The following is a 56,960-nucleotide window of genomic DNA, read 5'->3' as shown; positions in this document are numbered from 1 at the left end:
CCCTATCGGCCGACCAATGCCCAGACCCGGGCGGTCACGGATATAGCGGGCGACATGGCGCGGCCCGAGCGGATGAACCGGCTGTTGCAGGGCGATGTGGGTGCGGGCAAGACGCTCGTTGCGATGCTGGCGCTGCTCATTGCCGTGGAGGCGGGCGGGCAGGGGGTGATGATGGCCCCGACCGAGATCCTCGCGCGGCAGCATCTGGCGGGGCTGGCGCCTCTGGCCGAGGCGGCGGGGGTGCGGATCGAGATCCTCACCGGGCGCGACAAGGGGGCGGCGCGGGGCGAAAAGCTGCGCGCTCTGGCGGCGGGCGAGATTGGCATTCTGGTGGGCACCCATGCGGTGTTTCAGGCGGATGTGCAATTTGCCGATCTGCGGCTTGCGGTGGTGGACGAGCAGCATCGGTTCGGTGTGCGGCAGCGGCTTGAGCTGGGGCGCAAGGGGGTGCTCGCCGATGTGCTGGTGATGACCGCGACGCCCATTCCGCGCAGCCTGGCGCTGGCGCAATATGGCGACATGGATGTGAGCATCCTCGACGAGAAACCGCCGGGGCGCAAACCGATCAAGACGGCGCTGGTGAATATGGCGCGGATGGAAGAGGTGGTCGCACATCTGCGCCGCGCCATTGCCGAGGGGCGGCAGGCCTATTGGGTCTGTCCGCTTGTCGAGGAAAGCGAGGCTGTGGATCTGTCGAGCGCCGATGAGCGGTTCAAGGCGCTGCGGGCGGTGCTCGGCGAGGGGCATGTGGGACTTGTCCATGGTCAGATGCCGCCTGAGGAGAAAGACGCGGCCATGGCGGCGTTTCAGGCGGGCGAGACGGCGGTTCTGGTGGCGACCACGGTGATCGAAGTGGGGGTCGATGTGCCCAATGCCTCGATCATGGTGATCGAGCGGGCCGAGTATTTCGGGCTGGCGCAGCTGCATCAGCTGCGCGGCCGGGTGGGGCGCGGCGAGGCCGAGAGCACCTGTTTGCTGCTCTATCAAGCGCCGCTCAGCGAGACCGGCGAGAAGCGGCTGACCACGATGCGCGAGACCGAGGACGGGTTTCGCATCGCGGAGGTCGATCTCGAGATGCGGGGCGCGGGCGATGTGATCGGCACGGCGCAATCGGGGCTGCCGCGGTTCCGGGTGGCCGATCTCGAGCATCAGGCGGGGCTGATGGCGGTGGCACAATCGGATGCGCGCAAGCTCTTGCATGATGATCCCGACCTCACCGGCGCGCGGGGGCGCGCGGCGCGTGTTCTGCTCTGGCTGATGGAACAGGATCAGGCGATCGGGCTGATCAAGGTCGGCTGAGCCGCATTTGTTCCATTTTCTTAACCTGTGAAATCAAGCACTTGGGGATATTTGTTCCTGAGTGTTCTCAAATGTTCTTAAAAAGTTCTTTACAGGTTCCGGAAAAAATGAGAACAAATAAGCAACACGCAATCAAGGGAGGTTACGATGCTTCGCCAGATCACCACCACCGCCAGCCGCTGTGACACGCTTTTGAGCGATGCCATTGGCGGCGCTGCCTTGATGGTCTTGCTGATCGGAGGTCTCTACCTGCCCGGATTGTTCTGAGTTCTGCCTGCGACCCTTCCGTACCGGCGCGCAAAACGCATCACCTGTCCCCAAGCGATGATGCCGCGCGATCCATATCTGTCCCATTGGACGCGACTGCCCGGGTTTCTCTGCCTGTTTCCCCGGCCTCAGATATGCGCCCCGGATCCCGACGGAAGCCGCAATTCCTGACCGCCGCCATGCCCAGCATGTGCGGCGGCTTTTTTATGGGCGGGGGGTTTTAGGCGCAGCTTTGCTTTGCGAGTTCGTCCAGCGCTTCGACCGAGGCGTCGAGGGTCAGCAGGATCGAGGCGTGGCGGTTTTTATAATCGCGGGCGGGTTGCAGCACTTCGAGCCCGTCGAAGGGCGCGGGCGGCACCGGGCCGCCGTCCTTGAGCATGTGCCGCAGCGCGTCGCGGGCCTGGGTCACTTCGGCGCGGGTCAGCCCGATGATATTGGCGCCGACGATGCTGGCCGCGGCCTGACCCAGAGCGCAGGCTTTGACGTCCTGGGCATAATCGGTGATCCGGCCCTGATCATCGGTGTTGATGTCCACGGTCACGGTCGAGCCACAGAGCGGCGCGCGTTTCTTGACGCTGGCCGAGGGCGCGTCGAGCCGGCCCACCCGAGGCATGTCGGCGGCGAGCGCGAGAATTCGGGCTGAATAAAGCTTGATCAGATCGGTTTCGCCGCTCATGGCTTTTCCTTTGTGTCGCTGTCTCTTAGATAGACCTGCACGCCGGACAAGGAAAGGGCCCCGCATGACATTCGATCCCGCAACCCTGCGCTATGATGCCGCCGGGCTCATCCCCGCCATTGCCCAAGATGCCGAGACCGGCGAGATTTTGATGATGGCCTGGATGTCGTCGGAGGCGGTGGCGCGCACGCTCGAGACCGGGCGGGTGACCTATTGGAGCCGGTCGCGCCAGAGCTTCTGGATCAAGGGCGAAACCAGCGGCCATGTGCAGGAACTGGTGGAGATGCGCGTCGATTGCGACCGCGATTGCCTTTTGGTGCTGATCCGGCAGACCGGGCCTGCCTGTCACACCAACCGGCGCAGCTGTTTCTACACGGCGCTGCGCGACGGGGAAGAGGTCGAGATCATGGCGCCGATGGCGGAGTGACGGGGGAGGGGCGCCGCCCCTCTTGGCCCAAGGGCCAATTCACCCCGGGATATTTCTCGCCAGAAGATGCGAAAAACCCCGCCCTAAGGCGGGGTTTTGCTTTGCTTTTGCGGGGTTGGATCAGGCGCGGCGGCGGCGGCCACCGGTGCGGCCAGCGCGACCGCGGCCTTCTTCGCCGGCTTTCGGCGGGGCCTTGTTGAACTTGATCCAGTTGCCGCCATGCGGGTCGTTGTTGGTCAGGAAGTTGGCGGCGAGGATCGCCTCCATTTCCTTGCCGGCGCGCGGCTTGGTCGAGCCGAGGCCGAAGAGCTGACAGAAGGTTTCGTCATCCATATCCTCGGGCAGCACCAGACCGGCGGCGGCGACCTCGAGCTTTTTGGCTTCGATCTCGGCCATTTTCACCGGCAGCGCCACCGGGTTCATGATCGCGGAGGTCATGCCCGCGCCCATCGCCATCGGCAGGAAGGCGTTGTTGATGCCGTGACGGTTGGGCAGGCCGAAGGAGATGTTCGACGCGCCGCAGGTGGTGTTGACGCCCAGTTCTTCGCGCAGTTTGCGCACCAGGGTGAAGACCTGCTGACCGGCGGTGCCCATGGCGCCGATCGGCATGACCAGCGGGTCGACCACGATGTCATGCGCCGGGATGCCGAAATCGGCGGCGCGTTCGACGATCTTCTTGGCCACGGCGAAGCGGACCTCGGGATCCTCGGAAATGCCGGTGTCGTCGTTGGAGATGGCCACCACCGGCACGTTGTATTTCTTGACCAGCGGCAGCACGAACTCGAGCCGGTCCTCTTCGCCGGTGACCGAGTTCAGCAGCGGACGGCCTTCGCAGGCCTGCAGACCGGCCTCGAGCGCGGCGGGCACCGAGCTGTCGATGCAGAGCGGCACGTCGACGAGGCCTTGCACCAGCTCGACGATCTTGGTCATCAGCGGCGGTTCGGTCTCGTTCGGGTTGGGGTTCGAGTTATAGACCACGCCCGCGTTGATATCGAGCACCGTGGCCCCGGCCTCAACCTGGGCGATGGCATCGGCTTCGACGGTCGAAAAATCGCCAGCCTCAAGCTCGGCTGCGAGCTTTTTGCGCCCGGTGGGGTTGATGCGTTCACCAATCACGCAGAACGGCTGATCAAAGCCGATGATGGCGGTTTTGGTTTTGCTCTCGACGACAGTGCGGGTCATGTAACTTCCTTTAGGCGGGGTTGACGGGCTGGGTGGACGCGCCACCGTTTTCGATGGCCCATGTGGCATTGGTCTTGACCCCGCCCAGCGGGAAGAAATGCACATTGGTGATGTTGAACTCCGGGTTGGCGGCCTTGTGGGCGGCCAGCTCGGCGATGACATCGGTGGGCTCGTAGGGCAGCAGCAGTTTGGACACGTCCATGGCGCGTTTCTGCAGAACCTTGAGCGACGGGCCGACACCGCAGGCGATGGCAAACTTGATCAGCGTCTGCAGCTTGGCCGGGCCGGCGATGCCGATATGGATGGGCAGGGTGACGCCCGCCTCGCGCAGGCTATCGGCCCAGGCGATGATCGGCTTGGCGTCGAAGGCAAACTGTGTCGCCAGCGCCATTTCGGCATCGGTGGTCTCGTTGAATTTGGTCTTCCAGCGCAGGGCGGCATCGACATTGGTCGAGGAGCCATCGGGATCGATGTCCTTGTTGCCCTCGGGGTGGCCCGCCACATGCAGCCGGGTAAAGCCCGCGCGGTCGAACTCGCCGGTTTCCAGAAGCTGCATCGAGCTGTCGAAATCGCCATGCGGGTTGGTCACGCCACCGGCCAGCAGAAGCGCCTGTTTGACGTCGGCCTCGCCCTGATAGCGGGCGATCCAATCGTTGAGCGTGGCGCGGTCCTTGATGATGCGCGCCGGGAAATGCGGCATCACCGGAAAGCCTTCGGCGTTGATCCGTTTGGCGGTGGCGACCATGTCCTCGATCGGGGTGCCCTCGATATGGGCGATATAGACGCGGGTGCCTTCGGGCAGCAGGGCGCGGAAATCCTCGACCTTCTCGGCGGTGCGCGGCATCACCTCGATCGAGTAATCCTTGAGGAAGGCCTCGACCTGACCATTGACGGGCGTGTCGGCGGGTTTCTCACGTTTGCGGAAATTCAACAGAGCCATCGCGGCCTCCCAGAGTGTACGGGGCATTAAGCCCAGCCATCATTGGCGATCAGTTGCTTGATGCGCTCCTGATCATATTCAGCGTCGAGCCGGGCGACCTCGGCTTCGACAATCTCGGCGGGATCGCCCTCGATCTGGACCGGCGCGGCCTTGCGCCACTCGGCCAGATAGGCATCGGTGTCCTGTGCGCCCACTTTCATGGCCGCGCGGTCGATGGCCTGTTCGAACCGTTCGGGAAGCGGTTTTTTCGCGCCCCGGCGGCCCTTGCCCACGATGACCTGCGCGGGAATGTCGCGCCAGTATACGATTGTCACATCAGCCATGGTTGATTCCCCGTTTTCGATTGATCCTGTCTAAACCGCGCCCAAGGGTCCGCGACGTCGATTTTCGACATAAACGCTTCGTGCTGCGACCTTTGGCGACCATGCGACGTTCGGCGGCGAATGGCCAGAGAGGCGCGGTGGAGAAATCTTCATCATCAAGATGAGCCCTGCTCGGCGCTTGCGGAGCGTCGGGGAAAGACCTAGATTGAAGGTAACTCGAAATGGAGGGCGTGACGTGATGGCGCCCAAGCGTCCCAAAGGTGCGGGCGCACTCCCGAAGCCGGTCGAGAGCGCCGCGCCCGAACAGCCCCGATCCCGGCCGCTTTATGCGGCGTTGGACCTGGGAACGAACAGTTGTCGCATGCTGATTGCCGAACCGAGGGGCAATCAGTTCAAAGTTGTGGACAGCTTTTCGAAATCCGTGCAGCTCGGCTCTGGTCTGGAGAAGACCGGACGGCTGTCGCGCGGCTCGATCGCGCGGACCATCCAGGCGCTGCGGGTCTGTCAGCAAAAGCTCAAGCGGCACAAGGTGCGCAACATGCGGCTGGTGGCGACCGAGGCCTGCCGGCGGGCGGTGAATGGCGAACAGTTCCTCAATCGGGTGGCGCGGGAGACCGGGCTCAAGCTCGAGATCATCCGGCCGCAGGAAGAGGCGCAGCTGGCGGTGGTGTCCTGTGCGCCGCTGGTCAGCCCGAAGACCGATCAGCTCTTGGTGGTGGATATTGGCGGCGGCTCGACTGAGCTTGTCTGGATCGACCTGACGGCGGTGCCCGAGCAGGAGCGGATCAAATCGATCATGCAGCTCTGCACCGGGTTCGACCGGCCCTGTGACGACGGCCCGCGGGCGCGGGTGGTGGATTGGATCAGCGTGCCGCTCGGCGTGGCGACGCTGCGCGATCAATTCCAGGATGTCGAGGATGACGCGGCGCGGTTTGCGCTGATGAGCTGGTTCTTCGAGGAAAACCTCGCGGAATTCGCGCCTTACAAGGAAGAGCAGGCGCGCGAGGGCTTTCAGATCGTCGGCACCAGCGGCACGGTGACCACGGTCGCGGCCAGCCACCTTGGGCTGCGGCGCTATGACCGCAATCGCGTCGATGGGTTGCGCATGACGAGCAACGAGATAGATACGGTCATTCGCAGCTATCTGGCGCTTGGGCCCGAGGGGCGGCGGCGCGACCCGCGGATCGGGATCGACCGGCAGGCGTTGATCATGTCGGGGGCGGCGATCCTGCAGGCGCTGTTGCGCTGTTGGCCGACGGACAGGCTGTCGGTGGCGGATCGCGGTCTGCGCGAAGGTATGTTATACGCCCAGATGGCCGCCGATGGCGTTTTGAGAGATGAGGACGAATGATGGCGAAGGGGCCGGACGGCAAGAACACCTCGGGACGCGGGCAGCGCGACCTTACGGTGAAGGTGAAAACCGCGCGGGGGCGGCGCAATTCCTCGACCCGCTGGCTGCAGCGGCAGCTCAACGATCCCTATGTGAAACGCGCGCAGGCCGAAGGCTATCGCGGGCGGGCGGCGTTCAAGATCATGGAGCTCGATGACAAGTTCCGCTTTCTGGTGAATGGCGCGCGGGTGGTGGATCTTGGCTGTGCGCCGGGCGGCTGGGCACAGGTGGCGGTGCCGCGGATCAACGCGCTGGGCGAAAAGCCGGGCAAGGCGGTGGGCCGGTTCATCGGCGTCGATCTGCAAGAGGTCGAGCCGCTGGCGGGGGCCGAGTTCCACGTGCTCGATTTCATGGAAGACGGGGCCGATGACAAGGTCAAGGAATGGCTTGGCGGGCGCGCCGATGTGGTCATGTCCGACATGGCCGCGTCGAGTTCCGGCCATAAGCAGACCGACCATTTGCGGATCATCGCGCTGTGCGAGGCGGCGGCCTATCTCGCCTTTGATGTGCTCGAAGAGGGTGGCACGTTTGTGTCCAAGGTACTCGCCGGTGGGGCGGAGGGCGATTTGCAGAAACTGCTCAAGCAGCGGTTCACCAAGGTGGCCAATGTCAAACCGCCGGCGTCACGGCCCGACAGTTCCGAGAAATTCGTGATCGCCACCGGGTTTCGCGGCTAGATGCTGCGGGACGTGCCGCCGATCTGGTTCCTGCGCCATGGCGAGACCGAGTGGAACCTCGAGAAACGCATTCAGGGTCGCCGCGATTCCCCGTTGACTGCGCGGGGCGTCGAACAGGCCCATGCGCAGGCGCGGCTCATGTCCGGGATCATCCCGGAGGTGCTGAGCGCGGGCGGCGGGCTCTTTGTGTCGCCGCAGGGGCGGGCGCAGGCCACGGCGCGGATCGCGTTGGCAGGGCACAGCTTTGCCACCGATGCGCGTCTCTCTGAGATCGACACCGGCGACTGGGAAGGCCAGCTGCGCAGCGAGGTGGTCGGCGGGCAGGACGGGCTGGCGGCCTATGCGGCGGCACCGGGCGGCGAGGGCTTTGACGGTCTTTCGGCACGGGTCACGGAATTTCTGTCAGAGCTGCGCGCGCCTGCGGTGATCGTGTCGCATGGCATTCTGGGGCAGGTGCTGCGCGGGCTGATCTGTGGGCTTGGACCCGACGAGATGGCGCGGCTCAGCAATCATCAGGGCTGTGCCTATCTGCTCAAAGAGGGCGGTGAAACGCTGCTGCGCGAAGAGGCGAAGGCCTAGCCGCGCGATTTCGATCACCCGTGCCTTTTGCCCTCTTGCAACGCTCCGCGCGCTTGGCTATGACGCGGCACGGCGGGTGATTAGCTCAGTTGGTAGAGCGCTTCGTTTACACCGAAGATGTCGGGAGTTCGAGTCTCTCATCACCCACCATTTCCCCATATGCGTCGTCAGATACCTATTGGGTTCCGGTCCATCAGCCTTTCGCACGCCGCCAGGCGCGCAGCAGCGGCCAGAGCAGAATGGCGGCGGTGAGCAGGAAGAGCACCAGCGCGATGGGCCGCTCGAAAAAGGCGAGGAAACTGCCGCGGGTGAGCAGGAGACCTTGGCGCAGCGATTGTTCGATCATCGGGCTGAGCACCATGCCGATGACAAAGGGCGCGACGGGCATGCCGGCCAATCGCATGAAGACCCCGGCCACGCCCGCGCCGAGCGCGATCCACACATCGAGCATATTGCCGCGCACGCCGTAAGCGCCGAGCGTCGAGACGATCAGCACCATGGCGATGAGCAGCGGTTCGGGGATGCGCAGCACCCGGGTGAAGAGCGGTGCGCCGAGCGCGCCGGTGGCGAACATGATCAGGTTGACGAAGATCAGCACTGCAAAGATCGCATAGACCAGTTCGAGGTTTTGATTGAAGAGCTGCGGCCCCGGCGTGACGCCCTGGATGACCAGCGCCCCGAGCATCACCGCGGTCACCGGATCGCCCGGCACGCCGAGCGCCAGCGTCGGCACCAGCGCCGAGCCGGTGACTGCGTTATTGGCGCTTTCGCAGGCGACGAGCCCGTCCGGCTCGCCCTTGCCGAAATTGTCGCGGCGGCGCGAGGTCCGGCGAGCTTCGGAATAGGCGATGAAGGCAGCGGTGGCCGCGCCGGTGCCGGGCAGAGCGCCGACGAAACAGCCGATCATCGAGCCGCGCAAGAGCATCCCGAGGCGGCTGCGCCATTGCGAGAGCGGCGGCAGGCGAAAGCCCACGCGAATGTTTTCGCGCGGCGCGGTCGGGTCGATGCGGGCGGCGCGCAGGAACATTTCTGAATAGGCAAAGAGCCCGACGATCACCGGGATCAAGGTGATGCCGGCGCTGAGTTCGAAACTGTCGAAGGTAAAGCGCAGATCGCCGGTGACGGGGTCTGCGCCGATGGTCGCGACCAAGAGCCCGCAGGCCCCGGACAAAAGCCCCGGCACCAACGCCCCGGCCGAGACCCCTGCGATACAGGTGAGGGCAAAAAGGCCCAGCGCGAAATATTCGATGGGTGTGAAGTTAAGCGAGAAGGCGGCGAGCCAGGACCCGGCCAGCATCAGCACCACCACCGAGAACAGCCCGCCGAGCGTCGACGAGGCTGTGACCCAGCCGATTGCGAGATCGGCATCGCCACGGCGCGCCATGGGATAGCCCTCCATCGCCGTGGCCGCCGATTGTGGCGTGCCGGGCGTGTTGAGGATGATCGCGGTGATCGAGCCGCCATAGACCGAGCCGCAATAGACCCCGAGCATCAGCGCGATGGCGGGGATCTGTGGCATCGAAAAGGTGAAGGGCAGCACCATGGTCAGCCCCACCACCGAGCCAAGCCCGGGCAGAACGCCGACGAGCACGCCCACCACCGTGCCGGCCACCATGCATAGCAAGGTCAGCGGGGTGGCGATATCGGCAAGGGTTCCGAGGATCAGGTCCATGGTGCATATCTCCGAAAGGGGTAGGGCGACGCCGGCATCAAGCTCGGGCGGGCTGTGTCGGTCCGCATCGCGTCAAAAGCCCGAGAACCACGCAGAGCGCGGTAGGATGATCAGGAAGACACTCTCGAACAGCCACCAGACCGAGACGCTGAACGCCGCCGCCACAAGGGGGATGACCACGGGTCGCCGATAGCCCAGAAAGAGCGGCGTCAGGCAGGCGAAGAGGAGGCTCGAGATCAGAAATCCGAGATAGGCCAGGCCCAGCGCATAGGCCACCACCGCCGCGATGAGGCCGATCAGGCGGCGACGCCCTGCGCCCTCGGGGCGCACCTCGTCTGAGAACGCTGGACGCAGCGCCATGGTCAGCGCCAGCACGGCAATCCCGGCCATGAGAAAGCGCGGGTAGAAGAACGGGCCTCGGCCCTGGCTCGATTGCGCAAAGGCGCTGATCTCGGCGAAGGTCTGGGAAAAGAGCAGCGCGGCCAAGGCGAGGATCGCCAAGGCCACCGTGATCTGCAAGGCGCGCCCGCCGGGCTGCGGCGGCAGATCTGGGGGGTGGTCAGACATGGGACGGTCCTCCTGCCGGGGCAGTCATGGAAGTGTGTCGGGCGCGCCTCAGGCTCATTCGGCCAGCAACCCGGCCTTTTCAAGAAGCCCACGATTGCGCTCGAACTGCTTGGTCACGAAGGCCTCGAACTCGGCGCCATTCATATAGGCGCTGGGCTGTTGCAACTGCTCCATCCGTTCCTGAAACGGGCCGGAGGAAATCGCCTGTTCGCAGGCGGTTTCGAGCGCGCCGAGACGCTCGGCCGGGGTGCCCTTGGGGGCGACCAGCCCGCCCCAGATCGGGATGTCGAGATCATAGCCCTGTTCCTTGGCGGTGATCTCGTCGGGCATGGTGTCGAGCCGCCCGTCCTTGAGGATCGCCAGCGAGCGGATCTGATCGGCATTCTTGGACAGGAAGGAGACATGCGGGATGAAGAGATCCGCCGTGCCGTCCAGCAGCGCCTTGAGCGCCGGGCCGTCGCCATTGACCGGCAGGTAGGTCATCTCGATCCCCGCCGCATCGGCCAAGGCGAGCCCCGCCACATGTGGGATCGAGCCGATGGCCTGCACCGCGAAATTGAGCTTGCCGGGGTTTTCCTTGGCGAAGCTCACCAGATCGTCGAGGGTCTCGAACTCCGAATCCTTATGCACCGCGATGGCCGTGGGGGCCGAATAGGCGAGGCAGATGTAATCGAAACTGTCGACCGAATAGGGCAGTTTGCGCAGGTGGGTCTGGGTGGTCAGCGGACCGACCGGCGCCATGGCGATGGTGCGCCCGTCGGGTCGGGCGCGTGCGGCTTCGGCCACGCCGATGGTGCCGCCTGCGCCGGAGGTGTTCTTGACCACCACATTGGCGCCGAGCGATTTCGCCATCTCTTCCTGCATCGAGCGGGTGGTGATGTCGGTGCCGCCACCGGCCGAGAAGGGCACGACGATGGTGACATTCTGGGCCGCGGCGGGGCTGGCGAATTGCACCGCTGCGAGGGCGAGCGCCCCGGCTGCTGCTGCGTGGGTTGCGAGTTTCCTAATAGACATGGGTCCTCCTCCAGTTCTGTCCATAGTGTCTGACCCGCCGGCTGTCGTCACGGGTTTCCGCAACGGGGCCGCCGGGCCGGTGGTGTTGGCCGTCAGGCCGTGTCCCGGTACTGCGCAAAGGTTCTGCGAACCCCTTCTTGCAGCGGGACGGTCGTCCAGTCGCCGATCAGCGACCGCAGCGCCCGGTTGTCGAGCTCGGGCGGCGCGGGGCGGCGGATGTCAGAGGCGGTGATCCGTGCCTCTGGGGCGCAGAGGCGGATCGCCGCGATGACGTCGTCGGTGCTCTCGATATTGGTGGTGAGATCGCTGACCACGGGGCCGTCGGGGATCACCTGCAGGCAGCGGTCCATGATCTCGGTGACCTCGTCGACATGTTGAAAGCACATGTTGCTGGTGAAAGGCATGGCGTAGGGCTTGCCCTGCGCCGCGGCTTTGATCGCGAGGGTGATCGCGGCGGTTTCCCCGGCCTCGCGACCGGGACCGTAGACCACATTGGGGCGCAGCCCGACCGAGGTCAGACCATGATCGAGATGCCAGACCTTGGCCGCATCCTCGCAGGCGCGTTTCCAGCAGCCATAGAGATTGACCGGCGCGTCATGCGGCGGGCGGGGCAGGGCGGCGATGGAGCTTGTGTAGAGAAACCTCTTCACCTCAAGAGCGCGGGCCAGGTCGAGCATGTTGAGATGGCCGATGACATTGACCTCGGCGCCGAGCACGGGCGTGTCGCGGCAGGCGGGGATCACCAGTGCCGCGAGATGCACGATGGCGCGGATGTCATATTGGGCCAGCAGCGACCGGAGCGCTGCGCCGTCGCGGATGTCACCGGCGAGATGCGTGGCGCGGGGATCGCCGTTCTGGGCCGCCTGCAAGTCGACGGTGACCACCGTCTCGCCCGCGTCGAGCAGCCGTCCTGTCAGCGCCCGGCCAAGAAAGCCGCCGCCGCCGGTGATCAGCACCGGGCCAATGAGTGCGCGGGTCATGAGCACATCCCCTGACCGCCGTTCACATCGAGCATCTGCCCGGTGATGAACCCGGCCTCGCGCGAGGCAAAGAAGGCCACGGCGGCGGCCACATCTTCGACCTGCCCGTTGCGGCGGACGGGGATCTGGGCCAGAGCCGCGTCGCGTTCGGTCTGGGTCATGCGTTCGGACAAGAGCCGTTCAACCCGCGGCGTCAGGATGGCGCCGGGGCAGACCGCGTTGCAGGTGATCCCATGAGGTCCGAATTCCTGCGCGAGCTGCAGGGTCATCGACTGCACCGCGCCCTTGGCCGCGACATAATTCGCCCCGGTGAAGAGGCTGCCGTAGCGCCCCGCCTTGGAGCCGAGATTGATGATCCGGCCAAAACCCTGATCCATCATCTGTGGCAGCACGGCGCGGGTCAGCCGCACCGCGGCGGTGACGTTGAGCCCCATCACCCGGTCCCAATCCTCGTCGCTTTCCTCCAGAAAGGCACGCGGCGTGTGCAACGAGCCGCCGGCGTTGTTGATCAGCGTGTCGAAGCGCAGACCCTCGGAGGTCAGCCGGTCGATGGTGGCGGCGATGGCCGCGCCCTCCATCAGATCCACCGCCTCGAACCGGATCGAAGCCGCCTCGGGCAGGGCGCGGGCGCGGTCGATGGCCTCGGTGCTCTTGTCGAGGGCGACGACGGTGCCGCCCTCCGCCGCAAAGCGGGTCGCCATGGCGAGGCCCAACCCGTCGGCCGCCGCCGAAATCAGGATCGTTCTATCTGCAAAACCTGTCATCATGCGATCCCCGGCTCAGAGCTCTGCGTAATCAGAGCAGTCGCGGTGGCTGGCGGCGGGATCGACCTTGACGTCGATGAGCACCGGGCCGCCCATGGCATGTGCTTCGCGCAGCGCGTCGCCCATCTGATCCGCCTCGGTGACGGTGATGCCCTTGCCGCCGAGCCCCTCGGCCACTTTGGTAAAGTCGTGATCGGGGAAATCGACGGCGATCTTCTTGTTGCCGAGATTGTCGCGCACCATGCCGAGACCGGCATTATTGGCCACCACATAGACCACATCGAGCCCGTGTTCGGCGGCGGTGGCGACCGCGTCCATGGTCATCACGAAACCGCCGTCGCCGACCACGCCGGTCACGCGTTTGCCGGGGGCCGTGATCTTGGCCCCGGTGGCCGCCGGGGTGGACCAGCCCATGCCGCCGATGCCGCCCGGGGCGATGAGCTGATTGGGATGGCGCAGCGGCAGCCGGCAAGTGGCCCAGATCCGGTTGGTGCCCGCGTCGAGGGTGAGCAGATCGTCTTCGCCCAGAAAACCGCCGAGCCCACGCATGATGTCGGCATAATGCACGGTGCCGGGGCGGGTTTGATAGCTTGGCAGCACGCCATAGTCATTGTCGGACTTGATCCGCGAGATTGCCGCCTTGCGTCGGGTCACCAGCGCCGCGTCATGGGGGCGGGTGTCGGCGAGCAGGGCCGCCACCTCGCCGACATCGGCGGTCACCGCCAGATCCACCGGCACCACCCAGCCCGCGTTGAGCGGGTCGTGATCGACCTGAATGATGGTCTGATCGCCGGGGCGGATCATCTTTTCGTCGCGGAACCGGGTGTATTCGGCGCCGAGCGAGCAGCCCAGCACAAGGATCACATCCGCCGCCTGCACAGCGCGGTTGGCCGCGGCAGAGCCCCATGTGCCCATCATGCCGACGGCGATGTCGCAGGTCTCGTCGATCGTGCCCTTGCCATGATAGCTCGAGGCGATGGCGATGCCGTTGCGTTCGGCCAGCGCCTGCAGCGCCGGGCCGGAGCGCGAGCCATAGACGCCATTGCCGATGATCATCACCGGCTGTTTCGCGTCGCGCAGCAGGTCGGAAATCTTGTCCACCGCGGCGCGGTCGGCGCGTGGCGGGGTATAGCGCAGATGGCCTTCGACCGGGTAGAGCCGGGCCTTGGCGGCCTCGGGCAGTTCTTGCTTGATGATATTGCTGCGCATCACCACCGCCGCCGGGCCTTGGCGCGGGGTCGCGGCATGTTTCACTGCCAGCTGTGTGCCATAGACCGCCTCGGTCGGGGTGGTGGCATAGGTGGCGTATTTGGTCATCGTCTTCATCACGGCAAAGGCATCGGCTGCGCCGTAATCGCCCGTCATGGTCTGGTAGACGCCATGCTGGGCAAAACCGTCATAGCAGGAGGTGTCGGTCAGCACGACCATCGGCGAGGAGGAGAAATAGCCCTCGAGAATGCCGAAGGCGCCGGTCGAGGTGGAAAACGGCCCCTGCGCCATCAAAAGCCCCGGCTTGCCGGTCATCTTGCCCGCGACCTGAGCCATGACGCTGGCGCTCTGTTCGCTGCGCGCCAGCACCACGTCGAATTCGTCCTTGCGATCATAGAAGGCGGGCAACGACCAGGTGATGCCGAGCCCCGGCAGGGTAAAGCCACGGGTGATACCGGCCTCTAGGAATGTGTTGATGACGCCTTCGTTGGTCAGCATGGTTTGTCTCCGTTTCGGCCCCAGATGGGCCTTTGCTTGGGTTATTTGAAAGACAGCAGGAACAGGCTGATCTGCGGAAAGAAGAGGAGGATCAGCAGGCCCAGGATGATGGTTGCAATAAAGGGCAGCACCCGGCGCGAGACCTCTTCGATGCTGAGGTTCGAGATGCCGCAGGCGACAAAGAGGTTGACCCCGAGCGGCGGCGTCAGAAAGCCGATTTCCGAGGTGACGACGAGGATGATGCCGAAATGGATCGGGTCGATGCCCAATTGCTTGATCAGCGGCAGCAGGATCGGTGTCAGGATGATCACCGTCGAGAGCGTTTCCATGAACGTGCCGAGCACGATCAGGATGAGCGAGATCAACAGAAGCATCAGGATCGGATCGCTGGTGATGCCCAGAAGGGCCGCGGCAATCTTCTGCGGGATGAGGTTCAGCGCGAGGAATTCGCCAAAGAAGATGGCGGTTCCCATGATCAGCACGAGACCGCCGCAGACGGTGCTGGCCTCGCTCAGCGCGGCCCAGATGGCGCGGAGCCCGATGCTGCGCTTGATCACCACACCGACGAGCAGCGCATAGGCCACCGCCATGACCGAGGCCTCGACCGGGGTGAAGATGCCGCCATAGATGCCGCCGAGCACCAGAAACGGCGTCGCCAGCGAGAACTTGGCCTGCCAGAGCGCGGTGGCAAAGCTGCGCCCGTCGAACTGACGTTGTGCGCCGCGATAGCCGTTGCGTTTCGACAGAAACCAGGTGGTCGCCACCAGCAGCGTCCCCATCAGGATGCCGGGCAGGAGCCCCGCGAGAAAGAGATCGCCGATCGAGACCGAGGCGAGCACGCCATAGACGATCATCGGGTTCGACGGCGGCAAGAGGATGCCGAGCGTGCCCCCGGATGAGGCCACCGCGGCGGCGAAATCCTTGGGGTAGCCGTCGTCCTTCATCGCCGGGATCAAGAGCGTGCCAATGGCCGCCACAGTGCCCGGGCCCGAGCCCGAGATCGCGGCGAAGAACATGCAGGACAGGATCGTCACGATGGCGAGCCCGCCATAGGCCTGACCGACCACGGCGCGCATCACCTCGATAATGTCGCGGGTGATGCCGGCACGCGCCATGATCGCCCCGGCCAGCACGAAATTCGGGATCGCCAGCAGCGGGAATTTATCGACCCCGTCGAAAAGGCTATGGGCGAGGGATTCGAGCGGCACCGGCGAGTTCAGCAGTTCGATCAGCGCGGGCACGCCGAGCGTGGCGAAGATCGGCACGCCGAGCATCAGACAGACGAGGAAGAGGAGCGCGAAGATCATGCCGTGCCCTCCTGTCCAGGGTGATCAAGCGCGGCCTCGGAGGCGATTACCGGGATGCCGTGACGCCAGTAGTCCCATTGCCGCTGCAGGATGCGCAGGATCATCAGCGCGTGCGACAGCGGGATCACGCTGTAGATCCAGGCCAGCGGCAGAAAGAGCGAGGTGGAATAGACCGGGTAGGCGAGGGTGCGCTGGATCAACAGGATGCCCGCCATCACCACGCAAGCGTTGAAGGCGATCCAGATCGCATCCGCCAGCAAGAGCGCAATCTGTCGCCCGCCGGGAAACCAGCGAATAAACAGTGTGACGCGGATATGGGTGCCACGTTGGGCGGCGAGGCTGGCCGAGATATAGACGAACCAGACGAAGGCAAAGCGCGAGATTTCCTCGCTCCAGCTCAGCCCGGTGTGCAGCACGTAGCGAAAGAACACCTGCAGCCCCAGCACCACCACCAGCAGCGCCAGCGACAGGTTGGAGAACACCAGTTCGAACCTGTTGAAGGCTTGGACAGTCTTGGCAAGCATCTGACACCTCCCTTGGGCCGGTCGCCTGTGGTTGCGGTTGAAAACAGTCACACTGGTCAGCTGGGTGCACTTATCGCCCTGAGAACACCGGGGCGCGCGCCCCGCCACCCAGACCCTGTCGGGAGGTGGCGGTTGCGCGGGGGACGGGCAGGTTAGAAGCTGCCGGTGTCCTTGTAGGTCAGGGTCATGTCGACCCAGTCCTTGCCGCCGCCCACAAGTTCATAGAGCTGGGGCCAGGCGCCGCGGGCCTTTTCGGCCCAGACCTCTGGGTCCTGCAATTCGCAGAAGGTGATGCCGTGGTCTTCGGTCAGCGCCTTATGAACGCGGGCGTTGTTCTCGGCCACATAGGCGGCGTGAGAGACATCGACCTCGTCGGCGGATTTGAGCAGAACCGCCCGGTCTTCGGGCGAGAGGCTCTGCAGGAAGGGTTCGTTGATCACCACGACGGCTGCGAGCGGCAAATAGGTCGCCTCGGTGATGTATTTGATATGTTCATGGAACCCCATGTTCAGAATGACATCGGTCGGGCTGTCGAAACTGTCGACCACGCCGGTGGCGATGGCGCCAAAGGTTTCGCCCCAGGCGATGGGGTAGGTCGAGACGCCCCAGCTTTCCCACATGGCGGTCATCACCGGGTTTTTCGGCGCCCGGATCTTGCGCCCCTGCAGATCGTCGAGGCTGTCGATGCATTCATCCTTGGAAAAGAGGCTGCGGAAGGAATTGGTAAATCCGCCGATCACCTGCAGGCTGCCGCTTTCGGCGCGGACGCGCTTGTTCAACTCGTCCCTGTAAGGCCCGGCCCGCAACAGACCGCCGTCGCCAGTCAGATCCTCTGGGCCTGAGCTCATGTAAGGCAGAACCAGCACATTGAGAGAGGGTGCAAGCTGGGCCACGTTGTTCGAGGTGATCGCGCCCATCTGCACGGTGCCGAGCTGCACCTTTTGGGCGATGGCCTGTTCGGTGCCCATGACGCCGCCGTCGAGCACTTCGATCTTGATCTCGCCATTGGAATTGGCGGCGACCCTGTCGGCCAGTTGATGCGCGTAGACGCCATAGGTGTGATCGGCGGGGCAGCAATGCGCGAGGGTCAGGGTGACCCGGGGCTTGGCCTGGGCCGGGGTGGGGGATTGCGTCACCAGAAGTGTCAACGCAAAGGCCAGCAGGCCGCTTAGCCCGTGATGTCGTTTTGTCATGTTTTCCTCCTCTGATCGTCGTGTTGCGCCGGGTTTGTCCCGGCGGTCGTTTTATCCTTGGTCTCCTGTCGTTTTGAACCGCGGCTCCTCCAAGCCGCGGACCCCATGCGCCCTGAGCCCGGTGATCGCCAGCAGCGATCCCGCCAACGGCTCCCGGCGGCGTTGCGCCTCGCTCAGCATGAACGTGGCCGAGGTCACGTAGAGAATGTCGAGATCGGGGCCGCCAAAGCTGCACATGGTCGGGCAACTGATCGGCAGGTCGATCTTGTGCAACAGGCGGCCATCGGGGGCAAAGCGCGCCACCGCGCCGCCGCTGAACAGCGCGCCCCAATAGCAGCCGTCGGCATCCACCGTGGCGCCGTCGACCCGGCCCTCATAGGCGGTGGTGTCGAGGAAATCGCGACGGTTCGACAGCGCGCCTGAGGCGGGGTCGAGATCATATTGATAGGAGCGGTCAACGCGGCTGTCGGAGAAATACATCCGGTGCCCGTCTGGCGAAAAAGCGATGCCATTCGAGACGGTGAATTCGTCATCGACGCGGGTCCAGTGCCGGCCGGGTCCGAGGCGAAAGAGCGCGGCGTTGTTCCGCGCGAAATCCACATTCATCGTGCCGCACCAATAGCGGCCCTGCGCGTCCACCTTGCCATCATTGAGGCGGGTGTCGCTCTGATCGGGGTCCGGGTCGCCGATCCAATCCACCTCTGTGCGGTCGTCGTGCAGGGCAATCAGGCCGAAACCGCGAGCAAACCCCGCGATCAGGCGACCATCGTCGCAAAGCCCGATGGAGCCGATGACGTCGGGCACGTCCCAAGGCTGAAGATCGTGGCCCTCGGCATCGGCGGACCAGATCCGTTTTCCAAGGCAGTCGATCCACAGGAGCCGGGCGTTGCGCGCGTCCCAGATCGGGCACTCGCCAAGCAGGGCAGGGCCGGGCCAGATGCAGGCGATATGAACCCCATCACTCGGGGACAACGACGCGGGGGCGCCGTTGGTGTGGCTTTTGACAACCATGGCTCCCTCCTCCCTGGAACGCATGTTTCTTGCCAAAAGGCTAGCGCAAGGGTCTGGCGTGGCATAATGTATTTATTAAGTCAGGTAAGTTTAAAAAATGAAGATAACGCTTCGCCAGCTCAGCTATGTCATCGCCGCCTCTCGCCATGGCTCTATCAGCAAGGCGGCAGAGGAGATGAGCATTTCGACCTCCTCCATTCTGGCGGCGATCGATGCGTTCGAGCATGAGTTCAAGATCCAGCTGTTCGTGCGCCGCCGGTCCAAGGGGCTCAGCACCACCGAGGCGGGCCGGCGGGCCATAGCGCGCACCATTCAGCTGTTGGATGAGGCGGCGGCCTATGCCGAAGAGTTGCGCGGTTCCGACACCGAGCTGCGCGGCGAGCTGCAGGTCGGGGCGTTTACCTCGATCTCGCCCAGCATCGCGCCGCAGGTGATCCGCGATCTGCGCCAGAGCCATCCCGAGTTGACCGTGCATCTCAACGAGGGCGACATGATGTCGATCCAGCACAATCTGCGCGATGGCACGGTCGATGCGCTGGTGACCTATGATGCGGGGCTGTGGGAAGAGTTCGAGATGGAAACGCTGGCCAATGCGCCGCCGCATCTGGTCCTGGCCCAGAATGATCCTTTGGCGCAGAAATCGGTCGTGTCGTTGCGCGATCTGTCGGAGCGGACGCTGCTTTTGCTCAATCTGCCGCAATCGCGAAATTATGTGCGCGCACTCTTTGAGCAGGTGGGGGCCACGCCGGGCCCGATCCAGAAACTCGAATCCTTCGAGATGGTGCGCAGCGCCGCTGCCGCAGGGCTGGGCGTCGCCATTCTGAACATCCGCCCGCCCTATGACACGACCTATAGCGGGCTCAGCGTTACCTGTCGGCCCTTGGCCGAGAGTGAGCCAAGCCCGAATATCGTGCTGGCCACCCGGGCCGGAGGACGGATGAGCCGCCGGGCACGCGCCTTTGCAGATCAGTGCAAACGGTTCTTCGCGACCCCGGCGGCAGAGGATCTCTTTGTGCGCAAACCTTAGTCTTGGAAGAACGATGATCGCACTCGTTTAGGCCTTGCGTGAAGAGCGGAGGCGAGGCGACTATTATAGTTGGGAGTGACCCATCCTCAGTATCCATCGAGACAGCGATAACAATTTCCCTGCCTAGAGACTAGGTCACCCACCATTTCCTCACATGCGAAACAGTCGAGCGCAGCCAAAACCGGGCGCCAGCCTTGGCCAGCGCCCGATGGGTCATTTGCTCAGCACCTCGGGCAGCCATGTGGCGAGGCCGGGGACCATGACGAGGATCACCACAAAGACGCACATCACCAGGAACATCGGAAACGAGGCCTTGGAGATGAAACCCATGTCGCGGCCGGTCATGCCTTGGAGCACGAAGAGGTTGAACCCGATGGGCGGGGTGATCTGGGCCATTTCCACCACGATCATCAGGTAGACGCCGAACCAGAGCATATCGAAGCCCGCGGCGCGGACCATCGGCTCGATCACCGCCATGGTGAGCACGATCGAGCTCAGCCCGTCGAGGAAACAGCCCAGGATGATGTAGAAGACCGTCAGGATCGCGATGAGCGCCAGCGGCGAGAGCTTCCAGCCTTCGATGGTTTCGGCCAAGGCCCGGGGGATGCCGGTAAAGCCCATGGCGAGCGACAGAAAGCCTGCGCCCATCAGGATGAACATGATCATCGCGGTGGTGCGGACCGAGCCCATGATGCTGTCGGTAAAGCTCTGCCATGTCATGCTGCGCTGCGAGAGCGACAGAAGGATCGCGCCGAGCACGCCGAGCGCCGCCGCCTCGGTCGCGGTGGCGATGCCCGAATAGATCGAGCCGATCACGCCGATGATCAAGAGCAGCACCGGCGCCAGATCGAGCACCCGCCGCCCGAGATGCGAGACGTCGAGATCCTCCACCGGGTTAAAGCGCGCGCGGTTCAGCTTGGCCCAGATCACGATATAGATCATGAACATCAAGGCGAGGCAGAGCCCGGGGATCATCGCCGCCATGAAGAGCTTGGAGATGCTTTCATTGACGGTGACGCCAAAGATGATCATCGAGATCGACGGCGGGATCAAAAGGCCGAGCGTGCCCGCGCCCGAGAGCGTGCCGATGATCATATGTTCGGGGTAATTGCGCTGTTGGAGCTCGGGGATCGACATCTTGCCCACGGTGGCGACGGTGGCGGCACTCGAGCCTGAGATCGCGGCAAAGACCGCCGAGGCCCCTACGTTCACATGCAAGAGACCGCCGGGCAGGCGGCGCAGGAACGGGGCGAGGCCGCGAAAGAGCGTCTCGCTCAGCTTGGATCGGAAGAGGATTTCGCCCATCCAGATGAAAAGGGGCAGGGCGGTCAGGGTCCAAGAACTCTGTTCGCCCCAGATGGTAACCGCCATGCTGTCGCCGATGGGCGCCGAGGTAAAGAGCGCCATGCCAAGGATCGCGGTCAGCAGAAGCGCCGCGCCGACCCAGACGCCGATGCCGAGAAGCACGAAGAGCGTGCTGAGAAAGATGATGATGGATAGCGCTTCGCTCATATCTCGTTCGGTCCCTCATTGGCCATTTTGTCAGGATCAACCGAGGCGTAATCGAAGATTGCCTGCAACAGCGTATGCGCGACCGCGATGGCGAGAAGCCACGCGCCAAAGGCCACGGGCGTTTGCGGGATCCACAAGAGGATCGCGTCGGCACCTTCGCTGCGCTCGCCGAAATCGTAGCTGTCATAGGCGAGCCGCGCCATGTACCAGGCGAGGAAGAACGCCAGCCCGGTCATGATCGCGAGGCAGAGAATTTCGAGCCCGCGGCGGGTGGCCCCAATGGCGCGCTGAATGAGAAGCTGCACACGGATGTGGCCATCGCTGCGAAAGGTATGGGCGAGGGCGAGAAAAGTCGCGGTGGCCATGACATAGCCCGCCACATCGCTCGCGCCGCCGGAATAGAGGCCGAACATGCGCGCCACGATACTATAGAGCACGAGCGCACAAAGCAGCACGAGCGCCGCGCCCGCGACATAGGCCCCGAACCTGTAGATATGATCGAATAGTGCAGATATTCTGCGCATTTGGCCCCCCGTCATCCCATCGCCGTTTCTCGGCGTATTCTTCTGGTCGTACCAGACGTCACTTGTACTAAAGGCGGACGGCCCCCGGAAGGGACCGCCCGAAATGGTCTGCTTACTTCATGCCTTCATAGGCTTCGAGCACGGCACGGCCCTTGTCGCCGGCGCGCTCTTCCCAATCGGCACGGAGCTCTGCCCCGACCTTTTCAAAGGCCTCTTGGACCTCGGCGGGCAGGGTGCCCACTTTCATGCCGTTCTCGGTGAATTGCGAGACATACCAAGCGTCGAGCTCTTCGGCCTTGGACCAGCATTTTTCCTCGGCGGTCGCGGCGGCCTTGGTCACCGTTTCCTTGGTGGCGTCGTCGAGACCGTTCCAGGCCTTGCCATTGACGATCACCATGTTGCGCGGCAGCCAGGCCTTCACGTCATAGTAATAGCCCACATGTTCCCAGAGCTTGCGGTCATAGCCGGTGCTGCCCGAGGAAATCATCGACTGCGCGACGCCGGTGGCAAAGGCCTGGGCCAGCTCGGCGGCTTCGATCTTGGTCGGGACCATGCCGAGGCCCTCGGCCATTTTCGAGGTGGTGGCGTTATAGGCGCGGAACTTCAGACCCGAGAGCGCGTCGAGGCCGGTGGCCTCTTCGGCGGTGTAAAAGCCCTGTGGCGGCCAGGGGCAGGAATAGAGGAAATGCAACCGCGCCTCTTCCAGCGTCTCGACAAGGCTGGGTTTCGACGCATCATAGAGCTTGCGCGCGTCGGCAAAGCTCGAGGCGAGGAAGGGGATGCTGTCGACCTCATAGAGCGGGTCGTCATTGCCCAGCGCCGAAATCAGCCGTTCGCCGATCGGGGCCAGCCCCTTGCGCACCGCGCCAAAGATTTCCGAGCCGCCAAAGAGCGAGCCGCCGGGATGGGTGACGATCTCGAGCTCGGAATTGGCGGTGACCTCAGCGGCAAACTCGGCCGCAATCTCGGAATGGTAATTGGTCGCCGAATAGGCCAGCGCCATGTCCCATTTCTCGGCTTGGGCCGCGCTGGCGGCAAAGCTCAGCGAGACGGCGAGGGCGGAAAGGCCGGTGGTGATTTTCATGATGATTTTCCCTGTTACACATGACATCCTTGGCGGCGATCCCGGCCGTTTCGGAGGGAGAGCCGTAGAGACTTTTGCCGGGGGTGGGTTGCGCGGTCGGGCGATCCGACCCGGTCCTGCCCCGGGCACAGGCACCAGATTAGCCGGTTATCGCGGAATGGCAAATGCCCTCTGGGGCAAGAGAGGGATGAGGCGGAAATGCTGGGAATTCTGGCGCTCGACACGCGGTTCGAGCGGATCGTCGGCGATACGGGCAATGCCGCGAGTTATCCCTTTCCGGTGCGCATCCATGTGGTGGAGGGGGCCGATAGCCCGCTCATCGTGCGCGATGGCGCACCTGACGCGGCGCTGGTGGCGCGGTTCATTGCGGCGGCGCAGGCGCTCGAGGCGGAAGGCGCGCGGGCGATCATTTCCACCTGTGGGTTTTTGGTGAGCGTGCAGAACGAGATTGCTTCTGCTGTGAACGTGCCGGTGATGCTCTCGGCGCTGTCGCTCTATCCGCTGGTGGCGACGAGCGGCAAAGGCCGGGTGGCGATCCTCACCGCCTCGCGCGCAGCGCTTGGGCCCCGCGCCATGGCGGCGGCGGGCATCGATCCTGCGCGGGTGGTGGTGATGGGATGCGAGGATATTTCCAGCTTTGCCGAGAGTTTTCTGGCCCCGCAGGCGGCACAGGCGACACGGCTGGATCGAGAGTGCCTCGAGCAGGACTTGGTTGATAAATCACAAGAAACCCTGCGAGGATCGCCCGATATTGGCGCCATATTGTTGGAATGTGGAAATTTGCCGCCCTATGCGCAGGCCATTGCCCGGGCCACCGGCCGGCCTGTGTTTCACATGCTCGACGCGGCGGCGCTGTTGATGCGGGCGCAAGGGCAATAGCCCCTGCGCCCAACGTCGTTATTTCGACAAGGCGTCGAGAACGCGGGCCCAGCTGCGCATGCCCTTGTGGAAGCTCTCGACATTGTATTTCTCGTTCGGGCTGTGGATGGCGTCATCTTCCTGGGCAAAGCCGATGAGCATCGCGTCGAGTCCGAGGATGTCCTTGAAAAAGCCCGCGATCGGGATCGAACCGCCCATGCCGCTGAACACCGCCTCGCGGTCCCATTCTTCTGACAGCGCGCCGCGTGCCTTTTCGAACTCGGGCCGCGCGATGTTCATCACCGCCGCCTTGGAGCCGTCGAGGTCATTGTTCCACACGACCCGGGCATCGACCGGCAATTGCGCCTCGACATGGGCGCGCAGATTGCGGCGCAGCGCCTCGGGCTCCATGTCGCCGACGAGGCGGCAGGTGAGCTTGCAATGTGCCTCGGCGGGGATCACGGTCTTGGAGCCTGCGCCCTGATAGCCGCCCCAGATGCCGTTAATCTCGAGCGTGGGGCGGGCCCATTGCTGCACCAGCGTCGAATAGCCCTCTTCGCCATGGGGCCGGGTGTAGCCCACGGAGTTGAGATAGGCCGCCTCGTCAAAGCCGCAGTTTTCCCATTGCCGCAGGATTTCGTCGGGGACTTCCTGGACGCCGTCGTAAAAGCCCTCGACCGCGACGCGGCCAGTGTCGTCATGGAATGACGCGATGACCTGACCCAGCACCTTGAGAGGGTTGAGGCCGGGGCCGCCGTAATGGCCCGAATGCAGGTCAATGCGCGGGCCGTGAATGGTGAACTCATCCTTGAGCATGCCGCGCAGCTGCGACGCGATGGAGGGCACGCCCGGCGCGACCATGGAGGTGTCGCAGATCAGCGCGAGATCGGCGGAAAGCTCGGCCGCGTTCTCCTTCATGAAGGGAATGAGCGAGGGCGAGCCGCTTTCCTCTTCGCCTTCAAAGAAGAAGGTGATTTTGCAGGGCAGGGACCCGTGCACCGATTTATAGGCGCGGCAAGCCTCGACAAAGGTCATGAGCTGGCCCTTATCATCCGACGCCCCGCGGCCCCGGATTACCGGGCCTTGATCGGTGTCCTCGATCTGGGGATCAAAGGGATCGCTGTTCCACAGCTCGAGCGGATCGACCGGCTGCACATCGTAATGCCCGTAGAACAGAAGATGTGGCCCCGGCCCGTCGATATGGCCCACCACCATCGGATGACCCGGCGTGGGGCGCTTTTCGGCCTCGACGCCAAAGGATTTGAGATCGGCCACCAGCCAATCTGCGGCGGCGTCGCAATTCGCTTTATAGGCCGGATCGGTCGAGATGGATTGAATGCGCAGCACCTCTTTCAGCCGGTCCAGCGCGGCGGGCAGGGCGTCGTCGATATGTGACAGGACGGGCTCGAGGGCCATGGGAACACTCCTTCTTTGTCCGGTTTCGCGCGGAAGGTAACAGCATCGCGTCCACTGTCCAGCAGAAGCCGTGCGCGGGCCCGCCGGGGGCGCGGCACCCGGTCGCGGGGCAGTCTGAGGTGTTGCGATATGTGCTTTTCGGTTATATTCAACCGCGAAGATATGTTCCGGGGAATGCCCCGGCCGGGCCAAGGGTCCGCGTGAAGACCGAGGAGAACCCCCAGGTGAATTACGACGCGAAACTGGATCAGGCCATCGCCCGTCTCCACGAGGAAGGCCGGTATCGGACGTTCATTGATATTGAACGGCACAAGGGTCACTTTCCGCATGCCACCTGGAAACGCCCCGATGGCACGGACCAGCCGATCACCGTCTGGTGCGGCAATGATTATCTTGGCATGGGCCAGCATCCTGCGGTGCTCGAGGCTATGCACGAGGCGATTGACGCCACTGGCGCGGGCTCGGGCGGGACGCGCAACATTTCAGGCACCACGGTCTATCACAAGGCGCTCGAGGCCGAGCTGGCCGATCTGCATGGCAAGGAAGCGGCGCTTCTCTTCACCAGCGCCTATATCGCCAATGACGCGACATTGAGCACGCTGCCCAAATTGTTCCCAGGCATGATCATCTATTCCGACGCGCTCAACCATGCGTCGATGATCGAAGGCGTGCGCCGCAATGGCGGGGCAAAGCGGATTTTCCGGCACAATGACCTCGACCATCTGCGCGAGCTGCTCGAGGCGGATGATCCGGCGGCCCCCAAGGTGATCGCCTTTGAATCGATCTATTCGATGGACGGCGATTTCGGCCCGATCGAGGCGATCTGCGATCTTGCCGACGAGTTCGGCGCGCTGACCTATATCGACGAGGTCCACGCGGTCGGCATGTATGGCCCGCGCGGCGCCGGTGTGGCGGAACGTGACCGTCTCATGCATCGGCTCGACATCATCAACGGCACCCTGGCCAAAGCCTATGGCGTGATGGGCGGCTATATCGCGGCCAGCGCGAAAATGTGCGACGCCATAAGGTCTTATGCGCCGGGCTTCATCTTTACCACGTCGCTGTCACCGGCGGTGGCGGCGGGGGCTGCGGCCTCGGTGCGCCACCTCAAGACGGACCAGAGCCTGCGCGATCAGCAGCAGACCCAGGCGCGCATTCTCAAGATGCGGCTCAAGGGGCTTGGCCTGCCGCTCATCGATCACGGCAGCCATATCGTGCCGGTCATGGTGGGCGATCCCGTCCACACCAAGATCATCAGCGATATGCTGCTCGAGCGGCATGGCATTTACGTGCAGCCGATCAATTTCCCAACCGTGCCGCGCGGCACCGAGCGCCTTCGTTTCACGCCCTCGCCGGTCCACGGCCCCGAAGATATTGATCGGGTCGTTAAGGCGATGGATGAGCTTTGGAATCATTGTGCGCTAAATCGTGCCGATATTTCCGCCTGATCGCCACATTACTGCAATCTTCCTTGCAGTATGATAGCCTTTGTTAAAAGAACATGAGCATGATCCGAATCGGGACGTTCGGGTCATAGTTCAAGTACGATGAAGGGCAGGCTTTATGATTTTGCGTCGAGGAACGCGCGCTAAGCAGCAGGACGAGCAGGTACCGAACGGATTTGATTCTTTCGAACTGCGTCTTGGTGATATGATGCGCGGCGAGCGTGCCACGCTCGGGAAATCCCTTCTCGATGTCGAACGCGAACTGCGGATCAAAGCCAGCTTTATCGCCGCGATCGAAAACTGCGACCCCGATGCCTTTGATACGCCGGGCTTTATTCCCGGCTATGTGCGCTCTTATGCGCGCTATCTCCGGATGGATCCGGATCAGGCCTTTGCCGGGTTCTGCGCCGAAAGCGGATTTTCGACGGCCCATGGCATGTCCTCGGCCGCCTCGTCCAAACGCCAGGAAGAGGCACCGCGCCAGACCCGCGCCAAGCGCGGTCTCGACGATCCTCTGATGACCCCCTCAACCCCCTTTGTGCCCGCCGCCGAGAGCATGTTCTCGCGGATCGAACCCGGTGCGATCGGCTCGCTCATCGTGCTGGCCGCGCTGATCGGTGGCATTGGCTATGGCGGTTGGGCGGTGCTCAATCAGGTGCAGCAGGTGCAGGTGGCGCCGGTGGAAAACACCCCCGATGTGCTTGCCGATCTCGACCCGCTGAGCGGTGTGTCCGGGGCGGGCACCGATGTGGCGCAGGCCGGCACCGGCCAGTTTGCCGCGCCGCAAGAGGATGCGCTTGACCGGCTCTACCGGCCCGAGGCGCTCGATGTGCCGGTGCTGGTGGCCCGTGATGCGCCGATTTCGACGCTGAGCCCGACGCAGGTCGGCACCATCCGCCCAACCATCGACCGCAGCAGCCAGCCGCAATTTGCCACGGCCCAAGGTCCGCAGACGACCGGCGGCATCGACGGTGCGCTGACCCAGGCCATGTCGCCACAGGTTCTGGCCGCGCCGGAGCCCGGTGTGCAGATGGTCGCCGTGCGCCCGGCCTGGGTGCGGGTTCGCGCCGCCGATGGCAGCGTGATCTACGAGACGATCATGAACGCGGGCGACACCTATAACGTGCCGGTGATGGAAGCCGCGCCGAGCCTTCGGGTCGGCGAAAGCGGCGCGATCTATTTCCGCGTCAACGGGCAACATTACGGCCCCGTCGGCCCGCGCGGCTCGGTCACCGCCAATCTGGCGCTCGACGCAGAGGCGCTGGCCGAGACCTATGCCGTCGCCGATCTGACGCAGGACGCGGACCTCAAGCGCTACGTGGCCGAGCTCAGCCAGCCCACCACGCAAGAGCAGCCCGCCCAATAAGCCCGCATCGCAGACAGTCGGTTGCCTGACCGGGGCACAGCCCGTATGTAGGGCGTGAACCGCTTTGACAGAGGCCGCCGCCGATGACCCATAATCCGATCCGCCCCTGGCGCAATATCGAGCGCCGCAAATCCCGTCAGATCCATGTGGGTTCTGTGCCGGTGGGGGGCGACGCGCCGATCTCGGTTCAGACCATGACCAACACGGTCACCACTGACATCAAGGGCACCATCGCGCAGGTCACCGCCGCCGCAGAGGCGGGGGCGGATATCGTGCGCGTCTCGGTCCCGGACGAGGCCTCGGCCAAGGCGCTCAAGGAGATCGTGCGCGAAAGCCCGGTGCCCATCGTGGCCGACATCCATTTCCACTATCGGCGCGGCATCGAGGCGGCCGAGGCGGGCGCGGCCTGTCTGCGCATCAACCCGGGCAATATCGGCGATGAAAAACGCGTGCGCGAGGTGATCGCAGCGGCGCGGGATCATGGCTGTTCGATGCGGATCGGGGTCAATGCCGGCAGTCTCGAAAAGCACCTGCTCGAGAAATATGGCGAGCCCTGCCCAGAGGCGATGGTCGAAAGCGGGCTCGAACATATCCGCATCCTCGAGGACAATGATTTCCACGAGTTCAAGATTTCGGTCAAAGCTTCGGACGTGTTCCTCGCCGCCGCCGCCTATCAGCAATTGGCCGAGGCCACGGATGCGCCCATCCATCTCGGGATCACCGAGGCAGGCGGGCTCACCTCCGGCACGATCAAGAGCGCGATCGGCATGGGCAATCTGCTCTGGATGGGGATCGGCGACACGATCCGGGTGAGCCTGTCGGCCGATCCGGTGGAAGAGGTGAAGGTCGGCTATGAGATCCTCAAGAGCCTCGGGCTGCGTCATCGCGGCGTCAACATCATCTCTTGCCCGTCCTGCGCCCGGCAAGGGTTCGATGTGATCAAGACCGTCGAGGCGCTGGAGTCGCGGCTCGAACATATCAAGACCCCGATGAGCCTCTCGATCATCGGCTGCGTGGTGAACGGGCCGGGCGAGGCGCTGATGACCGATGTCGGCTTTACCGGCGGCGGGGCCGGGTCGGGCATGGTCTATCTGGCGGGCAAGGCGAGCCACAAGATGTCCAATGATCAGATGATCGACCATATCGTCGAAGAGGTGGAAAAGCGCGCCGCCACCATCGAGGCCGAGGCGCAGGCAGCCGAGTAAGCCCTAGCGCGACAGGTATTTTTCCAAGACAATCGCGGGCATCGCACCGCGCAGCATCATGTCGGGCAGCACATAGCTCGGCACGGTGTCGAGCTCGAGCGCGCGGGCGATGTTGGCATGCGCGGACATGTCGAGGACCCGCACCTGCCAGCCGGTCGCCTCCGCCAGATCGCGCAGCTCGGCTAAGGCTTGCGCGCAGTCCTCACAGCCGTCACGGGTCAGAAAGGCGATGCTGCGCGCCGGCGCATCCGGGCCAAAGAGCGTGGCGCTATGGGTCGCGATCTGCGCCAGATCATCGCTCACCGCATCGGCATAGAGATCGACAGCGGGCGGCGGCGCATCTGGCAAAAGATCACGGGGCAGGGAGAGCAGAACCTCGCGGATTTCGGAACGCAATATGGCGCGCTCCGTCCCGCTCAGCTCGGAAAACCGGGTGTCGCCCGAGGCCGCAAGCTCCGGGGTGACACACAGGCCCGCTGCCAAGAGCGGGCCTGCGAGATGGTCTGAACGGCGGCTCACTCCTTGCGGAGCTCGGCCACGATCTGTTCCATGCCTTCGAGCGGAACATAGCCGCGCACCATCTGATCGCCCATCACGAAGGTCGGCGTGCCGGTGATCTGCAGCGCACCTGCGAGCGCGTGGTTCTGGGCGATGGCCTCAGAAATCTCGTCATCCTCCATCCGCGCGGCAATGGCATCGGCATCGAGACCGAAGGAGGTGGCGATACGCTTGAGCGCCGCCTCGGTGACGTCGCCGTTGAACGCCATGAGCGCGTCATGCAGGCTCTCATAGGCCTCGTCGCCGGCCTCGAGCTTGGTCGCGATGGCAAAGCGCGAGGCCATGACAGAGGCTTCGCCCAGGATCGGGAACTCTTTGACAATAAAGCGGATATTGCCATCCGTTTCGAGCAGCTCCTTGACCTCGCCAAAGGCGCGTTTGCAATAGCCGCAGCGGTAATCGAGAAACTCGACGATGGTGATGTCGCCTTCGGGATTGCCGCCGACCCATGAGTGGTCGTCGTTGAAAATCGCGTCGCTGTTGCGGCTGACCATCTCCTGATCGGCGCTGACCTGATCCTGTTGCTGGCGCTGTTCGAGAACGGCGACCGCCTCCATGATCACTTCGGGGTTTTCCAACAGGTAGTTGCGGATTTCGTCATGCAGCGCGCTGCGTTCGGCATCGGTCATCGACCCGAGATCGAGGGCTGCCGCAGGCAGCGCCAGGGTGAGCGCGAGCGCGGTCGAGGTGAGAAAACGGGTCATCAACTTTATTTCCTTTTACGTTGAGCGGCCTTGGCCGCAGAGAGCACATCCTGAGCGCGTTGCCAACCGGCGGAGCCGCGCGGCAAAAGGTCCGAGGCGCGCCCGGCGTGAAGCCCGGCATCCGCCATCCGCCCCTGCAGCGCATAGCGTTCGGCCGTGACCAGCGAGGCCATGCCGCGATTGCCGGATTTGGCATAGGCGACGCCGAGATCGCGCATCACGCGAATATCGCCGACGTCGCGGGACCGTGCCTTGGTGAGAATTTGCAGGGCCTTGTCATTTTGCCCTTGCGCCAGCAGCGCCCGACCGTATGAGCCGAGGATCAGCGCATCATTTGGGGCGGCGTTGACCGCGCGGGCATAGCTGTTGGCGGCCTCGGCAAAGCGGCGGTTCTCCATCAGGATCTGACCGCGCAGCTCGAGGTAATAGGGATCGTTGCGCCGGATCGCGAGCGCCCCGTCGATCGAGCGCAGCGCTCGATCCATCCGCGACTGGCGGTGATGGGCGGCGGCCTCGCGCATGAGTTTCACATCTTGAAAGCCGCTTTCACCGGCGCGGGTGAGCGTCCATTTCGGCGAGAGTTTGAAGGCCGAAAGCTTGCCCTTGGCGCGGGCGAACCAATAGTCGGCATTGGGCGATTTGGCCCCCGGACGGGCATTGGCATCGGCGAGGCTCTTGACCGCGCGGTAGCGGTCCGAGGACATCGGATGCGAGCGCGAATAGGGGTCCTGGCGGCTTTCGCTGAGCACTTCCTGGCCGCGAAAAATCTCCATCACCTCCACCGCGCCCTGCGGGTCGATCCCGGCGCGCAGCAGATAGCGCACGCTGGCACTGTCGGCCGAGCTTTCTTCGGCGCGGGTGTGCACGAAGAAAAGCCGCAGCGCGGTGTTGGTGGCGCCCACGGCGCCTGCCGCCGCCACCTGTCCGTTGCCCGAAATCGCGCCTGCCGCCGCGGCAAGCGCCACGCCGATCCCCGCCGCAGTGCGCGCGTTGCGCATATTGACGGGGCGGCGCACCAGATGGCCGCTGGCGATATGGGCCGCCTCATGGGCAATCACCGCCTGCAGCATTTCCGGCGTGCGCATTTTGAGCAAAAGCCCGGAATGGATAAAGATATGATCCTGATCCACTACGAAAGCGTTAAGATTGCGGTCGTCAATCACCAGGATCCTGACCCGCGCGGGGCTCAGCCCGGCGGCCTGCAGCACCGGCGTGGCGAGCTGTTTCAGCGCATGTTCGATATCGGGGTCGCGCAACAGCGTCAGCGCCCGGGCCGGGGAGGTCATCCCGAGGCCAAGAATGAGGATCGCTGCAAAAAGTCGTACAAGTTGCATTGACGGCAACCCCTTAACCAAGTGAATGGGCTGGGTGACTGTGCAACAATGTGAGAGAAACCCATGCGGAACTCAACCCGATCCCAGGTCGATCCCTTTATTGTGATGGATGTCATGGAGGCCGCCCGCCGGGCCGAGGCCGAGGGGCGTCACATCATCCATATGGAAGTGGGTCAGCCGGGCACGCCCGCGCCTGAGGGCGCGCGCGCGGCGCTGGCGCAAGCGATGGAGGGGGACGCGATGGGCTATACCGTGGCGCTCGGCCTGCCGGCGCTGCGCGAACGGATCGCGGGGCTCTATAAGTCGTGGTACGGGCTCGATATTTCGCCCGAGCGGGTGGTTGTGACGTCGGGTTCTTCGGGGGCGTTCATCCTCGCCTTTACGGCGCTGTTCGATGCCGGCGACCGGGTGGGGATCGGCATGCCGGGCTATCCCTCCTACAGGCAGATTCTCAAGGCACTCGACCTGGTCCCGGTAGAGATCGAGACGAAAGCGGAAAACCGCCTGCAGCCGGTGGCGCAGGACCTGGAAGGTCATGATTTGCAAGGGCTTATGGTGGCGAGCCCGGCGAATCCGTCGGGCACGATGCTGGACCATGCGGCGCTTGCGGAGTTGATCGAAGCGGCGCGGGCGCAGGGGGCGAGCTTTATCAGCGACGAGATCTATCACGGGATCGAATATGACAGCAAAGCGGTGAGCGCGCTGGAGATCTCGGACGAGGTCTATGTGATCAATTCCTTCTCGAAATATTTCTCGATGACGGGCTGGCGTGTGGGCTGGATGGTGGTGCCGCAAGATCATGTGCGCACGCTTGAACGGCTGGCGCAAAATCTCTTCATCTGCCCGCCCCATGCGAGCCAGGTGGCGGCCTTGGCGGCGATGGGATGTGACGAGGAATTGCAAGCGAATCTAGAGGTTTACAAGGTGAACCGACAGTTGATGATCGACGGCTTGCCGAAGGCAGGGTTCGACCGGATCGCGCCGCCGGACGGGGCGTTTTACGTCTATGCGGATGTCTCGCATCTGACCGAGGATTCGCGGGCTTTTGCGGCGGAAATCCTTGAAAAAGCAGGGGTTGCGGTGACGCCGGGGCTCGATTTCGATCCCAAGCGCGGCCATGGCACGATCCGGTTTTCCTATGCGCGGGCGACCGAGGATATCCGCGAAGGGCTGCGCCGGTTGGCGGCGTTCATGGCGGCGCGATAGGCCGGGATTTGGCGGCAAATGCCACGTCGGTATCGCGTCGGTAAAACGACAGCAAAGCGACAGTGCGCAAAATCGCGTCTCCCGACAGGGGACGAGAGGGCGTTGCGGCCTCTCGTCTTGGGGCGCACGGTTTGCTATAGCTTTGGCAACCAAAAGATAATCGAGCTGCCCCAATGATCCGATCTTTGCCCAGATTGATTCTCTGCGCCGCTTTGGCCGCAGGTCCGATGTCATGGTCGCCCCTGCAAGCGCAAGAGCAGACTCAGACCCAGAGCCAGAGCCAAGCACCGGCCCCCGCCGCGCTCAGCGGTCTGGCGCGGTTCGATCCGGAGACGAGCCGGGTGGCCGACACAAATGGCGGGGTGCAGGTCGATCTCGATCTGAGCCAAGGCGTGCCTTACCGCGCCTATACGCTCGACGCGCCCAAACGGCTCGTCCTCGATTTCCGCGAAGTGGATTTCAGCACGCTGAGCGCCACGCGGCTCTTGCAGGGCGACAAGGTGCTGGCGGTGCGGGCGGGCAAGATCCGTCCCGGCTGGTCGCGGATGGTGCTCGACCTCAACGCGCCCTTGGTGCTGCGCAGCGCCAATATGGCGATTGACCGGGCGACGGGACGGGCGGCGCTGTCGCTCTGGCTCGAGGACACCGACGCAGACGAGTTTGCGGCCAACGCCGGTGTGCCCGATATTGCCGGCTGGGCACCGCCGAAGCCGGGCGAGGGCAAACCGCCAGTGGCCCGCGACCCGCATGGGCCGCTGCGGGTGATGCTCGATCCCGGTCATGGCGGCATCGATCCCGGGGCCGAGGCCGATGGCGCGGTGGAAAAAGAGCTCATGCTGAGCTTTGCGCGGCAGCTCAAGGAGGTTCTGCTGCGGGGCGGCGATGTCGAGGTCATGCTCACCCGTGAGGATGATCATTTCGTCTCGCTCGAGCGGCGGGTCGCCATCGCCCATGAGCGCAAGGCCGATATTTTCATCTCGCTCCATGCCGATGCGCTGAGCGAGGGGGGCGCGCGAGGGGCCACGGTCTATACGCTCGACCCCGATGCCAGCGACGCGGCGAGCCGGGCCCTGGCCGAACGTCATGAGCGCGACGATCTTCTGTCCGGCGTCGATCTCAGCCAGAGCGACGATGTGGTGGCGGATGTTCTGATGGATCTGGCGCGGCTCGAATCAAGACCCCGCTCGGACCTTCTGGCGCGGGCCATCGTGCTGGCCTTGCGCGAAGAGCAGTTGCCGGTGAACAATCACGCGCTGCGCGCGGCGGGGTTTTCGGTGCTGAAATCGCCCGATATTCCCTCGGTCCTGCTCGAGCTTGGGTTTCTGTCGTCCGAGAGCGATCGCGGCAATCTTCTGGACGAGGAGTGGCGCAACCATATGGCGGTGGCGGTGGCGGATGCGATCCGCGCCTGGGCCATTGCCGACGAGGCGGCGGCCGAATTGGTGCGCCAGTGAGTTTTGTCACGGCGTGGCGGCGGGTTTTGGCCCAGCGTCACGGCGGGGATGTTTTGACGCCGGGCGCGGCGATGCCTATATGGGCAGGTGAATTGATGCGGGGGCCGCAGTGCTAAGAGCCATTCTTTCGTTTTTCGGTACGATCTTTACCCTCCTGACCATGGGGGTGATGTTGATTGCGGTCAGTCTTGGCGCGGTTTTCTATATCTATGGCAAGGACTTGCCGAGCCATGAGAGCCTCGCCAATTACACGCCGCCGACGATCAGCCGAATCTTTTCGACCGAAGGCCGTATCATCGACGAATTTTCCCGCGAGCGGCGGCTTTTCACCCCGGCGGATGAAATCCCCGAGCTGGTGAAACAGGCGTTCATCAGCGCCGAGGACAAGAATTTCTATTCCCATGGCGGCTATGACGCGGGCGGCATCGCCGCCGCCGCCTATGAGGCGGTGCGGTCGCGGGGCGAAAACGTGCGCGGCGCCTCGACCATCACCCAGCAGGTGATGAAGAACTTCCTTCTGTCGGGCGACCGCAAGCTTGAGCGCAAGATCAAGGAGATCATCCTCGCCACACGGATCGAAGAGACGCTCGACAAGGAAAAGATCCTCGAGCTCTATCTCAACGAGATTTTCCTCGGTCAGAACAGCTATGGCGTGGCGGCGGCGGCGCAGACCTATTTCAACAAGACCCTGTCGCAGCTTGCCCCGCATGAGGCGGCGTTCCTCGCCTCGCTGCCCAAGGCACCGTCGGATTTCCATCCGGTGCGGCGCAAGGACCGTCTCTTGCAGCGGCGCAACTATGTGCTGCGCGAGATGCGCGAGAACGGCTTTATCACCGAGGCCGCCTATGAGACGGAGGTCGATGAGCCGCTGCGCTCGGTGCAGAACGGCGATTACGAGCCCTTTGCCAAGGCGCTGCCGCCGCGCGATTACTTTACCGATGAAATCCGCCGTCAGCTCAGCCGGGATTTCGGCGAGGCCGAGTTCTTTACCGGCGGTCTGAGCGTGCGCGCCACGCTCGACCCGGAATTGCAGGTGGTGGCGGCCAGAGCGCTGCAGGGCAAGCTCGAGGAATATGACCGGGGCATCGGCCGCTGGCGTGGCACGGGCAAGAGCATTCCGGCCGAGGTGGCCACGGATGACGCGGCCTGGCGCGAGGCGCTGGGCAATGTGAGCGTCGCGCGCGATATCGATCTCGACGGGCCATGGTATCCGGCGGTGGTGCGCAAGATCGAGGATCAGCAGATGACCCTCGGCATCGAAGGCACCATCAACGACGCGGAACCGCCGGTGGTGCCGCGCAAGGATATTTCCTGGCTGCGGGGCGATTTCGCCGCGAATTTCGAAGTGGGCGACGTGGTGCATGTGCGCCGCATGACCGAAGGCAGCAATGGCGAGGGCGCGTTCATCCGCTGGACCCTGCGGCAGGTGCCGGAAGTACAGGGCGGGTTCATGGCGATGGACGTGAACACCGGGCGGGTGATCTCGATGCAGGGCGGGTTCTCCTATCAGAACTCGGTCTTCAACCGCGCCACCCAGGCCAAGCGTCAGCCGGGCTCGAGCTTCAAGCCCTTCGTCTATGCCGCCGCCCTCGACAGCGGCTATACCCCCGCGACGATCATCGTCGACGCGCCCATCGAGATCAACACGCCGCAGGGCCTCTGGCGGCCGCGCAACTCGTCCAACAAATTCTATGGGCCGACGCCGCTGCGCACCGGGATCGAACAGTCGCGGAACCTGATGACCATCCGTCTCGCGCAAGAGGTGGGCATGGATGTGGTGGCGTCCTATGCCGAACGCTTTGGCGTCTATGAGGACATGAGCCCGTTTCTCGCCAACTCGCTCGGCTCGGAAGAGACGACGCTCTATAACATGGTGGCGGCCTATGCGATGTTCGCCAATGGCGGCGAGCGGGTCGAGCCGACGCTGGTCGACCGGGTGCAGGACCGCTATGGCCGCACGGTCTATCGCCACGATCCGCGGACCTGTGTCGATTGCACCGATCCCGGCATCCCCGAGAGCCGTGGCCCGCGCATCGTGTCGGACCGCGAACGGGTGATGGATGCGATCACCGCCTATCAGCTCACCTCGATGATGCGCGGCGTGGTCGAACGCGGCACCGCCAGCAACCACGTCAAGCTCAGCGTGCCGGTGGCCGGCAAGACCGGCACCACCAATGACGCGCGCGACGTGTGGTTCGTGGGCTTTACCAGTAATATCGTGGCGGGCTGCTACATCGGCTTTGACCAGCCCCGGAGCCTCGGTCGTGGCGCCTATGGCGCGGGCATGTGCGGGCCGGTGTTCACCGAGTATATGCGCAAGGCGACGGCGAAATATGGCGGCGGCGAATTCAAAGTGCCGCCGGGCGGGTTCTTCATGAAGATCGACCGTTTCACCGGGGCGCGGCTGTCGGATGATGCGAGCGGGCCCAATGTGGTGGCCGAGTATTTCCGCGAGGGCGAAGAGCCGATCTTTGGCATCGCCTTTGACGGGGGCTTTGCCATGGGCAATGACCTCGAACTCTTTGCCACCGGCGAGCGGGACACGATCCGCGAAGTCACCACCTCGGACGGTCAGACCGGCAAGGTCGGCAAGAAAGCCACCTTTGGCTCGATCTCGTCCGGCGGGCTCTACTGATCGCGATTGCCAAATCGGCCCGGCCCTGATTACCCTGACCCGATGCGTCGCAAGAGGGAGGGCTGGGCATGAGCGGACATGGCTATGAGAGCGGGCGGTTGAACCTGCCGTTTGTGGGGATTTCGACCTTTGGCAAATCGCCTTATCAGCCCGATTGGGACGCGATAGAGGCCGATGTCGCCATCCTTGGCGCGCCGTTCGATTTCGGCACCCAGTGGCGGTCCGGGGCACGGTTCGGGCCGCGCGGCATCCGCGAGGCCTCGACGCTGTTCTCCTTTGGTCATGGCGGTGCTTATGACCACGAGGATGACATCACCTATCTGCCCGCCGACAAGGTGCGGATGGTCGATCTCGGTGACGCCGATATCATCCACACCGACACCGAACAGAGCCATGCCAATATCGAATTTGGCGTGCGCAAGATCCTCGCAGCCGGAGCGCTGCCGGTGGTGCTCGGTGGCGATCACTCGATCAACATCCCCTGTATCAACGCCTTTGAGGGCCAGGAGCCGATCCATATCGTGCAGATCGACGCCCATCTCGATTTCGTCGATGAGCGCCACGGCGTCCGCCATGGTCATGGCAACCCGATGCGCCGCGCGGCGGAAAAGCCCTATGTCACCGGGCTGAGCCAGATCGGCATCCGCAACGTGAGCTCGACCGCCAAGGAGGGCTATGACGATGCCCGCGCCATGGGCTCGGATATCCTGTCGGTGCGCCAGTTCCGCAAGCTGGGCGTCGACGCCGTGCTCGACCGGATCCCCGAGGGCGTGCGCTATTACGTGACCATCGACATCGACGGATTTGATCCGTCGATTGCGCCGGGCACCGGCACGCCGAGCCATGGCGGATTTCTCTATTACGAGGTGCTGGAACTGCTGGACGGGCTGGCGCGGCGCGGCGATGTGGTGGGGATGGATCTGGTCGAAGTGGCCCCCGATTACGACCAGTCCGGCAGCACGACGATCCTCGCGGCGCAGATCCTGATGAACGCCATTGGAAGGGTCTTGCACCACCGGGCGGGGTAGCCGCAGAGCGCTGAGAGAGGCCTGAGGGGTTTACCCCTTCATATCCCTGTGCTTTCCTGACGCCATTCTAAGTCGACATTATCAGGCGACGATTGGCGAAAGGGATTTCAGACATGCGACGATGGATTGCGCGGCTCGGCATGATACCTGCCGCGCTTGCCTTTGCGGCGGGGGCGGCGCAGGCCGCGGGGCCGAAAGTGCGGGTGACCAACCAATGCCCCGAAGAGATGTATCTCTACCTCTATTATCAGCCGACGGCGGGCGATTGGCGCACCGCTGGCTGGTACACGATTGCGCCGGGGGCGCGCACCACGCTCTCCCATGATGGTGAGACGATCCGCCATGAGTTCAGCAAATATCTCTATGTCTACGCCGACACAGCCAGCGGCCATGGCTATTTCAACGATGCCGAGCTGGGCTCGCAGAAGCTGAATGAGATGTTGCTGATCAAGGCCGGCGACGAACGCTATCTCAAGGCCTATCCGGCCACGGGAGAGACGCGCGACGATATTTTTGACTGGGTGATGCGCTGTGACAAATATTGACCGAACCGGCGGCATGCGCCGCGACACCCGATCCCCGCGCCGTGCCCTGATCCTTGGGCTGGCTGCACTCCTGCTGGGCGCGCTGAGCCTGCCCGCCATGGCCGAGCGCGACAAGAACCGCGCCCGGCAATTGGTGCTGGTGAACCAATGTCATCTCGATTTGCAGGTGGCGGTGCTCTATTCGCCCGCGCCCGATGTCTGGCGCAAGGCGGGCTGGTACACGATGGCGAGCGGCGAATATATCATGCCCTATAAGGGCGATACCAAACTACGGCATCGCGACAATGCGCGGCTCGTGGTGGCGGCCAACAAGAAGGGCGACACCGATATCATCATCAAGAACAGGAAAGAGGCGCATGAGTTCGAATATAAAGGCGAACGGCTCAAGGGGATGTTTGCCCTCCGGGTGCTGCGTGGGCCTTATGTGGAAAGCTATATCACCTGCTGAAGGCGGCGGCGAAAGGGCGACATATGCGTGATCTGACACCTCTGGCGCTGGTCGGTGCCTCGGGCTGGCTTGGCCGGTTCATGGGGCCTGCGCTGTTGCGGGCGGGCGTGGTCGGGCCCGATGATTTCATCGGGCTGAACCGGTCAGGTGCGTCCGAGGCCTATGCCGAATGGCCTGGGCTGCGCTGGTCCACCGATCCCGAGGCGGGGCTGGCGGGTGCGCGGATGGTGATCCTGTCGCTGCGCCCCGATGAGTTTCGCGCCGCCCCGTTGCGCTGTCCCGGGGCGCTCGTCCTGTCGGTCATGGCCGGGGTGAGCATGGAGGAGATCCGCGCGCGCACCGGCGCGCGGGCGGTGGTGCGGTCGATGCCCAATGCGGCGATGGAGATCGGTCAGAGCTTTAGCCCCTGGGTGGCGGATGCCGAGGCGGATGACGCCGACCGGGCCATGGTGCGCGCCGTGCTCGGCGCGTCGGGGCGCGAAGAGGCCTTTGCCCGCGAGGCCGATATCGACGTCTATGCGGCGATCTGTGGCGCGGGGCCGGCCTGGGCCGCGCTCTTGCTCGAGGCGCTGGCGGCGGCGGGCCGGGCCGAGGGGCTGTCGCCCGAACAGGCTCTGGCAGCGGCAGAGGGCGCGGTGGTCGGCGCGGGCGCGATGCTCGCGGGTCAAGGCGCGCAGGCGGGGGCCATGGTCGACGAGTTCATCGCCTATGCGGGCACCACGGCGGCGGGGCTTGAGGCGGCGCGCGGCGCGGGCTTTGCCGAGGCGGTGGCGGCGGGGATTGCGGCGGGCACGCAAAAGGCGCGGGCGCTTGGCTAAGTGATGCGCGCCGCCTTGCCGCTGCGCCAATGCTGCGGTATCACGCAGGCCTGAGCAGACAAAGGGCCAAAACTATGCGCGCGGAAATTCAGACGGTTGTGCAGGAGATCGAGAAATCGCTGGAGCTGTTGCGCCAGCGGATGGATTGGGACACCGCCAAACACCGGCTTGAGGAGTTCAACGCGCGGGTCGAGGATCCGAACCTCTGGGACGATCCCGCCAAGGCGCAGAAACTCATGCGCGAGCGCCAGTCTCTTGTCGATGCGATCGACACCCATGACGCTATCAATCAGGAAATGAGCGACAATATCGAGCTCATCGAGCTGGGCGAGATGGAAGGCGACAATGAGGTGATCGGCGAGGCCGAAAGCGCGCTCAAATCGCTCAAGGAGAAGGCCGGGGCGAAGGAGCTCGAGGCGCTGCTCAATGGCGAGGCGGATGCCAATGACACCTTCCTCGAGATCAACGCGGGCGCCGGCGGCACCGAGAGCTGTGACTGGGCCTCGATGCTGGCGCGGATGTATGTGCGCTGGGCCGAGAAGCGCGGCTATACGGTCGAGCTGCAATCCGAGAGTGCGGGCGAAGAGGCGGGGATCAAATCCGCCGCCTACAAGATTTCCGGGCATAACGCCTATGGCTGGCTCAAATCCGAAAGCGGCGTGCATCGGCTGGTGCGGATCAGCCCCTATGATTCCGCCGCCAAGCGGCACACGTCCTTTTCCTCGGTCTGGGTCTATCCGGTGGTCGATGACGATATCGAGATCGAGGTGAACCCCGCCGATATCCGCATCGACACCTATCGCAGCTCGGGCGCGGGCGGCCAGCACGTGAACACGACGGATTCGGCGGTGCGGATCACCCACCATCCGACGGGCATCGTGGTGACAAGTTCCGAGAAATCCCAGCACCAGAACCGTGACATCGCGATGAAGGCCCTGAAATCAAGGCTTTACCAGATGGAGCTCGACCGGCGGACGGCGGATATCAACGCCGCCCACGAGGCCAAGGGCGATGCCGGCTGGGGCAATCAGATCCGGTCCTACGTGTTGCAGCCCTATCAGATGGTCAAGGATCTGCGCACCAATGTGGAGACCTCGGACACCAAGGGCGTGCTCGACGGCGATCTCGATCAGTTCATGGCGGCGACGCTGGCGATGAATGTGAGCGGCAAGAGCCGCGCCGAGGCGCAGGGCGAGGATTGAGCCAGCGGTTGGCGTCCGGGGCGGGCGTCGAATTTGGGTATTTGAAACCAGAAAGAGAAGTGAGGCGCGCATGACCGACCCCGTGGATCTGGAGGCCAGCGCGCAGCTGGTGGAGCTGGCCGCCGGGCGGCTCAGCGTTGAGGCGCTGATGGAGGCGACCCTGGCGCGGGTGGCGGCGCGCAACGGGGCCTGTAACGCGGTGGTCTCGCCGCGTGATCCCGACGAGGTGATGGCAGAGGCGCGGTCCGCCGACCGGGCCGAGACGCGCGGGCCGCTGCATGGTCTGCCGGTGGCGATCAAGGATCTGGCCGATGCCAAGGGCCTGCCGACCAGCCATGGCTCGCCGGTGTTTGCCGGGCAGATTGCGCAAGGCGACAGCCTGCATGTGGCGCGGATGCGCGCGGCGGGGGCGATCATCATCGGCAAGACCAACACGCCGGAATTTGGCCTCGGCTCGCACACTTATAACCGGGTGCATGGCGCGACCGGCAATGCCTATGATCCGAGCGTGAGCTGTGGCGGGTCGTCCGGCGGCGCGGCGGTGGCGCTGGCGCATGGGATGGTGAGCCTTGCCGACGGCTCGGACATGATGGGCAGCCTGCGCAACCCGGCGGGCTGGAACAATGTCTATGGGATGCGGCCGAGCTGGGGCCGGGTGCCGTCGGAGCCGGGCGATGAGCTCTATCTGCACCGGTTGGCGACCAATGGCCCGATGGCGCGGAGCCCGCGGGATATGGCGCTTTTCATGTCGGTGATCGAAGGGCCGGGGGTGCAGCCCGAGGGCTGGCCCTTTGAGCCGACGCTCTTGCCGCAAGGGCAGATTGGCGCGGCGCGGCTTGGCTGGCTCGGCGATTGGGACGGGGCTTTTGCCTTTGAGCCTGGCATTCTCGATCTGTGTCGCGGCGCGGCGGATGTCTTTGGCGATCTTGGCTGCAAGGTCGAGGATCTGGCGGCACCGATGCCGCGCGAGGTGATCTGGGACGCCTGGGTCACGCTGCGCAATTTCTCCAACGCGGCGGGCAAAAAGCCGCTTTTGGAAAACCCGGAGACCCGCGATCAGCTCAAGCCCGAGGCGGTCTGGGAGATCGAGCGCGGGCTTGGTCTTTCGGCGATGGATCTGCAGGCGGCGAGCGCCGGGCGCAGCGCCTGGTTCAAACGCGCCATGGCGCTTTTTGAAGAGTATGACGCGCTCTTGCTGCCCTCGGCGCAGGTCTGGCCCTTTGCGCTCGACATGCCTTGGCCCAAGGCGATCGCGGGGCAGGAGATGGACACCTATCACCGCTGGATGGAGGTGGTGATCTGTGCCTCGATCCTCGGGCTGCCGGCGGCCTGTGTGCCAGCGGGCTTTGGCGACAACGGCCTGCCCATGGGGTTGCAGATCATCGGCGCGCCGGGGCGCGACCAGCAGGTTCTGGAACTGGCCGAGGCCTATCACCGCGCCAGTGATTGGCCGGGGCAGCGCCCGCCCCAAGGCTAAGAGCTCGGGCTAGGAGTTCCGCAAAGATCGGACGCTTGCGAGGGCGCGGGGCTTTAGGCCTCGCGCCCTTCGGCTTTGAGCCGGGCGTGGAGCTTGGGCGCATCGGCATGGCCCGCGTCCAGCGCGAAAATATAGGCATGGGTCAGGTAGAAACAGGCGGCGTCGAGATCATTGGCATGATCGGCGGCCTCGGCATAAAGCCGCACGAGGGCGGGCTTGTCGCCCGCCTCATGGGCCGCGAGGAGCCGCCGGTCGAGACCGCCTGCCATCGGGCCTGGCTTGCCTTCGGTCAGGTTCTCCGACATGGCCGCGACCGCGCCTGTCATTCCGCCGCTTGCGCGGTGCTGCGCCCGGCCATGATCTTGCCCGCGACCCAGGCGTGGAACATATGGGTCGGGCTGTCCATCACCGGCGAGAAGCGCCCGCCGTCATAGCCCTGTACATGGCGGCCCTTCTGCATGCCTTCGACCACGAAAATATCCTCTTCGAACACCTGCTTCCAGAGCTTGGTGTTCTGGGCGCGCAGCTCTTCGTCGGTCTCGGGCGTCGCATAGTAGAGATGGATATGTTCGACCGTGGCCTCGGGGCCCTTGGGCTCGAGCACGATGGCAAAGGCATGGTCGCGATGCACACCCAAAAGGACGTTGGGATAGACCGCGATATATTCGGCCTGCTCGTTCCACTTGGCGCCGACATCGGCAAAATCGGGGAATTTCTGGCCGCGCTCATTGGTGAGCTGGCGATAGACCAGCGTGCCCTGACCGGAATATTGATCCGGCTCTTCGATATTGTAGTGATCCTCGAGCCGCGAATAGCTGTTGAGACCGGGGTGCACCCAAGGCAGGTGATAGCTCTCGCAATAGTTTTCGACCGCGAGCTTCCAGTTGGTCTTGATCTCGAGGGTAAAGCGGCTGTCGGCACCGCCGTGATAGAGCGGCAGATCGAACTCTTTCCAACGCTCGATGACATGGGCCATGGCGTCCTCGAACGCGGGCGCATCGCCCGAGACGTTGATCCAGACCACATCGCGCCAGATATGGCTGCGCACCTCGTTGAGGCCGAGCGTGTCGCGGTCGATCGCCTGATGGGTGTTGTGGCCCGGGCCGCCCACATGCGGGGTCGAGACGAGCTTGCCCTTGGTCGAGTAGCACCAGGAGTGATAGGGGCAGCGGATCGCGCCCTCGATCTTGCGCGGCTCTTCGACGAGGATCATGCCCCGGTGGCGGCAGATGTTCTGAAAGACGCGGACCTGACCGTCGCGGTCGCGCAGCAGCAAAAGCGGCATGCCCATGAATTCCATCGGCACCGCATCGCCCGGTTCCGGCACATCGGCGGCGACGGCGAGACCCGACCAAGTGGCAAAGAGCACGGACTGCTTTTCTTCTTCATAGACAGCCGGGTCGATGTAATGGGCGTTGGGCAGCCCGTTGGCGCGGGCGACATCGGTGCGGACATTGGACAGGTCGGTCACAGGGCTCATGGCGAACTCCGAAAGGGGTGTGGCTTTCGGATATCTGACCGGAAATGCGCGGCGAAAAACCGTCAATGCGCGACCGAGTTTGCCTTTCGGCGACCAGTTTGCAGCGGTTGATTTGGCGCAAGGGCCGGGAGGCGCCTAGCGGAAATCCTGATCGAGTCGCAGCAGGCGCGCGTGGAATTGCGGCACCTCGTCGAGCGGCACTAGCCCTGAGCTGCGCGCCGCCTCCATCACCGCGCGGCGGTCGCGTCCGAGATGTTCGTAAACCATCCTTGTGGCACGGCGGCCCGTGACCTTTTCGCGCACGGTGCGGGTGACATAGCCCTCCCAGAGGTTGCTCTGGAACGAGGTTTCCTGGGTCAGGAAGTTGAAGGAACAGGCCAGCGAATCGCGATGGGTGACAATCGCCATGATGCCCTCTTCCTGGCGCATCACCAGGCCGCGAAATTCGCGGTCGCGGGGTTTGAGCGACAGGCCCTGACTGCGCAGCGCGGCGCGGGATTCGTAGCCGCGCAGGAAGGTATAGCCATCGGCACGGCTGATATAGACGAGGCCGCGCACGAATTGCGTGTCGTCGATAAAGCTAGGCCGCACAAAGCGATAGAACCCGTCGGGAAAGATCTCCATCGGCACCTGCACCGGGCCCGCGCCGAAAAACCCGGCCACCACCGGGTGATTGAGCAGGTCGATGCCGCCGGGCTGGATCGCCTCGACCGGTTCGAGCAGCACCCGCGCATCGACCTCGAAGAACTGACAGATCCGGTGCAGCACATCGGGGCGCGGAAAGCTCTCGCCCGAGAGGTAGCGGTTGAACTGGGTGCGGTTGATCCCAAGCTCGCGGCAGAGCCCGGCGACCGAGCTGTAGCTTTCCGAGAGCTTGCGCAGGTTCTCGCCAAAGATCGCCCGGAGCTCGGCCGGATCGACCGCGTCCGAGGCTGCTGCTGTTTGGGATTTTGCTGTCACGAATCGCACCAAGCGCTGGTCATTTTACTCTCTAGTCAGGGCTGTAACCCTTTGGCATATTAAGTCTTAAGGTTGTAAGTGATGCTATATCGCGTCACCCCTGACGTCAAGCCGCGTCAGACTGATCCCGCTTTGACACAAACGAACGAGCGAGGAAACCGCTTTCATTATGTATCCGAAAGACAAGACGCGTCATTCTAGTGAAGACGATGTTGGATATGGAGGCGACTGCGATGCTTGGTGTTGTTCTTTGGAGTGACGTGAAAGACAACCGTGCCGTTGTGTGGTGCGACGATCATGGTGATCTGGCCTTCTACAAACCGGGCAAAACAACCGCCGACCGCGCTGTGTTCAAGCCCGGCGATCTCATTCAATTCGAACTTCGCGAAGCGTCACAGATGAGAATTGTTGCGCGTCCTCAGATGCTTGCCCGTGACAGCCATCCCAATCTCGCGGATGAGCTCAAACAGGTGGGCGAGGCGATGGGCGTGGTCACTCATTCGCGCGACGCGAAACGCGCAAGCCCGCCGCAGGGGCGCACCCGGCGCGACGCGGATGTCATCCGCATGGACAGTTACCGCCGCGCCGAGGTGGCCTAAGCCACGGCGCGAACACGAAAAAGCCGCCCCAAAAGGCGGCCCGATCGATCCGGTTCACTCACGGATGAGGTCAAATCCACTCACGGATAGAGAGCAGACGGACCGGGCCGCCAACGGCCCGGTCTGATCGTTTTTGTGTCAGCCCCGCGGCAGGGCGGCGACCCCGGTGCGCGCGATGTCGATGAGCCCCAGCGGCCGCATCAGATCGGCAAAGGCGTCGATCTTGTCCGACGGGCCGGTGATCTCGAAGACGAAACTGCCAAGCGTGCTGTCGACCACATTGGCGCGGAAAATATCCGCCAGCCGCAGCGCCTCGACGCGTTTCTCGCCTTCGCCCTCGACCTTCATCAGCGCCAGTTCGCGTTCCACCACCGGGCCTTCGACGGTGAGGTCATGCACCGCATGCACCGGCACGATCCGGCCAAGCTGGGCCTTGATCTGTTCGATGATCTGCGGCGTGCCCTTGGTCACGATGGTGATGCGGCTGGTATGGCCGGTGTGATCGACCTCGGCCACGGTCAGGCTGTCGATGTTATAGCCCCGGCCCGAAAACAGCCCGATCACCCGCGCCAGAACCCCCGGTTCGTTGTCGACGAGCACCGCCAGCGTGTGGCTTTCCACCACGTCCGAGAAATTCGGCCGCAGGTTATAGGCGGAATGCTTGTTGGAGCCTTTTTTGATCTTCAGTGCGGACATTGCACAAATCCTTCCTTCGAATTCCAGCCGATCACACCAGCACCGCGCCGCCGGATTTGATGGCATCCTTGGTGGAGGCCTCGCCCAGCAGCATCTTGTTATGGGGCTCGCCCGACGGGATCATCGGGAAACAGTTCTCGTGCTTCTCGACCAGGCAGTCAAAGATGACCGGCCCGTCGTAGGTGATCATCTCCATGATCGCGTCATCGAGATCGTCGGGATCGCTACAGCGGATGCCCTTGGCGCCAAAGGCCTCGGCGAGCTTGACGAAATCGGGCAGCGCCTCGGACCAGCTGTGCGAATAGCGCTCGCCATGCAAGAGTTCCTGCCACTGGCGCACCATGCCGAGACGTTCATTGTTGAGGATGAACTGTTTCACCGGCAGGCGGAATTGCACCGCGGTGCCCATCTCCTGCATGTTCATGAGCCACGAGGCCTCGCCCGCGACATTGATCACCAGCGCCTCGGGATGCGCCATCTGCACCCCGATAGAGGCGGGGAAGCCATAGCCCATGGTGCCGAGCCCGCCCGAGGTCATCCAGCGGTTGGGATCGTTGAAGTTGAGATATTGCGCCGCCCACATCTGATGCTGGCCCACCTCGGTGGTGACATAGCGGTCGTGGTCGCGGGTCAGCGCCTCGAGCCGCGCCAGCGCGTGCTGCGGTTTGATCACCTTGCCGGTCTGTTTGAAGGCGAGGCAGTCGACCTTGCGCCATTCGTCGATCTTGGCACGCCATTTGGCGATGGCCGCGGCATTGGTCTTGCGACCGCGCGCCTTCCAGACCTTGAGAATATCTTCGAGAACATGTGCCACATCGCCGACAATCGGGATATCGGCCTTGATCACCTTGTTGATCGAGCTGGGATCAATGTCGATATGGGCCTTGGTGGAATGCGGGCTAAAGGCATCGACGCGGCCGGTGATCCGGTCGTCGAACCGGGCGCCGACATTGATCATCAGATCGCAATCATGCATCGCCATATTGGCCTCGTAGAGACCGTGCATCCCGAGCATGCCGAGCCAATGCTCGCCATTGGCCGGATAGGCGCCAAGCCCCATCAGCGTCGAGGTGATCGGCACGCCGGTGGCCTCGACCAGTTCCCGCAAGAGCTGGCTCGCCGCCGGGCCCGAATTGATCACGCCGCCGCCGGTGTAGAACACCGGGCGTTCGGCGGTCTCGAGCGCCTCCACCAGTTCGGTGATCTCTTCCATATCGCCTTTGACCTGCGGCTGATAATGCGAGACCCGCGCCTTGGCCGGGGGGGTATAGTCGCCATTGGCGAATTGCACATCCTTCGGGATGTCGACGAGCACCGGACCGGGACGGCCGGTGGTCGCCACATGGAACGCCTCATGCAGCGTGCCCGACAGACGGTTGGTGTCGCTCACCAGCCAATTGTGCTTGGTGCAAGGCCGGGTGATGCCCACCGTGTCGGCCTCTTGGAAGGCGTCATTGCCGATCATGAAGGTCGGCACCTGGCCGGTCAGCACCACGAGCGGGATCGAGTCGAGCAGCGCATCGGTGAGACCGGTCACCGCATTGGTGGCACCCGGGCCCGAAGTCACCAGCACCACGCCCGGCTTGCCGGTCGAGCGGGCATAGCCTTCGGCGGCATGCACCGCGCCCTGTTCATGGCGCACCAGCACGTGACGAATGTCATTTTGCTGAAATATCTCGTCATAAATCGGTAGCACGGCGCCCCCGGGATACCCGAATACGACGTCCACACCCTGATCCTTGAGGGCCTGAACCACCATTTTCGCTCCGGTCATCTGACGTGTCATATGCTTGCTCCGTTCATGACGTCATTGTCGTGCTGCATAAAAAAGCCCCCGTCGTTTCGGGGGCGCATGGGGAACCGTTATGGTTGTCCGTTACCGGCCCATGCGCCAAGATCCTACGATGACAATTAGCTGTGCCAATTGGGGCATCCTTATGCTGCGTGTGCGCGGGACATTATGAGCCGTGTCCGGGGGCGTCAAGCGCGTTTTGCGCATTTATTTCGTGAAACGGGGGTAAATCTTTGCATTTGTTGCGGGGATCGCCACGGGTGTCCCGGGCGTTCCGGCAGCTCTGCCGCATTCCCGTTACAGGAATCGGTCTAGATGCGCGGGCAAAGCCTTATCCCTTCTTTTCATGGAGACCTGCCATGCGCCAGCCCGTAAGCCCCGATCTGTCCGCCGACGACTGGGATGAAATCATCAACCCGCGTCCCGAGGAAACCGAGTTCGACCGCGTGGTCGAGGCCCATCTGTCGCGTCGCGGCTTTATGAGCGGTCTCGTGGCGCTCGGCTCCGGGGCTGCGGCCATGGGGCTCGGGCTTGGCGGGGCAGGGCGCGCCGAGGCGGGCAGCGACCGCTTTCCCTTCACGCCGATCGCCGCCCAGACCGATGGCACCGTGCATGTGCCCGAGGGCTATAGCTGGGAGGTGCTGGCCCGCTGGGGGGATCCGCTTTTCTCCGACGCGCCGGCCTTTGACAACGCGACCGGCGGCGGCGCCGCGGGCAGCGACCGGATCTTTGGCGAGAACACCGATGGGATGGAGCTCTTCAGCATCGGCAATCATCAGGTGATCGCGGTCAATCATGAATATGCCAACCGCGATGTGAACCTGCCGCAGCGCGAAGGCGGCGTGCCGGAAAATGCCGATGACGTGACCAAGCTGCAGAACCTGCAAGGCGTCGCGGTCTTTGAGGTGGCCAAGGGCGACGCGGGCTGGGAGGTGGTGATCGACAGCCCCTTCAACCGCCGCATCACCCATCTGACCCCGATCCGCATCAGCGGCCCGGCGGCAGGCCACGAGATGCTGCGCACCGAGGCCGATCCCGAGGGCAAGCTGGCGCTCGGCACATTTAACAACTGTGGCGCGGGCCGCACGCCCTGGGGCACGTTCCTGACCTGCGAAGAGAATTTCAACGGCTATTTCGGCGCCTCCGACGAGGCCCATGAGATGCCCGAGGATTTCAAACGCTACGGGATCAGCCATGATGGCTGGGGTTATGACTATCACAAACATGACGCGCGCTTTGACGTGGTCACCACCCCGAACGAGCCGCGCCGTGCGGGCTATGTGGTGGAAATCGACCCCGCCGATCCCAATTCGGTGCCGGTGAAACGCACCGGGCTTGGCCGGTTCAAACATGAAAACGCCGCCGTGGTTCTGGCCGCCGATGGCCGGGTCGTGGTCTATATGGGCGATGATGAGCGCGGCGAGTTTCTCTATAAATTCGTCTCCGATGGTGTCTATGCGCCGGGCGCCGACACCGAAGGCCTGCTCGACGACGGCACGCTCTATGCCGCCCGGTTCCTTGAGGACGGGCGCGGCGAATGGCTGCCGCTCACCGAAGAGACCACCGGCATGACGAAAGCCGAGATCGCGATCCTGACCCGGATGGCGGGGTCCAAGGCCGGGGCCACCACCATGGACCGTCCCGAATGGGTCGCGGTGAACCCGAACGCGGTCGAGGCCTATTGCGCCCTCACCAACAACAAGAACCGCGGCATCAAGCCCAATGCCGGCGGTGACGAAACCCCGGTCGGCGGCCCCAACCCGCGCGCCGAGAACAACTATGGCCAGATCGTCCGCTGGCGTCCCGATGCCGATGATCACGCGGCGCTGGGCTTTGACTGGGATCTCTATGTGATGGCGGGCAACCCGGATGTGCATGAAGACGCGCGCAAAGGCTCCGAGAATGTCTACACCGGCAATCTCTTCAACTCACCGGATGGGATGATGTTCGACAGCACCGGCCTCTTGTGGATCCAGACCGATGGCAAGGACAACAACGAGGGCGATTTCGCCGGCATGGGCAACAACCAGATGCTGGTCGGCGATCCCGTCACCGGCCGGATTGAGCGGTTCCTCACCGGGCCCTACGGGGCCGAGGTCACCGGGCTGGCCTGGTCGGCGGATCGGCGCACGATGTTCGTGGGCATCCAGCACCCCGACGCGCCCTTCCCCGATGGCGAAGGGCGTCTGCCGCGCTCGGCGGTGATTGCCGTCTGGCGCGACGATGGCGCAATGGTGGGCTAAGCGCACACCACCTGACGCCTCGCCCCACCGGGCGGGGCGTCCCCGTGTTAGAGGCTCACGCCGGTGCCCTGCAACACGCCATGCTCGAGCGCATAGCGCGTCAGCCCGGCGGTCGAGCTGATGCCGAGCTTGCGCTTGATGTTCTTGCGATGGGTTTCCACCGTGCGCACCGAAATATCGAGCGCCAGCGCCACATCCTTGTTCGATCTCCCTTGCGCCAGCTGCAACAGGATCGTCTGCTCGCGGTTGGTGAGCTGTTCGCGCACCCCGGCACCGCCCTGCGGCTCGAGCGAGCCCTGCGCCCCGGTGCACAGATAGCGCTCGCCGCGCATCACCGCATCGATGGCGAGCTTGATCTCATCCGTCGGCACATCCTTGAGGACATAGCCCATCGCCCCATGGCTCAGCGCCGACGAGATATATTCCGGGCTGTCATGCATGCTCAGGATCAAGATCCGCGTCGCAGGCCGCCGTTCGAGAATGATCTCGGTGGTCGAGAGCCCGCCAATCCCCGGCATGTTGAGATCGAGCAGGATCACATCGGGGGCGAGCTGTGACACCTGGTCGATGATCTGCTGCCCGTCCGACAATGTGGCGACCACTTCGATATCGTCATAGGTCTCGAGGATCGCTTCGACCCCTTCGGCCACCATCGGGTGATCGTCGACGATTACGATGCGGGTGGGCGCGGGCGTTTTTGTCATCTAGGCGTTGACCTTGGTTTCGTGACTGTCATCTTCGGGCGGTAGCATATGCGACAATGGCACGGTGGCTTCAATCACCGTTCCCGCCGAGGATGAGAGAATGCGCAACGTCCCGTCAAGCTGATCGATCCGTTCCTGCATGTTGCGCAGACCGAGCCCGGGGGGCAGTCCGGTGCGGGCGCGCGCCGCTTCGATCCCGAGCCCGTCATCGCTGATCCGCATCGTACCACCGCGCCGATGACCGCGCAAATCTATGGTCACCCGGCTCGCCGAGGCGTGCCGCTCGATATTGGTGAGCGCCTCCTGCGCGATCCGGTAGAGCGCGATCTTGGCCTCGGGGTCGAGCCGGTTGCGAAACACCACCGTGGCAAACTCCGCCGTAATCCCACTGCGCTTGCTGAAATCTTCCGTCAGCGCCTTGAGCGCGGGGCCAAGACCGAGATCGTCGAGCGTGCCGGGCCGCAGATCGCGGCTGATCCGGCGCACCTCCTGGATGGCGCCCGCGAGATGGGTGATCCCCTTGTCGAGATGATCCGCCGCCCGGTCGTCCCCCGCCACCAGCCGCCGCCGCGCCATGTCGAGCGCATAGCGCACCCCGACGAGAAGCTGGCTGATCCCGTCATGCAGCTCGCGCGCGACGCGGCCGCGTTCCTCTTCCTGCGCGTCAAAGACCCGCTGGGTGAGCCGCTTGAGCTTGGCATTGGCGAGCCTGCGCTCGCGAATGGTGATGAAAAGCCCGGAGGTGAAAACCACCAACAGCGCCACAAGGGCAAAACCGCCGATAAAGAGAAAACTGCGCCGCACCCGTTCTTCGACATCGGCCCGCGCCGCCGCCACCGTGGCCAGCACATCGTCGATAAAGACGCCGGTGCCCACCGCCCAGCGCCAATCCTGCAGGCCGATCACATAGGTGACGATCTGCGCCGGTTTGCCGGTCGACGGCTTGACCCATTCATAGCTGTGATAACCGCTGCCCTGTTTCGCCAACCGGATGAGTTCATCGGTGACCGGCACGCCCTCGGGATCGGCGAGCCCCGACCAATTGCGCCCGATGAGATCGGTGTGCCGCGGCGCCACAAGATTATTGCCGTCATAATCAAAGACAAAGAAATAGCCGTCCTGCCCATAGAGCATCGAGGACAGGATCTGGGTCACCGCCAGCTTGGCCGCCTCATCATCGGGGGCGGCGCGACCATAGATATTGATGAAAGAGGTCCGCGCCATGGCGAGATAGTTCTTGAGCTCTTCGCGCTTGGCATGGATGAGCTGGCTTTCCAGCGCGGCAATCTCGCGATCGGCCAGATGGCGCGACTGCAGCGTCGCAAAGACGGCAATCACCACCGCCGCCGCGATAAAGGGCAGGGTGGCGGTCAGAAACAGTTTCTGCCCGTAATTTTGCCAAAGCCGATCAGTTAAACGTCGCATCGCCGAATCGTTACGCGCAATTCGGAACGATTCCTAGAATTTCCGGTGCAGAACTGGGTCATATGCCTAAAGTTAAGGCAGGTTTTAGGTGTATAGTTTCTGTTTATACGCAGTAGTCGGTATTTCCTAAACCGCCGACATTGGCTAGCGTTGAAAGTCTTGTAACGGTCCGCGCGGGTGTGGAGGCACGCGCGCAGAAAACTTATCTGGGAGGGTATATCTTAATGGATCGTCGTTCTTTTCTGACAAAATCCGCGCTGGGCGGGACCGCAGCCGCGGCCTCGACACTGGCCGCACCGGCCTATGCACAGGGCAACCGCACGCTGACCATGGTCACCACCTGGGGCCGGGGTCTGGCAGGCGTGTTCGACGCCGCCCAAAAGGCCGCTGACAACATCAACGCCATGGCCGATGGCCAGCTCACCGTCGACGTCAAGGGCGCGGGCGAGCTTGTCGGCGCGTTCGAAGTCTTCGACGCCGTGACCGCCGGTCAGGCCGACATGTATCACGGCGCCGACTATTATTTCGTCGGTCAGCACCCGGCCTATGCGTTCTTTACCTCGGTGCCCTTTGGCATGACCGCCCAGGAACTCGTCAACTGGTACTACCATGGTGGCGGACAAGAGTTCCACGACGAGCTGGGTCAGATCTTTGGTCTGAAATCCTTCCTCGCGGGCAACACCGGCGCGCAGGCTGGCGGCTGGTTCTCCAAGGAAATCAAAGGCCCCGAAGATTTCAACGGCCTCAAGTTCCGGATGCCCGGCCTCGGTGGCAAGGCGCTCGGCAAGCTCGGCGCAAGCGTCCAGAACCTGCCCGGTGCCGAAGTGTACCAGGCGCTGGCCTCCGGTGCGATTGACGGCACCGAATGGATCGGCCCCTGGGCGGATGAAAAGGCCGGCTTCCAGGAGATCACCAAGATCTACTACACCGCCGGCTTCCACGAGCCGGGCGCTGGTCTCTCGATCGGGATGAACCGCGAAGTCTTTGAAAGCCTCACCCCGGCGCAGCAGAAGATCGTCGAGATCGCCTGTGCCGAGGCGCATCAATGGAACCTCGCACAATTCCTGTCGAACAACTCGGCCGCGCTTGGCCGTCTGCAATCGGCTGGCGTGAAAACCATGGAATTCCCCGACAGCGTCTGGGACGCCTTCGGTGGTGCCGCCGACGCGGTGCATCAGGAAAACATGGGCGACGACATCTACAAACGCGTCTACGACAGCTACATGGCGTCGATGCGGTCGTCCTCGGCCTGGATCGCCAAATCGGACGGTGCCTATTCCAAGCAACGCGACCGCGTGCTCGGCTAAGCCCCACTCTCACCTGTCGGCGGGGCCCGGATTATGCACCGGGCTCCGCCATTGTGCTGTAAGATAAGGTCCATGTTGGACCAAAAAAGGGACATGGGGGAGCGATGCTGGACGCGATCATCTGGTTTTTCCAGAATATCGGCTTGGCCTTCTACAATCTTGCCTATGCAGTGACCCACCCGGGGCTGTGGCTGGATTGGTCAAACAACGAGGCCATCATGCGGGTCGTCTACTATGGCGGCTCGATAGAGTTTTTCTTCGTGGTGTTTACCGCCTTTCTGGTGGTCTCCGCGATCGGGTTCTGGCGCAACAGTTTCATGTGGGGCTGTGTGCGGGTGCTCGAAGGCTTTGCCAATACGGTGGGACGGTTCGCCGCCTGGGCGGGCCTGTTGATGGTGCTGCAACAGATCGTCATCGTCTTCCTGCAACGGGTCTTTGTGCGGCCTGACATCGCCTTTGGCTTTGGCATCCCGCTGCAAATGGACATCAGCTGGTGGTCGGAAGAGCTCAAGCTCTACAACGCGCTCGTCGTTTGCCTCTGCGCCACCTACACCTTTGTCCAAGGCAGCCATGTCCGCGTCGATCTCGTCTATTCGGCGGTGAAATACCGCACCAAGAAGATGATCGACATGATCGGCAGCCTGATCTTCATGATGCCCGCCGCGGTGCTCATGTGGATGTATGGCTGGTACTTCATGTGGCGCCATCTCATCACACCCAAACCCTCGGCCAGCGACACGCTCGACCGGCTCTTGATGAAATCCCGCGCGGTGCGCTGGAACGTCGAGACCATCGGCTTTAGCCCCAACGGGTTCAACGGCTATTTCCTCTTCAAGGTGCTGCTGGTTCTGTTCACCGCCATGGTGTTCCTGCATGCCATCGCCTTCTTCTACCGCTCCTATCTCGAGTGGAAGGAAGGACCCGAGAGCGAAGGCAAATATCTCGACCGCGACACGTTGGGCGCGGGTGAAGAAGCCTATGAAGGCACGCATTAACGAGGGGCGGGACACATGCTTTTTGGACTAGACGGCGTCGAAATCGGCCTGATCATTGTATTTCTGTGCCTTTTCGGTGCGATCCTCTCTGGCTTTCCGGTGGCCTTCTCCATCGGTGGCGCAGGGGTCATCTCTTTCGCGATCATCGCGGCGCTCGACAGCTCGGGCCTGCTGATCCATCAGGCCATCGACACATCGAGCGAGGCCTACCGACAAATCATCGCCTCGGGCGTCAAGCCCGAGACCATATCGGTCTTTCGATACCCGGATTTGCCACGCTATGCCCAACCCGTCTTTGACCGCGGCTGGGAAGTGGCGCTCGACCGGAACGTCTCCTTCATCGTCAACCGGATGAACGAACGGGTGCTCGCGGGCGCCTCGATCGAAACGCTCTTGGCGGTTTTGATGTTCGTGCTGATGGGCATCACGCTCGAACGCTCGAAGATCGCCAATGACCTGCTGACCACCATGGCGCGCGTCTTTGGCCCGCTGCCCGGCGGTCTGGCGGTGTCGGTGGTCGTCGTCGGTGCCTTCCTCGCCGCTTCGACCGGGATCGTCGGCGCCACCGTGGTGACCATGGGCCTCTTGAGCCTGCCCACCATGCTGCGCAACAACTATTCCCCCGAGATTGCCACCGGGGTCATCGCGGCCTCGGGCACCTTGGGGCAGATCATCCCGCCCTCGATCGTGATCGTTCTGCTCGGCACGCTGGCGGGCGATCTCTATTCCGTGGCGCAAGAGGCGCGGGCACAGGAGGTCGGCTGTTCCGACGCGCTCACCTATCTGGGCGAACCGGCAGTCGTTTCCGTCGGCACGCTCTTTCAGGCGGCGCTCTTGCCGGGCATCCTGCTGGCGCTGCTCTACGGGCTCTATGCCTTTGGTTATGCGCTTTTGAACCCGTCCAAGGCCCCGGCGGTCCGGTTCTCCGGTGAACCAGGCACCGAGACCACCACCCGTGGCGAGAAATTCACCTGGTTCGTCGGCGCGCCCGTCGCGCTCATCGTCGGGCTGATGCTCGCCAGCCAGGTCAATATCGTCGGCAGCCAGAGCCTCACCGTCGACACCTTTACCTCGCGTGGCGAAGGCGCCTCCCTGCGCACCAATGTGAGCGCCGAGTGCAAGACGGCGATGATCGACCTCCACGGCCAATCGGCCTGGGATGCGGCCATCGCCGAACAGGCCGAGATCGACGCGGCAGGCGGCGTGCAGGAAAGCACCCGGCTGAGCCCCGAACAGATCGCCGAGGCAAGGCTCGCCAAGATCGACGATGCCGCGCCCATCGGCACCGGCGTCGCCACGATCCTGCTGATCCTGTCGCTGGTTCTGGTCATGGGCCGGGGCATCGCGCCCAGCGCCTCACCGCGGCCTCTGATCATCGGTGGCATCGGGGTGATACTGGCGCTGTTGGCCGATATCCTGCTCATCGGTCCGGCCATGTCCTCGGGGGCCAGCATCCTGATCCTGCTCGTCCCCTATGGTCTCGTGCTCTATGGCGCGGGTCATGCGGCGGGGCGGCTGGCGCAGAACGATCTCATCCGGGTGGTCTTTCCGCCGCTGGTGCTGATCGTCGCGGTGCTGGGCTCGATCCTGGGCGGCATCACCAACCCGACGCCCGCCGCGGCGCTCGGCGCGGGCGGGGCCATCATGCTGGCGGCCTATCGCAAGCTCAAGGACGAGGAACGCTCGGGCAAGATCATCATCTGGGCGACACTGGCCATCGTGCTGGCGATCCTGATCGGCATCAATTTCGACCTGCGCATCAACATCTCTGATGTGACCTTCGAGACATGGGTGGCCTTCTTCTTTGCCAAGGCGGCCTATCTCTTTGCGCTCTTCGGTCTGCTGTTCAGCTGCTGGGTGCTCTTTGCCGGCGGGGTGCTGACCCCGGTGGTGCGCGAGACGGCCAAGGTGACCTCGATGGTCTTTACCATCCTGATCGGGTCGCAGCTTCTCAACCTCGTGGTGATCTCCTTCGGGGGCGAGCATTACATTCAGCAATTCCTGCGCAGTTTCGACAGCGAGTTCCAGGTTTTCCTGATCGTGATGCTGGTGCTCTTCGTGCTCGGCTTCGTGCTCGACTTCCTCGAGATCATCTACATCGTGATCCCGATTGTCGGGCCGGTCATCTATGGCGGCACCTTCGATCCGAAATGGGTGACGATCATGATCGCGGTCAACCTGCAGACCTCCTTCCTCACGCCGCCCTTTGGCTTTGCGCTGTTCTACCTGCGCGGCGTGGCGCCGAAAGAGGTCACCACCGGCCATATCTACCGGGGCGTGGCACCGTTCGTGCTGATCCAGGTGGTGGGGCTGGCGATCCTGTGGTTCTTCCCGGCGATCGTGACCATCGTGCCGGCGCTGATCCCGAACTGATCGGGGTCGCGCCCAGAGATGGGGCCAGAGTTGCGGCCAGA

52 protein-coding genes and 1 tRNA gene (1 of these 53 only partly in view) are annotated in these 56,960 nt (G+C 63.7%); 25 read left to right on the top strand and 28 right to left on the bottom strand.

Going from position 1 to position 56,960, the window contains the following annotated elements:
* Positions 1-1,299: the 3' portion of an ATP-dependent DNA helicase RecG gene (gene recG, locus WA237_RS08625; RefSeq protein ID WP_336097360.1), read on the top strand. Its footprint begins 792 nt before the window's first position; the window shows 1,299 of its 2,091 coding nt (coding positions 793-2,091); its start codon lies beyond the left edge, outside the window; it ends in the stop codon at positions 1,297-1,299.
* A gap of 487 nt (positions 1,300-1,786) precedes the next feature.
* Here the strand turns inward: recG and WA237_RS08620 are convergent, their stop codons facing one another.
* Positions 1,787-2,242 carry an iron-sulfur cluster assembly scaffold protein gene (locus WA237_RS08620; RefSeq protein ID WP_009815030.1) on the bottom strand — a complete coding sequence of 152 codons (456 nt, stop codon included), beginning with the start codon at positions 2,240-2,242 and terminating at the stop codon, positions 1,787-1,789.
* A 64-nt stretch (positions 2,243-2,306) separates the two neighbouring features.
* Between WA237_RS08620 and hisI the strand changes: the two genes are divergently transcribed.
* Positions 2,307-2,669 carry a phosphoribosyl-AMP cyclohydrolase gene (hisI, locus tag WA237_RS08615; protein ID WP_009815031.1) on the top strand — a complete coding sequence of 121 codons (363 nt, stop codon included), beginning with the start codon at positions 2,307-2,309 and terminating at the stop codon, positions 2,667-2,669.
* A 120-nt stretch (positions 2,670-2,789) separates the two neighbouring features.
* On the opposite strand, the gene WA237_RS08610 is transcribed toward hisI, so the two are convergent.
* Genes WA237_RS08610 through WA237_RS08600 form a run of 3 tightly spaced genes read right to left on the bottom strand, consistent with a single transcriptional unit; the run spans position 2,790 to position 5,114 of the window.
* Positions 2,790-3,851 carry a methyltetrahydrofolate cobalamin methyltransferase gene (locus WA237_RS08610; RefSeq protein ID WP_009815032.1) on the bottom strand — a complete coding sequence of 354 codons (1,062 nt, stop codon included), beginning with the start codon at positions 3,849-3,851 and terminating at the stop codon, positions 2,790-2,792.
* A 10-nt stretch (positions 3,852-3,861) separates the two neighbouring features.
* On the bottom strand, positions 3,862-4,791 hold the full coding sequence (locus WA237_RS08605) for a methylenetetrahydrofolate reductase (RefSeq protein ID WP_336097470.1): 930 nt from the start codon (positions 4,789-4,791) through the stop codon (positions 3,862-3,864).
* Positions 4,792-4,817: 26 nt separating this feature from the next.
* A complete protein-coding gene (locus tag WA237_RS08600; protein WP_009815034.1) occupies positions 4,818-5,114 on the bottom strand; it encodes a virulence factor in 297 nt (98 codons plus the stop codon).
* A 238-nt stretch (positions 5,115-5,352) separates the two neighbouring features.
* Here WA237_RS08600 and WA237_RS08595 point away from each other — a divergent pair, with 238 nt between their 5' ends.
* The 4 genes from WA237_RS08595 (at position 5,353) to WA237_RS08580 (ending at position 7,910) form a co-directional block, all read left to right on the top strand.
* A complete protein-coding gene (locus WA237_RS08595) occupies positions 5,353-6,465 on the top strand; it encodes a Ppx/GppA phosphatase family protein (protein WP_336097468.1) in 1,113 nt (370 codons plus the stop codon).
* Positions 6,465-7,181, top strand: a complete 717-nt coding sequence (locus WA237_RS08590) for an RlmE family RNA methyltransferase (protein WP_040618600.1) — start codon at positions 6,465-6,467, stop codon at positions 7,179-7,181. Before WA237_RS08595 ends, WA237_RS08590 begins: the two co-directional genes overlap by 1 nt.
* Entirely contained in the window at positions 7,182-7,760 is a 579-nt protein-coding gene (locus tag WA237_RS08585) for a histidine phosphatase family protein (protein WP_336097359.1), read from the top strand.
* Between the two features lie 74 nt (positions 7,761-7,834).
* Positions 7,835-7,910, top strand: a tRNA-Val gene (locus WA237_RS08580).
* 43 nt (positions 7,911-7,953) lie between these two features.
* Here WA237_RS08580 and WA237_RS08575 read toward each other — a convergent pair.
* The 10 genes from WA237_RS08575 to WA237_RS08530 all read right to left on the bottom strand — a co-directional run bounded on the left by WA237_RS08575 (position 7,954) and on the right by WA237_RS08530 (position 18,499).
* The gene (locus tag WA237_RS08575) at positions 7,954-9,432 is read right to left on the bottom strand and encodes a tripartite tricarboxylate transporter permease (protein ID WP_336097358.1); all 1,479 of its coding nucleotides are present in this window, start codon (positions 9,430-9,432) and stop codon (positions 7,954-7,956) included.
* A 72-nt stretch (positions 9,433-9,504) separates the two neighbouring features.
* Positions 9,505-9,999 carry a tripartite tricarboxylate transporter TctB family protein gene (locus tag WA237_RS08570; protein ID WP_336097357.1) on the bottom strand — a complete coding sequence of 165 codons (495 nt, stop codon included), beginning with the start codon at positions 9,997-9,999 and terminating at the stop codon, positions 9,505-9,507.
* 54 nt (positions 10,000-10,053) lie between these two features.
* On the bottom strand, positions 10,054-11,013 hold the full coding sequence (locus WA237_RS08565; RefSeq protein ID WP_336097356.1) for a Bug family tripartite tricarboxylate transporter substrate binding protein: 960 nt from the start codon (positions 11,011-11,013) through the stop codon (positions 10,054-10,056).
* 92 nt (positions 11,014-11,105) lie between these two features.
* Positions 11,106-11,993, bottom strand: coding sequence for an NAD-dependent epimerase/dehydratase family protein (locus tag WA237_RS08560; RefSeq protein ID WP_336097354.1), 888 nt, complete (start codon positions 11,991-11,993; stop codon positions 11,106-11,108).
* A complete protein-coding gene (locus tag WA237_RS08555) occupies positions 11,990-12,757 on the bottom strand; it encodes an SDR family NAD(P)-dependent oxidoreductase (RefSeq protein WP_336097353.1) in 768 nt (255 codons plus the stop codon). Before WA237_RS08555 ends, WA237_RS08560 begins: the two co-directional genes overlap by 4 nt.
* Positions 12,758-12,772: 15 nt before the next feature.
* A complete protein-coding gene (locus WA237_RS08550) occupies positions 12,773-14,464 on the bottom strand; it encodes a thiamine pyrophosphate-binding protein (RefSeq protein WP_336097352.1) in 1,692 nt (563 codons plus the stop codon).
* A 41-nt stretch (positions 14,465-14,505) separates the two neighbouring features.
* Positions 14,506-15,771, bottom strand: a complete 1,266-nt coding sequence (locus WA237_RS08545; RefSeq protein WP_336097351.1) for a TRAP transporter large permease — start codon at positions 15,769-15,771, stop codon at positions 14,506-14,508.
* Entirely contained in the window at positions 15,768-16,295 is a 528-nt protein-coding gene (locus WA237_RS08540) for a TRAP transporter small permease (protein WP_336097350.1), read from the bottom strand. Before WA237_RS08540 ends, WA237_RS08545 begins: the two co-directional genes overlap by 4 nt.
* Before the next feature lie 152 nt (positions 16,296-16,447).
* Positions 16,448-17,488, bottom strand: a complete 1,041-nt coding sequence (locus WA237_RS08535) for a TRAP transporter substrate-binding protein (protein ID WP_336097349.1) — start codon at positions 17,486-17,488, stop codon at positions 16,448-16,450.
* A gap of 51 nt (positions 17,489-17,539) precedes the next feature.
* Positions 17,540-18,499, bottom strand: coding sequence for an SMP-30/gluconolactonase/LRE family protein (locus tag WA237_RS08530; protein WP_336097348.1), 960 nt, complete (start codon positions 18,497-18,499; stop codon positions 17,540-17,542).
* 97 nt (positions 18,500-18,596) lie between these two features.
* Here WA237_RS08530 and WA237_RS08525 point away from each other — a divergent pair, with 97 nt between their 5' ends.
* A complete protein-coding gene (locus tag WA237_RS08525) occupies positions 18,597-19,526 on the top strand; it encodes a LysR family transcriptional regulator (RefSeq protein ID WP_336097347.1) in 930 nt (309 codons plus the stop codon).
* A gap of 213 nt (positions 19,527-19,739) precedes the next feature.
* On the opposite strand, the gene WA237_RS08520 is transcribed toward WA237_RS08525, so the two are convergent.
* From WA237_RS08520 to WA237_RS08510, 3 genes are all read right to left on the bottom strand, one after another.
* Positions 19,740-21,038, bottom strand: coding sequence for a TRAP transporter large permease (locus WA237_RS08520; protein ID WP_009815038.1), 1,299 nt, complete (start codon positions 21,036-21,038; stop codon positions 19,740-19,742).
* Positions 21,035-21,562, bottom strand: a complete 528-nt coding sequence (locus WA237_RS08515) for a TRAP transporter small permease subunit (RefSeq protein ID WP_009815039.1) — start codon at positions 21,560-21,562, stop codon at positions 21,035-21,037. The genes WA237_RS08520 and WA237_RS08515 overlap by 4 nt, the downstream gene beginning before the upstream one ends.
* Positions 21,563-21,674: 112 nt before the next feature.
* Complete coding sequence (locus tag WA237_RS08510) at positions 21,675-22,646, bottom strand: TRAP transporter substrate-binding protein (protein WP_336097346.1); 972 nt, start codon at positions 22,644-22,646, stop codon at positions 21,675-21,677.
* A gap of 198 nt (positions 22,647-22,844) precedes the next feature.
* On the opposite strand from WA237_RS08510, the gene WA237_RS08505 reads away from it, so the two are divergent.
* A complete protein-coding gene (locus WA237_RS08505; protein ID WP_336097345.1) occupies positions 22,845-23,525 on the top strand; it encodes an aspartate/glutamate racemase family protein in 681 nt (226 codons plus the stop codon).
* An 18-nt stretch (positions 23,526-23,543) separates the two neighbouring features.
* Here the strand turns inward: WA237_RS08505 and WA237_RS08500 are convergent, their stop codons facing one another.
* A complete protein-coding gene (locus WA237_RS08500) occupies positions 23,544-24,920 on the bottom strand; it encodes a M20/M25/M40 family metallo-hydrolase (RefSeq protein ID WP_336097344.1) in 1,377 nt (458 codons plus the stop codon).
* 224 nt (positions 24,921-25,144) lie between these two features.
* Here WA237_RS08500 and hemA point away from each other — a divergent pair, with 224 nt between their 5' ends.
* From hemA to ispG, 3 genes are all read left to right on the top strand, one after another.
* Entirely contained in the window at positions 25,145-26,368 is a 1,224-nt protein-coding gene (hemA, locus tag WA237_RS08495) for a 5-aminolevulinate synthase (protein WP_336097466.1), read from the top strand.
* Between the two features lie 115 nt (positions 26,369-26,483).
* On the top strand, positions 26,484-27,731 hold the full coding sequence (locus tag WA237_RS08490) for a helix-turn-helix domain-containing protein (protein ID WP_442970251.1): 1,248 nt from the start codon (positions 26,484-26,486) through the stop codon (positions 27,729-27,731).
* An 83-nt stretch (positions 27,732-27,814) separates the two neighbouring features.
* Positions 27,815-28,936, top strand: coding sequence for a flavodoxin-dependent (E)-4-hydroxy-3-methylbut-2-enyl-diphosphate synthase (gene ispG / locus WA237_RS08485; RefSeq protein WP_336097343.1), 1,122 nt, complete (start codon positions 27,815-27,817; stop codon positions 28,934-28,936).
* Between the two features lie 3 nt (positions 28,937-28,939).
* Here ispG and WA237_RS08480 read toward each other — a convergent pair whose 3' ends face one another.
* The 3 genes from WA237_RS08480 to WA237_RS08470 are packed head-to-tail and all read right to left on the bottom strand — an operon-like array spanning position 28,940 to position 31,532.
* The gene (locus WA237_RS08480; RefSeq protein ID WP_336097342.1) at positions 28,940-29,455 is read right to left on the bottom strand and encodes a hypothetical protein; all 516 of its coding nucleotides are present in this window, start codon (positions 29,453-29,455) and stop codon (positions 28,940-28,942) included.
* Positions 29,452-30,198, bottom strand: coding sequence for a DsbA family protein (locus WA237_RS08475; RefSeq protein WP_336097341.1), 747 nt, complete (start codon positions 30,196-30,198; stop codon positions 29,452-29,454). Before WA237_RS08475 ends, WA237_RS08480 begins: the two co-directional genes overlap by 4 nt.
* Positions 30,199-30,203: 5 nt before the next feature.
* Positions 30,204-31,532 (bottom strand): M48 family metalloprotease, encoded by a 1,329-nt coding sequence (locus WA237_RS08470; protein WP_336097340.1) that lies wholly within the window; start codon positions 31,530-31,532, stop codon positions 30,204-30,206.
* Between the two features lie 63 nt (positions 31,533-31,595).
* Between WA237_RS08470 and WA237_RS08465 the strand changes: the two genes are divergently transcribed.
* The 9 genes from WA237_RS08465 (at position 31,596) to WA237_RS08425 (ending at position 42,345) form a co-directional block, all read left to right on the top strand.
* Positions 31,596-32,738 (top strand): pyridoxal phosphate-dependent aminotransferase, encoded by a 1,143-nt coding sequence (locus WA237_RS08465; protein WP_336097339.1) that lies wholly within the window; start codon positions 31,596-31,598, stop codon positions 32,736-32,738.
* A gap of 227 nt (positions 32,739-32,965) precedes the next feature.
* Positions 32,966-34,192: an N-acetylmuramoyl-L-alanine amidase gene (locus WA237_RS08460; protein WP_336097338.1), complete on the top strand. Its 1,227-nt coding sequence runs from the start codon at positions 32,966-32,968 to the stop codon at positions 34,190-34,192.
* A 109-nt stretch (positions 34,193-34,301) separates the two neighbouring features.
* Complete coding sequence (locus WA237_RS08455; protein WP_336097337.1) at positions 34,302-36,827, top strand: penicillin-binding protein 1A; 2,526 nt, start codon at positions 34,302-34,304, stop codon at positions 36,825-36,827.
* 68 nt (positions 36,828-36,895) lie between these two features.
* Complete coding sequence (gene speB, locus WA237_RS08450; RefSeq protein WP_336097336.1) at positions 36,896-37,855, top strand: agmatinase; 960 nt, start codon at positions 36,896-36,898, stop codon at positions 37,853-37,855.
* A 113-nt stretch (positions 37,856-37,968) separates the two neighbouring features.
* Positions 37,969-38,400, top strand: coding sequence for a hypothetical protein (locus WA237_RS08445; protein ID WP_336097335.1), 432 nt, complete (start codon positions 37,969-37,971; stop codon positions 38,398-38,400).
* Complete coding sequence (locus WA237_RS08440) at positions 38,387-38,848, top strand: hypothetical protein (RefSeq protein ID WP_336097334.1); 462 nt, start codon at positions 38,387-38,389, stop codon at positions 38,846-38,848. Before WA237_RS08445 ends, WA237_RS08440 begins: the two co-directional genes overlap by 14 nt.
* A 23-nt stretch (positions 38,849-38,871) precedes the next feature.
* Positions 38,872-39,666 carry a pyrroline-5-carboxylate reductase family protein gene (locus WA237_RS08435; protein ID WP_336097333.1) on the top strand — a complete coding sequence of 265 codons (795 nt, stop codon included), beginning with the start codon at positions 38,872-38,874 and terminating at the stop codon, positions 39,664-39,666.
* A 74-nt stretch (positions 39,667-39,740) separates the two neighbouring features.
* Positions 39,741-40,868 carry a peptide chain release factor 2 gene (gene prfB, locus WA237_RS08430; RefSeq protein ID WP_009815056.1) on the top strand — a complete coding sequence of 376 codons (1,128 nt, stop codon included), beginning with the start codon at positions 39,741-39,743 and terminating at the stop codon, positions 40,866-40,868.
* 70 nt (positions 40,869-40,938) lie between these two features.
* Positions 40,939-42,345, top strand: coding sequence for an amidase (locus WA237_RS08425; RefSeq protein WP_336097332.1), 1,407 nt, complete (start codon positions 40,939-40,941; stop codon positions 42,343-42,345).
* A gap of 53 nt (positions 42,346-42,398) precedes the next feature.
* On the opposite strand, the gene WA237_RS08420 is transcribed toward WA237_RS08425, so the two are convergent.
* The 3 genes from WA237_RS08420 to WA237_RS08410 all read right to left on the bottom strand — a co-directional run bounded on the left by WA237_RS08420 (position 42,399) and on the right by WA237_RS08410 (position 44,785).
* Positions 42,399-42,671, bottom strand: a complete 273-nt coding sequence (locus WA237_RS08420) for a hypothetical protein (RefSeq protein WP_336097331.1) — start codon at positions 42,669-42,671, stop codon at positions 42,399-42,401.
* Complete coding sequence (locus WA237_RS08415; RefSeq protein ID WP_009815059.1) at positions 42,668-43,825, bottom strand: aromatic ring-hydroxylating oxygenase subunit alpha; 1,158 nt, start codon at positions 43,823-43,825, stop codon at positions 42,668-42,670. The genes WA237_RS08420 and WA237_RS08415 overlap by 4 nt, the downstream gene beginning before the upstream one ends.
* Before the next feature lie 135 nt (positions 43,826-43,960).
* Positions 43,961-44,785 carry a helix-turn-helix domain-containing protein gene (locus WA237_RS08410; protein ID WP_254655690.1) on the bottom strand — a complete coding sequence of 275 codons (825 nt, stop codon included), beginning with the start codon at positions 44,783-44,785 and terminating at the stop codon, positions 43,961-43,963.
* A gap of 233 nt (positions 44,786-45,018) precedes the next feature.
* Here WA237_RS08410 and WA237_RS08405 point away from each other — a divergent pair, with 233 nt between their 5' ends.
* Entirely contained in the window at positions 45,019-45,384 is a 366-nt protein-coding gene (locus WA237_RS08405) for a hypothetical protein (RefSeq protein WP_336097329.1), read from the top strand.
* A gap of 138 nt (positions 45,385-45,522) precedes the next feature.
* Here WA237_RS08405 and ilvN read toward each other — a convergent pair whose 3' ends face one another.
* Positions 45,523-46,080 carry an acetolactate synthase small subunit gene (ilvN, locus tag WA237_RS08400; RefSeq protein WP_216017177.1) on the bottom strand — a complete coding sequence of 186 codons (558 nt, stop codon included), beginning with the start codon at positions 46,078-46,080 and terminating at the stop codon, positions 45,523-45,525.
* 31 nt (positions 46,081-46,111) lie between these two features.
* Positions 46,112-47,866 carry an acetolactate synthase 3 large subunit gene (locus WA237_RS08395; RefSeq protein ID WP_336097327.1) on the bottom strand — a complete coding sequence of 585 codons (1,755 nt, stop codon included), beginning with the start codon at positions 47,864-47,866 and terminating at the stop codon, positions 46,112-46,114.
* 365 nt (positions 47,867-48,231) lie between these two features.
* Here WA237_RS08395 and WA237_RS08390 point away from each other — a divergent pair, with 365 nt between their 5' ends.
* Positions 48,232-50,115, top strand: coding sequence for a PhoX family protein (locus WA237_RS08390; protein WP_336097326.1), 1,884 nt, complete (start codon positions 48,232-48,234; stop codon positions 50,113-50,115).
* 47 nt (positions 50,116-50,162) lie between these two features.
* On the opposite strand, the gene WA237_RS08385 is transcribed toward WA237_RS08390, so the two are convergent.
* Positions 50,163-50,819: a response regulator transcription factor gene (locus WA237_RS08385; protein ID WP_336097325.1), complete on the bottom strand. Its 657-nt coding sequence runs from the start codon at positions 50,817-50,819 to the stop codon at positions 50,163-50,165.
* Entirely contained in the window at positions 50,820-52,244 is a 1,425-nt protein-coding gene (locus tag WA237_RS08380) for a cache domain-containing protein (RefSeq protein WP_009815066.1), read from the bottom strand.
* 224 nt (positions 52,245-52,468) lie between these two features.
* Between WA237_RS08380 and WA237_RS08375 the strand changes: the two genes are divergently transcribed.
* The 3 genes from WA237_RS08375 (at position 52,469) to WA237_RS08365 (ending at position 56,919) form a co-directional block, all read left to right on the top strand.
* Positions 52,469-53,551 (top strand): TRAP transporter substrate-binding protein, encoded by a 1,083-nt coding sequence (locus WA237_RS08375; protein ID WP_009815067.1) that lies wholly within the window; start codon positions 52,469-52,471, stop codon positions 53,549-53,551.
* 104 nt (positions 53,552-53,655) lie between these two features.
* Entirely contained in the window at positions 53,656-54,546 is an 891-nt protein-coding gene (locus tag WA237_RS08370; RefSeq protein ID WP_009815068.1) for a TRAP transporter small permease subunit, read from the top strand.
* Positions 54,547-54,561: 15 nt separating this feature from the next.
* A complete protein-coding gene (locus WA237_RS08365; RefSeq protein WP_336097324.1) occupies positions 54,562-56,919 on the top strand; it encodes a TRAP transporter large permease in 2,358 nt (785 codons plus the stop codon).
* Positions 56,920-56,960: the final 41 nt, after the last annotated feature.

Origin of the sequence: Roseovarius sp. CH_XMU1461 (assembly GCF_037027165.1) — a bacterium.
In the GTDB taxonomy this organism is placed as follows: domain Bacteria; phylum Pseudomonadota; class Alphaproteobacteria; order Rhodobacterales; family Rhodobacteraceae; genus Roseovarius; species Roseovarius nubinhibens.
The sequence above is the reverse complement of the archived record's forward strand: the minus strand, read 5'-3'. Positions and strand labels throughout refer to the sequence as shown.

Bases quoted from the DNA above. Each gene is read 5' to 3' on its own strand.
- WA237_RS08620 (WP_009815030.1), bottom strand. From the start codon at position 2,242: ATGAGCGGCGAAACCGATCTGATCAAGCTTTATTCAGCCCGAATTCTC.
- hisI (WP_009815031.1), top strand. From the start codon at position 2,307: ATGACATTCGATCCCGCAACCCTGCGCTATGATGCCGCCGGGCTCATC.
- WA237_RS08610 (WP_009815032.1), bottom strand. From the start codon at position 3,851: ATGACCCGCACTGTCGTCGAGAGCAAAACCAAAACCGCCATCATCGGC.
- WA237_RS08605 (WP_336097470.1), bottom strand. From the start codon at position 4,791: ATGGCTCTGTTGAATTTCCGCAAACGTGAGAAACCCGCCGACACGCCC.
- WA237_RS08600 (WP_009815034.1), bottom strand. From the start codon at position 5,114: ATGGCTGATGTGACAATCGTATACTGGCGCGACATTCCCGCGCAGGTC.
- WA237_RS08595 (WP_336097468.1), top strand. From the start codon at position 5,353: ATGGCGCCCAAGCGTCCCAAAGGTGCGGGCGCACTCCCGAAGCCGGTC.
- WA237_RS08590 (WP_040618600.1), top strand. From the start codon at position 6,465: ATGGCGAAGGGGCCGGACGGCAAGAACACCTCGGGACGCGGGCAGCGC.
- WA237_RS08585 (WP_336097359.1), top strand. From the start codon at position 7,182: ATGCTGCGGGACGTGCCGCCGATCTGGTTCCTGCGCCATGGCGAGACC.
- WA237_RS08575 (WP_336097358.1), bottom strand. From the start codon at position 9,432: ATGGACCTGATCCTCGGAACCCTTGCCGATATCGCCACCCCGCTGACC.
- WA237_RS08570 (WP_336097357.1), bottom strand. From the start codon at position 9,999: ATGTCTGACCACCCCCCAGATCTGCCGCCGCAGCCCGGCGGGCGCGCC.
- WA237_RS08565 (WP_336097356.1), bottom strand. From the start codon at position 11,013: ATGTCTATTAGGAAACTCGCAACCCACGCAGCAGCAGCCGGGGCGCTC.
- WA237_RS08560 (WP_336097354.1), bottom strand. From the start codon at position 11,993: ATGACCCGCGCACTCATTGGCCCGGTGCTGATCACCGGCGGCGGCGGC.
- WA237_RS08555 (WP_336097353.1), bottom strand. From the start codon at position 12,757: ATGACAGGTTTTGCAGATAGAACGATCCTGATTTCGGCGGCGGCCGAC.
- WA237_RS08550 (WP_336097352.1), bottom strand. From the start codon at position 14,464: ATGCTGACCAACGAAGGCGTCATCAACACATTCCTAGAGGCCGGTATC.
- WA237_RS08545 (WP_336097351.1), bottom strand. From the start codon at position 15,771: ATGATCTTCGCGCTCCTCTTCCTCGTCTGTCTGATGCTCGGCGTGCCG.
- WA237_RS08540 (WP_336097350.1), bottom strand. From the start codon at position 16,295: ATGCTTGCCAAGACTGTCCAAGCCTTCAACAGGTTCGAACTGGTGTTC.
- WA237_RS08535 (WP_336097349.1), bottom strand. From the start codon at position 17,488: ATGACAAAACGACATCACGGGCTAAGCGGCCTGCTGGCCTTTGCGTTG.
- WA237_RS08530 (WP_336097348.1), bottom strand. From the start codon at position 18,499: ATGGTTGTCAAAAGCCACACCAACGGCGCCCCCGCGTCGTTGTCCCCG.
- WA237_RS08525 (WP_336097347.1), top strand. From the start codon at position 18,597: ATGAAGATAACGCTTCGCCAGCTCAGCTATGTCATCGCCGCCTCTCGC.
- WA237_RS08520 (WP_009815038.1), bottom strand. From the start codon at position 21,038: ATGAGCGAAGCGCTATCCATCATCATCTTTCTCAGCACGCTCTTCGTG.
- WA237_RS08515 (WP_009815039.1), bottom strand. From the start codon at position 21,562: ATGCGCAGAATATCTGCACTATTCGATCATATCTACAGGTTCGGGGCC.
- WA237_RS08510 (WP_336097346.1), bottom strand. From the start codon at position 22,646: ATGAAAATCACCACCGGCCTTTCCGCCCTCGCCGTCTCGCTGAGCTTT.
- WA237_RS08505 (WP_336097345.1), top strand. From the start codon at position 22,845: ATGCTGGGAATTCTGGCGCTCGACACGCGGTTCGAGCGGATCGTCGGC.
- WA237_RS08500 (WP_336097344.1), bottom strand. From the start codon at position 24,920: ATGGCCCTCGAGCCCGTCCTGTCACATATCGACGACGCCCTGCCCGCC.
- WA237_RS08490 (WP_442970251.1), top strand. From the start codon at position 26,484: ATGATTTTGCGTCGAGGAACGCGCGCTAAGCAGCAGGACGAGCAGGTA.
- ispG (WP_336097343.1), top strand. From the start codon at position 27,815: ATGACCCATAATCCGATCCGCCCCTGGCGCAATATCGAGCGCCGCAAA.
- WA237_RS08475 (WP_336097341.1), bottom strand. From the start codon at position 30,198: ATGACCCGTTTTCTCACCTCGACCGCGCTCGCGCTCACCCTGGCGCTG.
- WA237_RS08470 (WP_336097340.1), bottom strand. From the start codon at position 31,532: ATGCAACTTGTACGACTTTTTGCAGCGATCCTCATTCTTGGCCTCGGG.
- WA237_RS08465 (WP_336097339.1), top strand. From the start codon at position 31,596: ATGCGGAACTCAACCCGATCCCAGGTCGATCCCTTTATTGTGATGGAT.
- WA237_RS08460 (WP_336097338.1), top strand. From the start codon at position 32,966: ATGTCATGGTCGCCCCTGCAAGCGCAAGAGCAGACTCAGACCCAGAGC.
- speB (WP_336097336.1), top strand. From the start codon at position 36,896: ATGAGCGGACATGGCTATGAGAGCGGGCGGTTGAACCTGCCGTTTGTG.
- WA237_RS08445 (WP_336097335.1), top strand. From the start codon at position 37,969: ATGCGACGATGGATTGCGCGGCTCGGCATGATACCTGCCGCGCTTGCC.
- WA237_RS08435 (WP_336097333.1), top strand. From the start codon at position 38,872: ATGCGTGATCTGACACCTCTGGCGCTGGTCGGTGCCTCGGGCTGGCTT.
- prfB (WP_009815056.1), top strand. From the start codon at position 39,741: ATGCGCGCGGAAATTCAGACGGTTGTGCAGGAGATCGAGAAATCGCTG.
- WA237_RS08425 (WP_336097332.1), top strand. From the start codon at position 40,939: ATGACCGACCCCGTGGATCTGGAGGCCAGCGCGCAGCTGGTGGAGCTG.
- WA237_RS08420 (WP_336097331.1), bottom strand. From the start codon at position 42,671: ATGACAGGCGCGGTCGCGGCCATGTCGGAGAACCTGACCGAAGGCAAG.
- WA237_RS08415 (WP_009815059.1), bottom strand. From the start codon at position 43,825: ATGAGCCCTGTGACCGACCTGTCCAATGTCCGCACCGATGTCGCCCGC.
- WA237_RS08405 (WP_336097329.1), top strand. From the start codon at position 45,019: ATGCTTGGTGTTGTTCTTTGGAGTGACGTGAAAGACAACCGTGCCGTT.
- ilvN (WP_216017177.1), bottom strand. From the start codon at position 46,080: ATGTCCGCACTGAAGATCAAAAAAGGCTCCAACAAGCATTCCGCCTAT.
- WA237_RS08395 (WP_336097327.1), bottom strand. From the start codon at position 47,866: ATGACACGTCAGATGACCGGAGCGAAAATGGTGGTTCAGGCCCTCAAG.
- WA237_RS08390 (WP_336097326.1), top strand. From the start codon at position 48,232: ATGCGCCAGCCCGTAAGCCCCGATCTGTCCGCCGACGACTGGGATGAA.
- WA237_RS08385 (WP_336097325.1), bottom strand. From the start codon at position 50,819: ATGACAAAAACGCCCGCGCCCACCCGCATCGTAATCGTCGACGATCAC.
- WA237_RS08380 (WP_009815066.1), bottom strand. From the start codon at position 52,244: ATGCGACGTTTAACTGATCGGCTTTGGCAAAATTACGGGCAGAAACTG.
- WA237_RS08375 (WP_009815067.1), top strand. From the start codon at position 52,469: ATGGATCGTCGTTCTTTTCTGACAAAATCCGCGCTGGGCGGGACCGCA.
- WA237_RS08370 (WP_009815068.1), top strand. From the start codon at position 53,656: ATGCTGGACGCGATCATCTGGTTTTTCCAGAATATCGGCTTGGCCTTC.
- WA237_RS08365 (WP_336097324.1), top strand. From the start codon at position 54,562: ATGCTTTTTGGACTAGACGGCGTCGAAATCGGCCTGATCATTGTATTT.